The sequence below is a fragment of the Facklamia sp. 7083-14-GEN3 genome (assembly GCF_024742075.1).
Lineage (GTDB): Bacteria > Bacillota > Bacilli > Lactobacillales > Aerococcaceae > Facklamia.
On the sequence record NZ_JANSGD010000002.1, the window covers coordinates 171,706 to 229,376 of the forward strand.

Consider the following 57,671-nt stretch of genomic DNA (forward strand, 5'->3'; position numbering starts at 1 on the left):
TGCCTTTCCTTCTTTAAGTAAAAGACGGATTTCTTTTTGTAAATTCGCATCAATGGACTCGACAAAATTTAAATAGGCTTGAAGGTCCGTTAGTTCAGCTGACTCAGTTCCGAAGGCTAAATAATCAACCTCTAAGTCTTTCATGATATTAACTGATGTTCCTGCAAAAAAATCAGCTGCCTGCAGACTAGCATTCAATGGAAGTTCAAGTACTAAGTCTGCTCCATTTTTTAATGCAAGCTCTGCCCTATGCCACTTATCCAGGATAGGAAATTCCCCTCTTTGCACAACATTCCCACTCATTAAAACGATAATACATTCAGCTTGGGTTAAGGACCTTGCCTTTTTAAGTTGATAGAGATGGCCATAATGGAAAGGATTATATTCTGCAATAATACCCAGGGTTCTCATCATTTATTCCCCTTTTTGACATACAAAAAACCAGCGATCAGTCTGTTGGTCCTGAGATTCGTCATACTGACGCTCACCAAAGTTGACAAAAACTTGAATCTGTTGTGGTTGCAGCCCGGCTTCTTGTAAAAACTTTTTATAAATAGCTAAGGGATAGGTTTTTTCTTCTAGGTCCACTTGATAACGTCTATAAAGTTCTTGATCAGCTTCAGTCCCAATGCGATCAAAGACAGTTAACTGGTGAGTGACACTTAAATCATTGGCATCAGTAAAAGATGTCCACAATAGAGCACCCTTTTCATCTTCATCTTGATAAGAAAACTGATCAAACCCTTGACTTAATTGATAAGGCGTCCATACATCAAATAACAATCGACCCCCAACTTTTAAACAGCCAATCATTGAAAAAAGAGCCTGTTTAAGCTCTTCTTCGTTCTTTAAAAAACATAAAGAATCTGCATAACAAGTCACTAAATCATACTTACCCTCTTCTACTTGAAGGTTCAACATATTTCCTTGTTGAAAAATAAGGTTCTCAATTTCGCTGCCCACACGCTTTTTAGCTTGACTAATCATTGCTTCATTTAAATCCATGCCCTTAACTTCTTGATAATTTCTAGCTAGTAAATGAGTAAAATAACCTGTGCCACATGCCATATCTAAAACGGATTCAACACCTTCTCCTGCATGTGCTAAAGTAAAATCTAGCCACTGGTAATAGGCACTCAGATTATTAAAACGGTCATAAACCAAAGCTACATCAGTAAAACTCATTAAGGATTCACCCAAGTAGAAGTATCCACTAAAGGGGCATCCCGCCAGATTTTTTCTAAATTATAATGGCTACGCTCTTCATAATGAAAGACATGAACGACGATTTCATAAATATCAATTAAAATCCACCGTCCACCATCTTTACCTTCAGAGCCTTTTATATTTATATTGGCCTGATGGCATTTTTCAGTGATTTCTTCCACAATCGCATTAAGTTGACGATCATTTTTGGCATGCATGATGACAAAATATTCTGCCAATGGGGTCATTTGACTCACATCTAAAGCCATAATATCTTGGCCCATCCGATCATCCGCCGCTTTTACAATTACTTCTAATTTTTCTTTACTTGATAACGTCATATTTCCTCCTAAATTACTTTATTTGCTTTATAGTTTTTTATCCAAGTGTTATAGACCTCAATTTGTAAGGGGAAAAGATATTCTTGCTTTTTCATCAAGTTTTTTACTGTCATACGCATCTTCAAGAGACAGGCCTTATCTAAATCAACTTCACTCAGTTTTCTGACTTTATTGACTCCTTTAAAATCACGTCCTTCTTCGGTGTAGTCTGCGATATAAAGGATTTTTGCAAGTTTTGTCATTTGATGCCAGCCGGTTGTATGCGCTGCTACCGCTTGAATGACTTCTTCATCTCGACACGCCAAATCGGTTTTCAATATTTGGGCTGCTGCAAAACCATGCCAAATTCCCTCTGTTGCATCTGCTAGACGATCATCTGGCCAAAACTCTTTGGCTAGGGTGAACATTGCCTCGGAGTCAATTTCTTTGGCGTAATCATGCATTAAGGCAACAATTGATGATTTTTCGATATCTACTTCATAGAGCTTCGCTAATTCAATCGCTTTTTTTTCAACCCCCATGACATGATCAAACCGTCTTTTGGATAAACGTTTACTTAATTGATTAATCAAGTCTTGACGGCTCATATTAATAAAATCTTGTTGGTAAATAAGTTTTTCTTTCATAAAAACTCCTTCTTTAATCAATCCATTCGACGATATAAATCGTGATGTCGAATATAGTCTATCACCGCATCAGGAACCTGGTAACGAATGGATTGTTCCAAGTAGACTCTTAAACGAATTTCCGTTGAAGAAAGCTCTATTAATGGGCTATCTACCCAAATGATTGGATACTTCCCCCCGTAAACTTCTTCACCGGGTCGACGCACGCCCACAAATTGAACAATTGAAGCTAATTCACTAATATCGCGCCAAGTTTCTAAATCGTTAGCTGAGTCACTACCAATGATAAAGTAAAAATCACACTCAGGATAAGCTTTCACGAAATGTCTCATAGTATCAACGGTATAATTTTTCCCACCACGATTAACTTCGTAAGCTTGAAGTTTAAACAATGGATTGCCTTCAATTGCTTTTTGAACCATTTGCAAGCGGTGCTGAGAAGCAATTGTCTGCTTGCCTGGTGCGTGAGGTGGTTTTGCGGTAGGCATGAACCATACTTCATCTAAATCTAATTGTTTCCCTACTTGTTCAGCCATCATTAAATGACCTAAATGGGGCGGATTAAAAGTTCCTCCTAAAATACCGATGCGTTGGCGATCACGGTCGGTTGTTAAATCTGCTATTTGCCCTAAGGTGACAGAGGCATATTCTCGCTCAATCCTCAAAATAGTTTGTTCACTGACGATCGTCCGCATGGAGGCCTCCTTTCTATTACTATTGGATGGTGGCTATTTCTTCACTTAATCTTTGATATTTTTCTTTATTCGAAGGGCGATAAAGGACAGCAGTATGTCCAACAGTTTGAACAATGACTGCATTAATTGCCTGAGCAATTTGTTCAGCCGCTTGATCGATTTCTTCATCAGAGTTTTGTAAAATATTAAATTTAATTAACTCTCGTTTTTCAATCGCTTCATCCACTTGTTGAATAAAGACTTCTGTGAGTCCTAACTTTCCAATTTGAAAAATTGCTTTTTCTTTTTGAGCTTTTTTTCTAAGGTACTTAATTTGTTTTTTATTTAATACGGTCATATTGACTCCTTTTCTAATCAAAACTAAATAAACTAAATCATACTTTCTCTTTGAGTAACTTGGACAGCTTTTGGAGCCCATAGTCTTACTTGAACAGACTCATTAACTGTTAACCATCCTAGTCCAGCAATAGCTAGATCTTGATTGGGTTTTAATTGATAATCCCGCCCTTGTAGTTCAGGAAAAACAATCGCTTGATTGAGATATGGCGGACTTAAGAGTTGTCCTTTGTGCTTAAGATAAAAGTCATCTGCCTTATCTGTTTTAGTCCGGTGAATATAGGTATCATTGGAGACATAAAAAGTAAAGGCTGCCCTTTCTCCTGCTATAAAATCAACTCTTCCTGCTCCAGCTAAAAAGAGTGTTTGACCAGCATTTAACTGGAAAGTTCTAGGCTTAATCGCTTTATTGGGTAGTAACTTCTTCATTCCCTCACGATCTAAGTAATGAGCGAGTTGATTTTCCTTGATAATTCCAGGAGTATCAATGATACCCGTTGTTTCTGTTAATGGTATGCGAATCATATCGAGTGTGGTGCCCGGATGATCGGAGGTTGTTATTATTTCTTTGTCTCCACCGTAATGTCTTAACAGTTGGTTAATTAAGGTAGATTTTCCAACATTGGTAACTCCCACTATATAAACATTACGTTGTCTTACCTCTTGATCAATGCGGTCAATTAAAGCTTGTAAGCTTGCTGGTTTATTGGCTGATAACAAATACACTTCTTCTGGTTTTAAACCATTTTCAAAGAAACGCTGTTTCAACCAGTGAATAATGCGATTTTGTTTGACTGATTTTGGTAATAAGTCTACTTTATTGGCTACTAAAACAAAGGGTTGCTTTCCAATAAAGCGGTTTAAGCCAGATAGCATACTACCTTCGACATCAAATATATCAATAACATTTACTACAAAAGCATCGTCTTCTGCAATGGAAGAAAGGCGGTCCAAAAATAAGTCGTCTGAAATTTGCACATCTTGTAGCTCATTATAATGACGCAATCTGAAACAGCGTTGGCAATAAAAATCGCCTTCTGTTTTCTTCTTCTCCAAAGTAGAAGCCGGTAAATATCCCATTTTTTCAGGATCTTCACTTTGAATTTCAGCCCCACATCCAATGCATTGATAGTTTTCTTCTAAATTAGTTAGTTCTTTCAAGTTGGTCCCCCCAATCTCCGAGTCGGTCAATACCGATCCATTTAAGTGCCATTTTTTCTAAATTCCGATTGACTAGGGTGTAAATATTATCATTATTGACAATGGGTTTAACTAAAAGTACTTTCAATCCTAAGCTTTTAGCTCCTATTACATCGGTCATTATCTGATCACCAACCACTAAGATATGCTCCGAATCAACTTGCATCGTTTTCATTGCTAAGCGAAAACTACGTCTAAGTGGTTTTAAGGCATGGCCTAAATAAGGTAAATTCAAAGGATTAGCTACCCTGTGAACTCTTTCGGGGTGATTGTTAGACAAAACAAATAGTTTTATACCTGCATCTTGCATACTTTTTACCCATAATGCTAATTCTTGAGTATGATCTAGGCAATTCCATGCCAAAAGTGTATTATCAAGGTCTACAATTAAGCCTTTAATTTGCTGGTCGATTAAATCAGATGGCTTAAGACGATAAATTGAATTAAGACACCAGGTGGGTTGAATCAAATTTCTCATGATTCCTCCTATACTTATTTTTAATTATCTTCATTTATTATGTTCTTTTACTTAAAATCATTATAGCATATTCTACTACGCTTATACTCACGATTCACTGACGCTATTATTCAAAATCGCCATCCCTAAGTTTTTTACTGATGAATAGAATTTACGTTTTGTTTCTAATTAAATTAAAAAGGCCTGAGATTTTATTTATCTCAGACCTCTTTTTGTTCGTTCGAATTAACCTAACAAATCAAAGATTTCAATGGCTACTAGGTCAATATTGTCGAAGCGGAAGACTGTTCCCGTTTCTGATTCTGTCATTTCAAAAGCATCATCATTTGGTAAGTAAGTCACTTGGCATTTTTCAATCCCATCCAATTCAAATCGACGAACTTCTACTTCATCTTTTGCTTTAGTCATTGTTTCGAGTCGTTGAATAATTCCAGTAAGTACAGATGCTTTCATGATTTCCTCCATTCTTCACAAAGAAGATAATTTATTTTATACAAGGTATACTAACAAACTGAGATAAAATTGCAAGAAATTAATTTTGAGCTGCTTTCTACCTCAGGGTAAGGAGAACTATTAAACTTGATCCCACCAAAGTTTAATTAAGGCTTGTGTTCCGTCGTTCTCATAACCCACTTTGGCTAATTCTTGGTATAAATCATACGCAAGACTCGTACCTGGTAAATCTAAATTTGCTTTTTCAGCTTCTTCTAGAGCAATGCCCAAATCCTTGATATAGTGTTTAACGAAGAACCCGGGTGAATAGTCCGCTTTTAAAATACGTGGGCCATAATTAGCTAGTGACCAATTGTTAGCGGCTCCTCCTGTCAAAGTAGCAATGACTTTTTCTAAATCTAAACCATTTGCTTTAGCGTATCTTAATGTTTCAACCATACCGGTCATAGTACCAGCAATCATAATCTGATTACTTGCCTTGGCATGCTGCCCAGAACCTGCAGAACCGTGGTGTTGAATGCTTGCACTAAATGTTTCAAGAATAGGACGAACTTTATCTAAAGCCGCATCATCTCCTCCAACCATAGCTGTTAGGCGTCCGGCTTTAGCTCCTAGGTCTCCACCAGAAACAGGTGCGTCTAAAACAATAACACCCAAATCCTGTCCTTTTTTAGTGAGCTCTTGAGCCAAACTTGGTCTAGAAGTCGTTAAGTCAATAAAAACTTGACCTGGATGAGCACCTTTGAACAATCCTTTTTCACCTATGTAGACCGCTTCAACATCTTCAGGATAACCAACAATTGTTAAGACTATATCACATACTTGAGCAATCTCTTCAGGTGAGTCCTTCCAAATAGCTCCTTCTTCAACTAATTGATTGGCTTTAGCCTTGGTTCGGTTATAGATATAAAGCGGGTAGCCAGCTTTTAAAATATGGCCCGCCATTGATTGACCCATAACCCCTAATCCAATAAAACCTACTTTTATCTTTTGATCCATTAGATTTTTCCTCCTATTACAATTTCGCGAATGACATTTTTGACTTTACCAAATACGCGGTCAAAAAGACCGTTTTCCTCTTCGATATAACGTTCAATTACTTGCTGATAAAAAGCTAAAACTTGATCCCCAAATTTTTCTACTGATATCTCATATAGGTTATCTGTATTAATCGGATCGACTTGATTCGAATCTATCTTTTCTAAAAAATCTCTTATCGCTTGATCAAGTGGGTAGTCTTCGTCAAACAAGGCGCCAAAAGCCTCTTCTTGCATCACTATCTTAAGGTAATCATTACTCTTAGCAATGATTGGACAGCGATTAACAATTGCTTCAAGATAAGTCAGTCCTTGCGACTCAGATTCTGAAGCATTCACATACAAATCAGCCATTTGGTAATAACGCCAGACTTCATCATGATCGACGAATCCTACAAAGCGCACGTCTAAATCATGTTTACGACTATATTGTTCTAAATTTTCTCTTTCTGGTCCATCCCCAGCAATCACTAATTTTAGCTCTGGTTCATTTTGTTTCAATTCACAATAAGAATGTAAAACTTCAATAATATTCTTTTCTTTAGATAAACGCGATAAAGATAATAACACACGGTCTTGATCAGTAAATCCTAGACTCTTTCTTAAACTTTTAGCATCTTCAGGATTAAAGCTTGGAATATTTACTCCGGTAGCTATTATCTGAATAGGAACATGAATGCCGTAAGATTTTAAAGTATCTTTAGTTAATTGACTAGGCGCAATAACTGCATTCGATTGATTACAATATTGACGTGAAATAACTCTTACATGGTTAGCTTGAACTAAGAGCCCATCTAAAATATAGTGGGTATAATTTTCATACATCGTATGATAAGTATGGATGTTAGGAATCTTTAAACGGCTAGCAACATACTTACCAGCTAAACCCATGCTAAATTCAGTATGCGTATGGATAAGATCTAAGTTCATAGAACGAGCGATTTTTAGACATCGATCAAATCCCCGATATGCAATTCTTCGATCAGAAAAACTTAAAAAGGGAATGCTTGAAATTCGGACAACATCTGCCTCTGCTTCTGCATTAGGATCAGTAGTAGTGAAGATAACTACCTCATGTCCTCTGGCTCGCAATTCTTTTGTTAATAATTTGATTGAAGTTGATACACCACTTAATTGAGGAAAGTAGGTATCCGTAAACATGCCTATCTTCATAATGCTTCCTTCCTAAAAGCTTATTTCTATTCTAATCTATTATAGTAGAAATTTTACTATCTTAACAATAGTAATTTCGATATGAAAAAAGACCCTTTGAATAATTTGATCCATAAAACATACTAATATGCTTGAATGGCGACAAACTATTTCTAGGGTCTTAACTATTTATTAAAATTTGCTCTAGGCTAAGTATTGATTAACAAGCTCTAGTACTGCTTCAGATGAATTGCACTCCTTGGTCACGCGCTCTGCTAATTCTTGCATCTTTTTACTATCTAAGCGTGAGATTAACTGACGTGTCTTCAATATTGAAGATGCAGACATTGAAAACTCATCTAATCCCATACCTAATAAAATAGGTACTGCCATTTGGTCGCCAGCCATTTCACCACACATACCCACCCATTTACCTTCTTGGTGAGCAGCCTCAATCACAAATTTAACTAATCTCAAAATGGAAGGGTTATAAGGTTGATAAAGATAAGAAACTTGCTCATTCATTCGATCGGCAGCCATTGAATATTGGATTAAATCATTTGTCCCTATTGAAAAGAAGTCAACTTCCTTTGCAAATTGGTCCGCTAGAACAGCGGCAGCTGGAATTTCAATCATTATTCCAACTTCGATTGAATCTGAGTATTCAACCTTTGCTTGTTGAAGCTCCTGTTTTGCCTCTTCAAATATTGATTTAGCTTGGCGAAACTCTGAAATTGTAGCTATCATCGGAAACATAATTTTCAATTTACCATGAACCGATGCTCTCAGCAAAGCTTTCAATTGCGTTTTGAACATCTCTTTCTTATCTAAGGAAATACGAATTGCACGGTATCCTAAAAATGGGTTCATTTCTTGTGGCAACTTCATATAAGGTAAATGCTTATCGCCACCTATATCCATGGTTCGAACAACCACCCCTTTACCATCAACGGCCTCAAGCACTTGACGGTAGGCTTTGTATTGGTCATCTTCACTAGGAAAATCAGAAGCGTCCATGTAAAGAAACTCTGTCCGATACAAGCCCACTCCATCTGCTCCATTAGCTATTACTCCCTCAACATCTTTAGGGGTTCCAATATTAGCAGCAATTTCAACAGTTTTTCCATCACTAGTGATAGATGGAGATGTTACCAGTTTTTTTAGTTCATCTTGATCTTTTTTGAATTGCTCTGCTTTATGGCGATATTCTTTGAGTTCAGCCTCATTTGGTTGCAAAATTACTTGACCTTCTAAGGCATCAACAATTAGATTTTCTCCCTGTTGCACCGCCTTAGAGACACCTTTAATTCCAACAATAGCAGGTATCTCTAATGACCTTGCCATAATAGCTGAATGGGAGGTTCTCCCGCCTATTTCTGTAACAAAGGCTTTCACATATTTTTTGTTCAACTGAGCAGTATCACTCGGGGTTAAATCTCTTGCTACCACAATCACTTCATGGTCAATGGTAGCTGGAGTCGGTAATTCTACGCCTAACAAAGCTGCTAAAAGTCTTTGTTTCACATCACGAATGTCTGCTGCACGCTCTTGCATGTATGGATTATCCTCCATCGCTTCAAATGTAGCAATGAACATATCCGCAACTTGTTCAAGACTGGCCTCTGCATTCATCTTATCTTCTTCAATTAAAGATTTTACCTGGGCTAGGAATTCTGGATCTGATAAAACTAAAAGATGTGCATCAAAAACTTGAGCCTCTTCTTCGCCTAATTGAACAGCAGCTAATTGCCGAATTTTTTCAAGTTCCGCTTTTGCTTGATTAACTGCAGTAGACAGACGAGCAAGTTCTTGGTCACTATCTTCAATTCGCTTTTTTTCAAAACTTAAATCCGGGTCCACTAATAAATACACAGGTGCAATTGCAATCCCATCACTAGCTGCAATACCGGTTAGTTCATTAGTCATTACTCAGATAATCCTTCTTTCTTCATGGTCTCTGTTATCGTTTCAATAGCTTCTTTCTCATCAGAGCCTTCAGCTGTAATAGTAACATCAGCTCCTTGACCTACACCAAGGGACATTACCCCCATAATTGATTTTAAATTTACTGATTTGCCTTTATACTCTAGGTTAATATCTGATGAAAACTTACTTGCTGCTTGTACCAATAAAGTTGCAGGTCTTGCGTGAATCCCTGTCTCAGCAACTACGTGAAATTCTTTCTTTTCCATATGTTCATCTCCTTAAAACATTATTTCTAACATTAAGCCATACGCTTCATAGCTAATCATTCTAGGTAAATTAAAACCTAGGCAAACGCTAACATTATTATACACAAAACAAAAATTAAAAGCTAAGATTATTTACTAGTGACCCCTTGCCCTCCATCGATAAGCGGTTTACATTAACTGCTTAAGCTTAACATTAGGATGCTTATCTTTAAACCAGTTTTCCGCAAAGTGATTTTCAAAAAGAAAAACAGGTCGGCCGAAACGATCTTTAGCCAAAAGGTTTCGCGAAGAAGACATCTTAGGATCTAACTCATCTTCCTCAATCCAACGTGCAATTTTTGAACCCATAGGAGTCATTTCAACTTCTGCATTGTACTCATTTAATAAGCGATATTGAAAAACCTCGAACTGCAATTGTCCGACTGCCCCTAATATATATTCTTCCGTATGATAGGTCTTATATAACTGTATGGCTCCTTCTTGGACAAGTTGCTCAATCCCTTTATGGAAGGATTTTTGCTTCATCACATTCTTTGGTGCTACTTTCATAAAAATTTCTGGTGTAAATTGCGGTAAATCTTCAAATTGGACAGCTTGGTTGCCTGCATAAATAGTATCACCAATTTGAAAATTTCCCGTATCATATAGTCCAATAATATCGCCCGCAAAAGCATCTTGTACTTCTGCTCGACTATCAGCCATGAACTGGGTGGTATGAGCCATACGAATTGTTTTTCCAGTACGATTTAAAGTAACTGTCATTCCTTTCTCAAAACGGCCAGAAACAATCCTTACAAAAGCAATGCGATCACGATGCGCTGGATTCATATTGGCTTGGATTTTAAATACAAAGCCTGTGAAACGTTCATCTGTTGGTTGAATATATTCTTCGTCAACCGTTAAAGCCGGTGCTGGTTCATGGGAAAGGTCCACAAAGGCATCTAAAAAGGTTTGTACGCCAAACCCAGTTAAGGCTGACCCGAAAAAGACAGGAGTTAACTTTCCACGAGAAATAGCTTCTCGATCAAAATTATTACCAGCTTCATGTAAAAGTTGCGCATCATCAATAGCTTGACTATAAATAGAAGATGCTTTGAAAGCATGGTCACCTTGGGCATGTCCTTCTTCATCAAGTGGTATAAAATAATCTTCATCATCTGATTGACGAATTTCCACCCGCTGGTTGTATAAATTGTATAAGCCTAGCAAAGTTTTTCCCATACCCATTGGCCAATTCATTGGATAGGCATCAATTCCTAAAACTTCCTCTAATTCCGCTACAAGATCCATTGGCTCACGCCCATCGCGGTCTAGTTTATTCATAAATGTAAAGATAGGGATTCCGCGCTTTGAAACGACTTCAAACAGCTTCTTAGTTTGAGGCTCAATCCCCTTACCAGAATCAACCACCATTACTGCTGCATCAACCGCCATTAAAGTACGATAGGTATCTTCTGAAAAGTCTTCGTGACCTGGCGTATCAAGAATATTCACTTGATAACCATCATAATCTACTTGCATGACAGAAGATGTTACAGAGATTCCTCGTTGCTTTTCAATCTCCATCCAATCTGATTTAGCGAATTTATTTGATTTCTTTCCTTTAGCTTTTACCGTTCCCGCTTCACGTATCGCTCCTGAAAATAATAAGAGCTGCTCGGTGATAGTTGTTTTACCGGCATCGGGGTGGGAAATGATTGCAAATGTTCGACGACGCTCTACTTCTTTTTTTATATTTTTAACCATTATTTCTCCTCATTTCTATTGATAACTTAAAGACAAGAAAAGCTGGGATTTTCCCCAGCTCTTTTCTTATCATTTAGTTAACCATGAGCTTTCTTAAAATCGACAAGTTTTTTGTCTTTTGACTTTTCTGCCTTTTCTTCATTCTTTATAACGTCTTGTATTAAACGTTGCAATTCCTCTTTTTCTTTATCCGACAATTGTTTTTCTGCCGAAAGATTCTTGCGATGATTATTTGGCTGCAAGTCATCTTCCTCAAAATCTTCAATCTGATCCATAAAACGCTCTACTTGCTTACTAGGAAAAATCTCGTCAAAGTTAGTCGATGAAACAAATTTTTCGTAATCTGAAATCATGTCAAGCATTTGTGATTGCATCATTTTCAGTTGATCTCTCAAATCTGTTCCTGTATTAGCTAATTCTTTACTATAATAAGCAAAATTCTCTTTGTATTGAGTCACTTGTTCATTGGTGCGTTTTATTAATTTTTCTGCTTCTGCTTCTGAATCGGCAATAATATCATTTCCTGTCTTTCGTGCGTCCACTAAGCCATCTTTCAAAGCAGCTTCAATCGACTGAAAATAAACCACTTTCTCTTCTAAAGCTTGGACTTTCTGATTTAAATTAGCAAGATCACTTTCTAAAGATTTAATTTTTTCGTCTTTATGTTCTACTAATTGGTTAACTTGTTTGCGATTATAGCCAAATAGATTTACAGACACTTCGCTGATACGGTCCATTTAGTCACCTCATAACTTTCTTTTCCATCAACTAATTTTAACAAAAATTAGTTGCTTTGAATAGGTCCTAATGCGATTTACCCTTGTCATTGACTTTTTAAACAAAAAAAGACCCGTCATTTCTCATCTATAAGAAATGACAAGGCCTATTACTTAAAACGATTAATCTACCATGTCTGCTTCTAAGTATTTATGAATTAAATCGTAAGTAGCAATTACTGAAGTAATATGTGTTCTTTCGAAGGCGTGACTAGCGTCAATTCCAGCGCCGAATAATCCATGACGTACATCTGCTCCAGCACGCATAGCTGCAGAAGCATCTGAACCATAGTAAGGATAGATATCTACTTTATAAGGTATCTTATTATCATCACATAAGCCAACTAATTGATTACGTAAGCCAACATGATAAGGACCAGAAGCATCTTTAGCACAGATAGATACTGTATACTCATCTGAAGTTTGATCATCTCCTAATGCTCCCATATCGACAGCAATATACTCTTCAACTTCTGGAGCAATGTTAGAGTTCCCACCGTAGCCAATTTCTTCGTTATTAGAAATATAGAAGTGAGTAGTATGTGCTAATTTAAGTTCCCCAGCCTTAATCGCTTCAATAGCCTCTAATAGAAGCGAAACACTCACTTTATCATCTAAGTGGCGTGATTTTAAATAACCGGAGTCAGTGATTTCTGCACGTGGGTGGAAAGAAATGAAATCTCCTACTTCGATACCTAATTCAGCTACATCTTCTGGGTTAAAGATAGGGTGGTCTAAACGAACTTCCATATTATCTTGATTACGCTCTAATGACCCCGCATTGCGGTAAACGTGAACAGAAGTTTGATGCATTAGGATCGTTCCATCAAAAGTTTTACCGGTTTTAGCAGAGTGGATTTTGCAATAAACACCTTCTAAAGAGTTATAAACAAAACCTCCAATTAGGTCCAGTTTCAAACGACCATCAGCTTTTACCGCACGAACCATAGCTCCTAAAGTATCCACGTGAGCAGTAATGAAACGCTGACGTTCCTTATTTTTTCCTTCTAAAGTTACTAATAAACCACCTTTTGGTGTCTTTGTATACTCTACTTTATCCTGGTCAAATTTTTTCATTAAATGTGACATAATTTCACCAGTATAACCGGTTGGTGAAGGAATCTCGGTTAATTCTTTCACGCGTTCTAAACGTGCACGATCTGATTCTGATAATTGATAATTCAATTCTACCATTCTATTCTCTCCTTTATATTGATCCATCTTAAAAGATAAATCATTGTAATCGCTTGATTCTACTATACAACAATTAGCCGTAAATTCAAAAGCAAATTAAGAAAAAAATAAAAACCTTTAGCTTTTTTACTCTTGTTTTAGAATTTAAAAATTGAAATTCTAAAACAAGCGGGTGTCTATAGCTAAAGGTTTTTCTTATCATTAAGATAAATAGGTTAAAAATACTCGAGCAATCGTAAAATAAATGAAGACTGAAGTTAAGTCGCTTAAAGTTGAGATAAATGGACCACTAGCCACAGCGGGATCAAAGCCTAACTTCATCATGAGTTTAGGAATCAAAGCGCCAGCAATATTAGCAACCACGATTGCACAAGCCATAGCAATCCCTATGATCATGCCCAAAAAGAGGTTTCCTTTCCAAAATCCAGCCACTAGCGCTATGGTTAACCCCACGACCAATCCCGTTACAACACCCGTTAACAATTCGAAACCAAAGGAGTCAAAAAATTTATCATCTTCTGATTTATTAGTTAGTTTACGTACTGCGACCGCTAAAGATTGGGTTCCAGCGTTACCTGCTGTACCGGTTATCAAAGTAACAAAGCTAGATAAAACAGGCACTGAGGATATCAAACCTTCAAACTGAGAAATCAAAGTGGCTGTACCCATCCCCATAAATAGCAGTGTCACTAACCAAGGCAAGCGGCTTTTAGAAGCCTTAAAGGGAGTGGTATGAATTTCATTAACATCAACCGCAGCCAAACCAGAGTAATCACTGTCTGCTTCTTCTTGAATAACATCTAAAACGTCATCTACCGTTATAATGCCAAGTAATTCACGATCAAAGCCTACAACTGGTAGGGCTAACAAGTCATAATCTTGTACCATTTTTGCTACTTCTACTTGATCATCATTTACTTCAACTGTGATTAAACGAGGATTAAGGATTTCTGAAATTAAGGTTTGATCATCATGAACAATGAGATCTCTTAAAGATAAAACACCCTTTAATCGTCTGTCTTCATCAATCACATACACATAATAGATAGTTTCTGCTTGAGCGGCTGCCGTTTTTAAATGTTCATAAGCTTGTTTGACTGTATATTCTTCTTTGACAGTTACAAACTCAGTCGTCATGATAGATCCGGCTGTTTCATCAATATAATTTATCAGACGAGATATTTCCCGAGCAGAATTATTAGGCATTAAATGCATATACATATTTACTTTTTCTTTGTTATCAATATTATTTAAAATATCCACCGCATTATCAGCGTACATCTCACCTAGAACAATGGCTGCATAGGCATTTTCCATCTCTAAAAAATATTCTTCACTCAAGTGAAGAATATCTGATTCAAAGGCATCAAAGACATCAGCAAGTTCACTAGGAGCAAGATATTGATAAACTTTTTTTCGTTCAGAACTAACAAACTCCGTAAAAATTTTGGCTTGATCGTAATTATGTAATGCTAAAAACTCGGTACGAAAGCGTGTCATACGATTGTTTTGGAGCATGGCTTTAAAGCTAGCGACACTCTCTTCGAAACTTCTTTCAAATACTTCCATTACTATTCCTCCCTTAGTTAACTTGCTGGGCTTGAATCCAATCTTGCATATCTTGTGGCAGGGCTATCTCAAAATGTAAGGGTTGTTGAGTCATTGGATGAATAAATTCCAGTTCACCACAATGAAGGGCTTGACGCTTTATAGTTTTAGTCAAAGGTCCTCCATATAAGTCATCGCCAATCAAAGGGCCTTCCATGTGCGTTAAATGTACCCGAATTTGATGTGTTCGTCCTGTATGAAGTCTTATTCTTAAATGCGCTCCATCCGGATAAATTTGCTGACACCAATATTCAGTTTTAGCATATTTTCCACTATCATGAACACGACGAGTTATAATTGAAGACTCTGTTCGAGCAATAGGGGCTTCAATTATTCCATGGTCTGTCCATTGACTACGACTGGTTAAAGCATGATAATATTTTTCTACTTGACCCGCTCTTACTTGACGATCCATCAAAGCATGAGCTAATCGGTGTTTAGCAATTATCATTAAGCCAGAGGTGTCACGGTCTAGTCTTGTTACTATATGGATTACTTGGTCCGAATAACCTTGTTTTTGGTAATAGCCTCTGACTCGATTAGCAATTGATCCTGCCGGATTAGCTAATGAAGGAATAGAAACAACGCCTACTTGCTTATTTAATATTAAGATATCTGCATCTTCATAAATGATATTTATTGGTTCTTGGGAAGGGGGTACCGTATCATGGCCCACTTCAACTGGAGCAATCAAACGTAAATGATCTCCTTTTCTAATTTTAAAACGAATCGGAATATTTAAATGATTTAATAAAATTTCCCCATCAAATTTGACAGCCCTTAAGAATGCTTTGGGCAAATTTTGTTGAGCTAAAAATTCCTTAATCGTCATTTCATGTTCATGTTGATAAATCCAATTTAGCTCCATCTTTACCTCGCTATTTCTATTATTAAACTTATTCTGATAACCTATTGGCAATAAAAGAAGATTCTACACGATTCCAATAATGCGTGTGCTTGAAACTCGCAAAGTGAATTCTTTCCTTAGCCAATTCTAACCGAATATAATCGATTGTTTGGTCTGCCCAAAACAAATGATCAGTGGTAATATCAATCCATTCATTCGATGGGTCTGGTCTCAAGACAAGCCACTCATCGGCTGGTAGAATAATAGGAGAAGCCAGTGAGCGGTAAACTCGATTGTTGACTGAAGCCATCTCAGTCATTTGAAAAGCTTCAATTCTTGGATGCATAACTGCTCCTCCTAAAGACTTGTTTAGTCCTGTTGAACCTGTCGGTGTAGCGATGCAGAGTCCATCTCCTCGAAAAGTTTCAAAAAACTGACCCTTAATTTCCACATCACAGACCATGGTTTTACGATGAGACCTCACACTACATTCATTAAGGGCTAAGATATGTTGCTTTTGACCCTTGGCTAATTGAATGTCTACCGATAATAAGGGGTAAGATATCGAATCTGCTTCATTCTCAACAATTCCTTGTAACACTTGATCAATTTGGTCACCCAACCAATCCGTGTAAAACCCTAAATGTCCCGTATGAATTCCTATAAATTGAGTCTGATCAATTACATTTTGAAATTGGTGGAAGGCCGATAAAAGCGTCCCATCTCCACCAATTGAAATCACGTAGTCCGGAATATCTCCTACTGAAAACTCTTTTAAATCGTAAGTAGGTAGCTTATCCTTCATTTGCTGAGCATAGGCTATAGAAAGAGGTTTTTGGTTGTTTACAATTGCTATTTTTTTCATAGAATCCTCCCTTTATCTCACAACCTATTTGGAGTCGAAAAGCTTAGTTGCCTCATGAATCTCTTCTCGAATCTGACTCATTTCCTCATCCAATAGAAATGCAGCTTCTGAAGCTCTTTGTAATCTTTCTAAAATTTCAACTGGATATTTTCCATCATATTTATAATTGAGTGAATGTTCGATAGTTGCCCAGAAATTCATCGCTAATGTTCGGATTTGAACTTCTACAATAACTGATATATTGCCTTCTATACGTTCTACGGGATACTCTAAAATCATGTGATAGGAGCGGTAACCACTCGGTTTATGGTTTTTGATATAATCTCTAATCATAACGACTTTAAAATCGGTTCTTTTCAACAAGAGTTCTGCTACTTCGTAAATATCTTCCACAAATTGACACATAACTCTTACTCCTGCAATATCTTGCACACCATAAAGAAAGTTCTCATTATCTATATGTCTAACGGCCATTTTTTCAAGAATACTCTCAGGTGTCTTAACCCTTCCAGTGACAAATTCAATCGGAGCATGCTTATCCAAGTCAATGTATTCTTGTCGGATACTTTTTAATTTTAGTTTTAATTCTTCCACTGCCTGTCCATAAGGTGCTAAGAAAAGTGCCCAATCTTCTACTAAAGCTTTGTCTTTATTAAATTCCTCTCCCATGATTAGCTCCCTTCTACTTATCACCCAATTGAACAATATATTATAAACGTAACTAACTTTCAAATTATTATTTCATCTAGCCATTATTTTACCATAAGTCGGTCTCCTTTCGCATATTTATAAATGTTACTTGAAATTCATTATAATTTTAGGCATACTATTTAATTGCGATGTATCATATTACGAGATAAGCGTATCATTATAAATAACCCATTTAATGTGTTAATCTAAAATTAAGTTCGTAGAAAAGATATAGATAAGGAGGGATAGTAATGGAAAATTATTTAATTGACTATCATTTAAATGGTCATAAAAAGTATTTTGATTTCTATTTGTTTGTTAATCCACTCGGCCGAAAATGCTACTATTCCGAACAAGAAATAAATAAGGCTAGTAAGATCATTTCTTCCAAAACTGATATTAATATTCTTTGTATCCATAACGAAAAGATTCTTAATGAGTTTATGCAGCGGCTGGGTATTCATAACCCTAGCCTAAAAGTGCGTAATGACCTTTATTGCAAACTTTATAAAGCTGCCCTAGCAGTGAAAGCCGCACATTTTCAAGGAAAGAGAAAGGGGCGTCACTTCTTAAAAGAACTGCAACGAAACATTTATTCGGACCTTTCGATTCTTAATGAAGATTTAATCATGGAAGTTGCGGTTAATAATGGATTAGATCCGGATCTTTTTTACGATGACTTTCATTCTGACTATACAAAAGAGTTATATTTTAATGATTTAAAAATTGCTGAAGCCATGGGAGTTGAATCGACACCTAGCCTGGTTATTTTTGACTCTAGTAGCGACGATGAAGGAATCTTACTAGAAGATCACGTGACCTACGATAGTGTCTTAGAACACTTGGATTCTTTATTTAAGAGTCAGTGTCAAGAATACTCAGATGATTCAGGACCACATCTCAACATCATAAAATAAAATATACTTTAATATATTGAGTTATTAATTAAAAAAGGCGAGTCTTAAGACTCGCTTTTTTATTATGATATAAATAAGAATTCTACATATAAGAGAAAACTAAATTCCGTTTTAATTAAATCTTATAAAACCATTTAAATTAGAGACAATAAAATGACTATGTTCATACTTATAAAAAAATAAATAAAAAAGCCAAAATCAAGATTCTTCTTGACTTTAGCTTTTAATATTATGCTAATGCTTTTTTAGCTTCTTCTACTAAAGCGGTGAATGCTGCTTCATCATTGACAGCAATATCTGCTAACATTTTACGGTTGACTTCGATTCCGGCCTTTTTCAATCCATTCATTAATACAGAATAGCTCATGTCATTTTGGCGAGCTGCTGCATTAATACGTGTAATCCATAAGCGACGGAAATTACGCTTTGTTTGACGACGATCACGGAAAGCATACATGTATGACTTCATAACTTGTTGCTTAGCTGTCTTAAATAATTTAGACTTTGCTCCGTAATAACCTTTAGCTAATTTTAATGTACGTTTACGACGTTGACGTGTGACATATCCACCTTTTACGCGTGCCATGTTTTTCTTCCTCCTTTATTTCTATAAAGCTGAAATTTGTTGCTTGATACGTTTCATATCTGAAGCAGAAACTAAAGCTGATTTACGTAGTTGACGACGTTGTTTTTTAGTTTTACCGTGGAAACGGTGGGAAGTAAATGCACGTGAACGCTTTAATTTACCTGTACCTGTTTTCTTAACGCGCTTTGCTAATCCGCGATGTGTTTTTTGTTTTGGCATAATAATCCTCCTAAATTCCTACTTATTAATTATATTATGATTCTGACGATGGAGCGAGTATAGTAAACATACTGCGACCTTCCATTTTGGGTTTTGACTCAACAGTTGAAACTTCTTTAGTGTCTTCAATAAAGTCTTCCAAAACGTCTAAGCCTAAATCCTTATGGGTGATTGACCGCCCTCTAAACCGGATACTCGCTTTCACCTTATCGCCTTTTTCCAAGAACTTGATTGCTTGACGTAATTTCGTCTGGTAATCATGGTCATCAATTGAAGGACTGAGACGTACTTCTTTAACACTGACTACTTTTGTATTCTTACGTTGTTCTTTTTCTTTTTTCTGTAACTCGTAACGATACTTACCGTAATCCATAATCCGTGCAACTGGCGGATTGGCTTGTGGTGAGACGAGTACGAGATCTAAATCAAAAGATTCAGCAATCGTTAAGGCGTCTTGTAGCGATTTAACTCCAATTTGTTCTCCATTATCACCGATGACGCGCAATTCTTTAGCGCGAATTTGTCCATTAATCAATGCTTCTTTAGCGATATGAGTCCACCTCCATAATTTTTATGAGTGTCAAATAAAACAAAAAAATAGCCCGTTTATAAACGTGCCGTCTCAACCGATTTATAAAAACAGAATTCTTCTGCTCCATAAATGATTTGCCCTACATCTTCGAATGTCCGGCGAGAAACGGTTTGTTTCTACTTGTTTTCTCAACTCATATAGTTTATCACGATTTAGTAGCTAAATCAAGTTAAAGTTTTAAAATTATTAATTATATTTAGCTATTATACTAAATTGATGATATAATACTGCAGAAATCTAAAATATTAGGAGTTTTTTTAATGAACTTTAACAAAATTATAATAGGAATGGTTATGATAGGACTCTTATCCGCTTGCCAAACTAGCCCCTCCCCTGGAGATAAAGTTTCACCATCTAATTCATCTAACTATCAGACTTCACAAGAGCAATCATTACAAATTCAATCCTCTTCCACTTTTGAAAAGTCAGTTGCTGATGAAAATGAGCAAATTTCTTCTACTAAAGAAGAGATTAGAGAAACAACTTTATCCAAAACCGACAAATTAAGAAAAGCAATTATAAAAAAACAAAACAAGTCGGATGCTGATAAAGAAGAGACAAATGAAAATTTAAAAGTTTCTACTATAGAAGATCCTATCGAAAGTACCGAAGAGTTGAAGAAAGATAAGTCATCCATGGAAAATGCTGAAGAATCTGATGAAGATAAAACTACTTCCGCAAGTGATGATGAAACAACCACTGAAACTACCCAAGAAGATGAAGATGAGCAACAATCAGCTAATTTATCATTTTCCTTGAATTACGATCAATACACATCTATTCAAGAAGTTATCAAAGATTTAATTGACGAATATGGCTTTGACTCTTCTAAGCTAGGTATTGCTTATCAAAACTTTGTGAATGAAGAATCCTATTACTTAAACGAAAATGAAGCACGACATGCAGCTTCAACCAATAAAGTGGGAACTTCTGTGCTCTATCTCGATTTGATTGAAGCAGGTGTACTAAACTGGGATAGTCAACTGCCAGCTACCGAAAACGATATAGAAGAAGGCGATGGAAGGATCACCAACAGTCCCCTGCGATCATCTTACAGCTTAGAGGAATTGATTTCTAATCTTCTTGTATACTCAGACAATACAGCCTGGAACATCTTAATAGATTATTATTATAAAAATTATGGTGATTATCGTAATGACTTAATCGAATTGTCAGGCGTCAATAACAAACCGAAAGATCTAACTCAAAAGATGAACTATGCTACACCTAATATGCTAATCGGTTATCTCAATAAAATTGCTGTTGATGATAGCTATAAACCCATTATAAACTACATGTTAATCGCTCAAGAAGGACAACGATTTAAACTGTACGTTGATGACGGAATGGCTACAAAATATGGTCAATATGGTAACGGTTATCATGACACAGGCATATACTTTGAAGATGGAAAGCCTGTTTATAGTCTAGTTCTAATGACCAATGATCTTGGTACCATTGATAATTTTATGGGCGATTTAAATTTACGCGTAAATGAATGGTACCATTACCAACAAACTCAATAATAAAACATCACCCACGCAACTTCTTTACGAGAAGCTACGTGGGTGAATTTTATTTTTAACATCCATTAGCCAACAATGCTTTATACTTCATTTGCTAATTGTTCCAGAGTAAAAAAAGGAACCACTATAATACTTAGTAGGATATAGCCAGTTTGTATCCAAAAAATCCCCACATCCATCATACCGTGAAAAAGAACGGTCACTAACATTGACACTATTAAACCTAATTCAGATCTGATTTTAGGTTGTAAAAGGCGTTCAATAATATTTCTAAAGTAATGACTGAAAGCCATTATTAAGACCATAAGACCTACAATACCGTAATTAGCCAGTGTATCAATCAATAACTGATGGGCATGCATTTTCCCTTGATCTGCAAACAAATAATAAAAGGTTACATAAGTCATGGGCCCTCTGCCAATTAAGGGACTTGTTAAAAATATTTGCCATCCGGTATACCATATTGCAAAACGATCATCAAAAGCATGCGCCAAAGTAGTAAACCTAGGTAATAAATCAGGTTTAATGAATAAAGTTAAAAAGCCTCCTGCTAAAGCAAAGCCAATCAACCAAGCTATTTTAGGTTTTAAGAAAAACACCATAAGGACAATCCCAACTATACAAGTAGGAATAGACCATCTCGAAGCAGTTAAAAATAAACTAATTATATTTAAGAGGATAACTACAATCGATAGCCAACGATCAAGCGAGCGCTTAGACTTCGCCATTAAATAAATAGCCATTACTAAAACCATGGCAATGTATAGTCCATAATAGTTAGGGTTGAAAAAAGTTGCCTCCGCACGAATTTGTGGATTATGATACTTAAAAATATATAGTAAATCGTAGCCATTCATAAAAACATAATAAGTGTATTTTATAAAAGCCATTATAGCTAATGGAATAGATCCCCATGTGAAGATTTTTATTTGCTTTAATAAAAGCTGGGGAGTAATTGTCTGGAAATAAAAATTGAACAGAAAATTAAGTAAAAAAAGAACAAATGTCACAGCGACTCCGATATAATTTCTAAAGTAGATTGATATTATTAAACTATAAATCAAAAAAATAAATAGCCAACTCTGTTTACGGATTATCTGAGTCAATTCTCTTCGGTGTCGATATAAAAGATATAAGGTTGTTAAGAAAATTATTATACTACCGATATAAAAAGGAAATAAGACCGAAATTGACATCAATAAGAACAAGTTACCTTCAAGATGTTCACTTTGAATCAAATTTCTCAAGTTCATTGCCATCCACCTCCGTGACTAATATTTATTATTATAGCAAAAGATACCAAATATATTCATTAATAGATAGCTAATTTTACCTTGAAGATTACTCAGAAAGTAGTTATCATTAACCAAATAATTAAGTTTTTCACTACTAAAGTTTTACTAGCGAAAACTAGTATAAATGATTTAACATGTCACATCTTAATAATTTAATTTCTAGGAGATGCTTATGTCTATCAAACCCATTTTATTAACTACTTTTTTTTTAATATTTCTTTTCGGTTGTCAGCAGCAATCATCTTCTCCTCCTGACACTGATAATTCTATAACCACTTCGTCTGAAAGTCTTCAAACAAATCTTGATCTTAATGAAACTAGCAATGAAGAAAAAGAGCTAATTAAGAAAACAGAAACTACGTCCTATTCGAGAAACTATGATTCCTATCGTTCAGTTAATGATTTAGTAAACGACTTAATAAAAGATTATAATTACCCACCTTCTCGTTTAGGTATTGCCTACTATAATTTCGTCACGAAAGAATCTTACTTTTTAAACGAAAATATCGGTCAATATGCTGCTTCTACCAATAAAGTTGGAACAGCTGTCCTATACATCCAATTAATTGAAGAGGGAAAGCTTAACTGGCAAAGTAAATTGCCAGCTAGCAGTGATGATTTTGCGTCAGGCGCAGGAAAAATTACGAATAATCCCATTCAATCTGAATATGAACTAGAAGAACTGATTGAAAATTTATTAGTATATTCCGATAATACTGCTTGGAAAATCCTTATGAATTACTATCAAAATAATTTTGGAGACTTTAATCTTAATTTAATTGAAAAATCAGGGGCTAGTCAAAAACCTGATAGCCTCTATAACCAATATAATTATGCCACCCCTAATACTTTATTAGGTTATCTAAAACAAATTGCCAAAGAAAAAAAGTATTTACCCCTAATTAAATACATGTCTAAATCTGAAAAGAATCAACGCTTTAAACTTTATATTAGAGGTGGTATGGCTACTAAATATGGTCAGTATGATTATTCCTATCATGATACAGGTATCTACTATGAGAATGGACGCCCTATCTATGCCCTCGTCCTAATGACAGACGGAATTGGAACAGTGGATCAATTTATGGGGGAACTTAATCTTATTATCAATGAGTGGTCTCATTTTCAAATGTCTTCTCATTAAATAAATTATGAATGAAGGTTGACGATTCCTAGATTTTTTATCTGTTTTCTATTCTCAATTGGAATTGAAAGTAGATTTCGTTATAATATAAAATAGTTTAATGGCTAGCTTCCATGTTAGTCACACTGATTTAAAGGAGGATACACCATGCATATTTACTCCAAAAAACATCTAATTGTCTTTGGAAAGCTAGTCTCACTCATGCTTGTTTGCAACCTTTTCACCCTTCCCATTTTTGCTCAAGTAGAAAATTTGTCAAAATTACCAGATTTAACTATGGATATAAATAAAGCCAAGGAATACAAACCAATTCTTATGCCTGAAGATTATCCCGAAGAATTGGCAAGTTTTTTTGATAGTTCTATAAGTTCGCGATCATTTCTTGTGGTAGATGTTGACACCGGCCGTATATTAGCACAAAAAGATGCTAACATTCCTTATCCAATAGCATCTATCACCAAAATTCTCACTGCCTATCTAACTTATCAAGCAATTGAATCAGGCAAATTAGAACTTTCAAGTGAAATTGAAGCACCTAGTGAGCTTACTCAAGTTCTTTCTGATAATCCCGAGCTAACTAGTACTCCATTAATTGCTGGTGAAAAATATTCAGTGGATGATTTGTTGCACTCCTTGATTATAAAATCAGGTAATGATGCTGCTTCATTACTTATGCGAGCGGTTTACGGATCAGAATTGGCTGCCACTCAAGCAATGACTGATCAACTGCACCAATGGGGATTTAATGATTTTAAATTTTATACCACTTCTGGCGTCCCTAATGAATATATACCTGAAGATTGGCGGGTTTCAGGTTCTACTGCAAGTAACGAAAATACGATGTCTGCTCAGGACTTAGCATTAATGACTAAGTATATAATTGAAAAATATCCTCAAATTCTAGAAATCTCTTCGACAATTAATTATACTTTCAAAGAAGGTACCGATTATGAGCAAATCCTTTATACACCTAATCCTCTGTTACCCGGACAAGCTTTAGGTCGAGAGGGGATTAATGGTCTAAAAGCCGGTTTAACCGATGCAGCCGGCGATAGTTTTATTGCTACTGGCGAAGAGGGTGGTCGCGACATTATCGCCTTATCCATGGGAAATTTTATTCAAGAAGATGGAAATTATTCTTCTTCTTATGATCAATTAACACTCATTCTTGATGCTTTAGCTGAATATCCTGATTTATATCAAAATGAAAACTTACCCTTAAATCAAATCACGCAATCTAAAGTTGAAGAAAAGCTTAACGAAGCTTCTACAGATAGTGATGAAGAAAACAATTCTGAAACAATTCAAGAAGAAACTACTTTAGAAAATCGAAGAGACAATCCAATAACTAACTTTATAAAGCGATTATTTGATAATTTCAGGTAATTAAAAAAACAGTTCTCCTTTAAAGGAGAACTGTTTTTTTAATACTCATCACTATCGGCTTCTTCTAAATTACCATCCACCATTTTAAAGACTCGATCACATTTTGATATTAGTCGGGTATCGTGCGTGACCATAATAGTCGCTTTAGCTTTTTCTTTAGTCATTTTTGCTAAAATATCGACTACCTCAAAAGCACGCTCGCTGTCTAAACTGGCTGTTGGTTCATCGGCTAAGATAACAGTTGGATCATGGTAGAGAGCTCGCGCAATCGCTACCCGTTGTCGCTCTCCACCAGATAAGTCTGAAGGATATTTATTTTTCAACTCCTCTATTCCTAAAGAGTTAAACAATTCTTCTGCATGGTCTTTTTGATAAGATTGATGATTAATTTTATCTACTAGGCGCAATTGATCTTTAACTTTTAAAAAGGGAATAAGATTAGAAGCTTGTAAAATAAATCCAATTTCATCAAAGCGTCGTTTGGTTCGTTTTTTATCACTTAGTCCAGAAAAATCTTCTTCTTTTAAATAGACTTGGCCTTTTGAAGGACTTTGAAGCCCTCCAATAATCGATAATAAAGTACTTTTACCAGAACCTGAAGGGCCAATTATGGCAACAAATTCTCCTGGTTCAATCACAAAATTAGTTTGTTTCAAAGCTTGAATTGTTTTGTTCCCATCTTTGAAGCTTTTCTCAATATTTTTAATTTCTATGGCTTTCATGTTTACCTCCTAAGATATAGCTTGACTTGGATCAATGCGCACAATTTGTCTAACTGAAAGTAAACCACCTAAAACCGCAAAGACAATCATCAAGACCATTGTAATTCCAATTAATTCCCATGAAAAAGCAAAAGGAACTTTAGCGGGTAAATAGAAGGCTGTTAAAAGAGTAAATAACAAGCCAAGCAAGGTTCCAATGACCGCCATAATTAATGTTTGGTAGACTACTGAACTACCAATAAAGAAGCTTGAAATACCTTGTGCTTTCATAACACCGAAAATTCTAATTTTTTGTACAGTCAGTACATAAATAAAAATTCCTACAACAATCGCTGCGATGACAATCAGAAAAACAATAATCATTGTAAAGGTTAAATTTTGCGCTTGGTAACCAGGTAGTTTTTCAATAAAATCATCAATTTCAAAAAGCTGAAGATTATCCTTATTTTTCAACTCTTTAGTCACATCTTGATCTCTTATTAAAAGAGCCGAATACTTGCCTTGAGCTCCACGCATCCCCATTAATTCTTGGGACGTGTTGATAGTGGAGTAAAGGATTGGGGAAACACTTAGCATTTGGTCTCCTGTAAATCCGACTAGTTCCAAAGTCTGATCTTTTCCTACTAATTCAATGGTATCTCCTATTTCAAATCCATAAACTTCTTTTAACGTAGAAGTCGCAATAACTTGATAATCCTCAGTGATTTTCTTACCTTCTAGAACCTCTGGTTGAGCTAAACCATCTTCTTGGTTGCCTATTAAAGTTAAGGATAACCGCTGGTCCTCATCCTCAACTTCAGGCTCCTTGGTTTGGGCCACTAAGGATAAAATACTCACCCCTTCAAAATCAATGGCCTCAACATCTTCTAACCAATCGTCATTAATAACTGATGCATTAATACGACCATTTGCTTCGGATGACAAGACAATTTGATCAGCCTCCCAAAGATCTATAGCAGATCGGTTGGCTTGCCCTAAGCCAAATGCTAATCCCGTTAAGAAAAAAACTAAGTAACCTAATAATGCTAGAACTAAAATAATCATACCGTATCTAGCTTTTGAATGTATGATTTCTTTCCATGCTAAAAACATTTTTCTACCTCCTCAAATGAAATCTATTATACAAGACGACTAAGATAATAGCTAATAATTGACCTCCATATCACAATATATTTTTTGGACTAAAAAAACACTTAGTCTCAAATTTGTCTATAAATGACTAATAAAGACAATCTGAGAGATAAGTGTTTATATTTATATGTTTTTATTTTTTCGATTTATTATTAATATCAGCTAGAATCATTGCAATGAAATCTTCAACTGAAACCGACTCTGAATTTTCTTGACCGTAGCGACGAACATTGACACTGCCCGATTCAACTTCTTGGTCACCAATTACTAATTGGTAAGGAACTTTGGAAGTTTGAGCAGAACGAATCTTATAACCTAGTTTTTCATTTCGCAAGTCCATTTCAACTCGAACGCCAACATTTCTCAAAGCATGATAGATTTCTTCAACTTTTTCACCGTGTGCTTCGAGATTGACTGGTAAAAGAACAACTTGAATTGGAGCTAACCAAGTAGGGAAGGCTCCCTTGTACTCTTCAATTAAGTAGGCAACAAAACGTTCCATAGTTGAAACAACACCTCGGTGGATGACAACCGGACGGTGGTCATTTTGACCATCTTCCCCCACATATGTCAAATCAAAGCGTTCTGGAAGTAAAAAGTCTAATTGTACTGTGGACATGGTTTCTTCTAAGCCGATAGCTGTTTTAAACTGAACATCTAACTTAGGTCCATAGAAGGCTGCCTCTCCTTCCGCTTCAAAGTAATCTAATTCTAATTCATCCATGCCTTCTTTCAGCATAGCTTGTGCTTTTTCCCACATGTCATCATCATCAAAGTATTTCTCAGTATCCTCAGGATCACGATATGATAAACGATAACGATAATCTGTAATGCCAAAGTCATCATATACTTCGGATATTAACTGTATCACACGCTTGAACTCTTCTTTAATTTGATCAGGGCGAACGAAAATATGCGCATCATTTAGTGTCATTTCACGAACACGTTGCAAGCCTGATAAAGCACCTGATTTTTCATAACGATGCATCATCCCTAATTCGGCAATCCGAATAGGTAATTCACGATAGGAATGCACATCATCTTTATAAATCATCATATGGTGTGGACAGTTCATTGGTCTTAGAACAAGCATCTCACCGTCACCCATGTCCATAGGGGGGAACATATCATCTTGATAATGGTCCCAGTGTCCAGAGGTCTTATAAAGATCCGTTTTAGCCATAATTGGCGTGTAAACATGCTGATAGCCCAATGAAATTTCCTTATCGGTAATGTAACGTTCAATGGTACGACGGATAGTTGCTCCATTAGGTAACCAGAAAGGTAATCCTGAACCCGCTTCTGGACTAATCATAAAAATATTTAACTCTTTACCTAACTTACGGTGGTCGCGCTCCTTAGCCTCTTCACGTAACCTTAAGAACTCATCTAGATCTTCTTGTTTGAAGAATGCTGTTCCATAAACTCTTTGCATCATCTTATTATCGGAATTTCCACGCCAATAAGCCCCAGCGAGTGATAGAAGTTTAAAAGTTTTAATCTTACCGGTTGAAGGCACATGAATTCCACGGCATAAATCAGTAAAATCTTCTTGCGTATAGACGGTAATAATTTCATCTTCAGGTAGATCATTAATTAATTCTTGCTTATACGGATCTTCTTTAAAAATATCTAAAGCTTCCTGACGTGATACGACCCGCCGTTCTATTGGATAATTGGCTGAAATAATTTTTTTCATTTCCTTTTCAATCTTAGGTAATTCATCTTCCGTGATGGGCTCTGGTTTGTCAGTATCATAATAGAAACCTGAATCAATAGCAGGTCCTACACCAAAGTGAATACCTGGATACAAACGTGTCATAGCATGCGCCATTAAGTGAGCAGTTGAGTGGCGCATAATTTGAAGTGCTTCATCACTTTTATTAGTGATAATTTCAATTGACCCATCCTTTTCAATCGGTCGATTATGATCAATAATCTCACCTTCAAACTTTCCTGCTAAGGTTGCTTTAGCTAGGGAACGTGAAATAGATTCTGCTACTTGCATAGGGGTAATTCCTGATTGGTATTCTCTTACTGCACCATCTGGTAAAGTTAAATGAATTGTTGACATATATTTTTCCTCCTCCGTACTATTGAAACTTAAAACAAAACGTCCCATTGGCTAGTAATAGCCAATGGGACGTGTATTCGACGTGGTTCCACCCAAGTTCATTATCTAATCGATAATCTTGTAGAGTTAACGCCTCCGACGTCTCGACTTACCACTCATGCTTAGGTCGAGCTTTTAAGAAGGGGTAAAGCTAATTATCATTAAGGTCTTCCAGCAAACGACCTCTCTCTTGAAATGAGGGAATTAAACTCCATGACTTCTCATTAATTTCTTATCTTGAGTTAGATTTATTAAACCATCAATTTCAAAAAATTGCAAGAATTAGTTTCTTAATTGCATCAATCTGCCTATCCCAGTTAAATTAGCTAAAATACCTAAAACCATAGGAAACAATAAGATCGTTTGTTTCTCCACAAAGTAATAAAGTCCTGCTACAGTTACTTGAATAATCAGTGAAATAACTAAGACTAACAGTATAAACCGTTGCTCTTTTTTAAAGTCTGTTGAATTGAATCCATTTCTCATACATCGATTTCCTCTCTTTAATAAATTAGCGGTCAGATAAACGACGGTTCTCTCCTGTCAGTTGCCATTCCTTAGTTAAAAATTTGATTCTTTCCATAATTCTTGCTGCTTTAGTTACATCGGAAGCATTGCGACTAGACGCTAAATGGACTTCTAACTCTGCCATCGTAAAATTCGAAGTAAAAAATGTCGGTAAAGACTCTTTCATCCGATGTTCTAGAACAACACCTAATAAATCATCTCTTAACCAAGCCGAATTCGACTCCGCCCCAATATCATCGATAATCAGAATTGGTTTCTTCTTAATTTGTTCCAGCATTATAAATAACTGATTATCTTGCCCAATCAAAGCTTTCATTTCAGTCGTAAAGGTTGGGTAATGAATCATCGACACTTGATAACCCAAACTAGCTAGAGCATTAGCTAAAGCTCCTAATAGATATGTTTTTCCAACACCAAAAGGTCCGGAAATGTACATCCCTCTTGCTTGCCGAAGATTGACTTTAATATCTTCAATAAAAGTTGTGACTGCTTCCATCAATATTAATCGCTGTGGACTGGTTAAGTCGTAATCTTCAAGCTTTGCTCTTTGCACATCCAGTGCCATCATCCGATTATCAATTAAAGCAGCTGCTTTTCTTTGAGCCTGTTGATGTAAATAACTTTGAGTGGGAACATACGTGACATCTATATAGTTATAATTAATAAATAATTCCGGTGTAAAACCAGGGTTTTGCCCTTCTTTACCTGCTTCCATGGCTTCTTTTTCCATCCTATACTCATTGAGTTTAGACAAAGAATTCATAATCATTTCTTGTGAAATTTTTTCTTGATTGGCATTGATAAAATCCTTAATAGCAGGATAGTTGAGAAGCACTCTTGTCATTTCTTGACTTGAAGCAGATTGGGGTATTTGATTTTCAAAGTCTTTCATCACCTGTTTGATGGATTGCATCTTAATCTTCCCCCTTATTTAATAAATTCTCTAGTCTTTTACGAATTTCTTCTTCTTTTAATTGTGACGAAGGTTTGACCTCGATATCTTTTAAATCTTCATCTATCTGATTGGACGATGGATTCTTGTCATTGATTAAAAGTTGTCTTGTACTATCATTTTCATGAGACCTTGATTTTATATTTTGCTGTTCCTTCAACCAACTGGGAACCAACTCTTGATACTTGTTGTTGTTAGACCAAGTATTTTTTGATGATTGGACTTTTTTCTTATTTTTTATATTATTTTGTTTTTCTTTAAAAAGACGCTGCTTATGTAAAAATTCTAAGGCCTCTGCAGGGGTGGATAATCCTTCTTTTTGCCACTCATTAGCCAATCGATTCGATCTACCTTTTTCAAAATTCGCATGCCCTTCCATCACAATTAAATAATATACTAAAAAATTCAATACAGCTTCCGGTAGACTTGATTTTTCAAGTAATTCTTTTAAATAATAGTGCTCAGAACTCGTAGCAAATCCGCCCGCTTCTTCTTTGACTTGACTTAAAAATTCATTTGGATTCATTTGCTGACAAATAAGTATGATTTCAATTTCTTGATCCGTAAAGTTTGGATAGTTGGTTCTTAAATCATTTTTCAAATTAGCAAATTCTTCATGACTTTGTTTGATTGACTGATCGTCTTTTTGGTCATGCCCTTGGCGCTTCTTGAAGTATTGATGTTTTGCTGCATAAGTTCTTAACAATTCAAGATCGATTTGTTGCGTAACTGGACTTTGAGCGAGTTTTACGACTTGAGCCATAGCCTCTTCTTCCAATCCATAAAATTGACTTAAGCTAGCTACTTGTGTCAAAACAGCTTGACTTAAAACTTCTTTACTGACCTGCTTACTAGATAATATTTGGTAAAAGAAAGTTAAATCAAATGTTTCTTGAAAAGTATCCTCATTTAGCTCAAAAGTTGAGTACTGGTCCTGGAATTGCACTCCTTCTGTAGCTTCTTCTACTTCACTTCGATGAAAGTTTTCGTTTTTAGAACTTATAACTTCAGAAAATGGCAAAGTGATTTCACTTAGTTCTGTCTGCCCTAAATCTTCTTTTTTCCACAGACGAATCAAGCCATAGTATGACTCATCTCCTATTTGATTAAATAAAGCCAACGATAATTGCGGATGTTTAAAAAAATGTTCTACTGATAAAGGCATCTGCATTTCATAAAAAATAGTTTGCCGTGTATAATCATCATGTGACTTTTCATCTCGATAAGTCCTTATTAGGTTCACAGCTTCTAAATGAATGCGTGCTTGATTAAAATCTCCTATGCCCATATTAAGAATAGGTAATAAGCGAGAATGCATCATCCGATAGGTCCAATTAAGTTTTTCTCTCGGTTGATGAGCCAAAGTTAAATATAAGCCGACTGCATCGGTTCCAATAATCGGTTGATAAAGTTGAGTTAAACATTGCAGTTGCTGAAACGATAAAGGTAGACCTAATTTGACTTGATAAGGTTGATAGGGATTAATTTGTAAGACCATGATCATCTTGCTCTGATGTTTTAGAATGTGGCGTTAGGGCTTCAAGTTCTTTAATAAACATTTCACGCGATTGAAATTCACGATATACCGAAGCAAAGCGAATATAGGCCACTTCATCTAATTCCATTAGTAAAGGCATTACAAATTCACCGATATCCTTACTAGCAATTTCTTGTTCACAAACTTCACGAATTTTGTTCTCAACGCGACTGACCACATCCTCCATTTGCTCGCGACTAATCGGTCGTTTTTCTGCCGCTCTAACAATTCCGCGCAAAAGCTTATCACGATTAAACTCTTCACGTGTTCCATCACGTTTAATCACTAATAAAGGTGTTCTTTCAATACGCTCATAAGTATTAAAGCGAAAGCCACATGACATGCACTCTCTTCTACGTCGGATAGACGCACCGTCTTCTGCAGGTCTAGAATCAATTACTTTAGATTGTTGCTGATGACATTTAGGACATTCCATCAAAGCTCCCCCTTTCTATATACATGTATTAAAATCGTTTCTAATTCTATTATAGCTTATTTAATAAGTCTTGTAATGCTTGATTAACTTGTTCTGCGACTGTCTCTTTATCAAATTGGGTATCTATGACAAAATCAGCCTTTCCAGTTTTTTCGATAGTAGGTATTTGACTAGAGATTTTCTTTTGTGCCATTTCTCGATCAATTTGATCTCTTTGAATTAAACGTTCTAATTGCGTATGATAAGGCGCATAAATCACCCATACTTGGTCAAAGAAAGTATTCCAACCCACCTCATATAATAAAGGCACTTCAATAAATATAATCTCTGCCTCTTCATCCAAGCTAGCTATTTGCTTTTTAGTTTCTGCAAGTATTAAGGGATGCATAATACTATTAAGATCGGCTAATGCTGAAGGATCACCATAGACAATCGCTGATAATAATTGCCGATTTAAATGACCTGAATCCAATAAAATTTTTCCAGAAAATCTTTCAACCAGCTTGTTTAGTCCTTCACTATTTGGCTCAACTACTTGTCTTGCTATTTGATCAGTATCAATAACCGGATAATTAAAATTCTTAATTATTTGGGCCACGGTTGATTTTCCTGTCGCAATGCCTCCTGTTAAAGCAATTAAAAACGCCATTTTATCCCTCCTTTTGAGTTGCTGCCAATTATTCTGTCTAAGCAAAATGTTTCTGACAGCTTGGACAGTAATGTGTGCCTCTTTGAGCCAATTGTTTTTTTTCTATGGGAGTGCCGCAACCGAAACAAGGCTGTCCCTTACGACCATATACTTGTAAAGATTGTTGGAATTTACCTGCTTGTCCTAAACTATTGCGGTAAGTTCGAACAGATGATCCTCCCGCCTTAACCGCTTCAGCAATTACCTCAATGATTGCTTGATGTAGATCTTGTATATTACTTAGTGGAATAGACCTTGCCAAACTAGCTGGATGGATTCCTGCTCTAAATAAGGACTCATCAACATAAATATTTCCTAAACCTGCCACTGTTTTTTGATCCAAGAGAACAGGTTTAATCATACGATTTATTTTGGATAGGTCTTTTTGAAAATTTGTTACATCAAACTCATTTTCTGTGGGTTCTGGACCTAAATTCTTGTCAAGGAAATAATTTTCCAGCTCATTTTTTGCTATTAGCTCAATCCGACCAAACTTTCTAACGTCATGGTAGTTCAATAAAGTTCCATCAGTGAACATAAATTCGACATGAGTGTGCTTATCTTTTTGATAAGATGCCAATTGATCTTTAGGAGTGTGCTGATATTTACCTTCCATTCGCAAATGCGAAATCATAACTTTATCGCTAAGAATAAAAATTAAGTATTTTCCTCTTCGTTTGACTTCAATGATTTTTTGGTTGATTAACTGAGTAGCAAAAGATTTTACTTCTTCATCATTTTCAGCACCTACTATTCTGGGCCAATAAACATTTACTTTTTTGATGGTCTTTCCTTGAACCAACTGATTCAATCCAATCATGACAGCATTCACTTCTGGTAATTCCGGCATTTAACCCACTCCTAAATTGATATCTGCTTTTATTTTATCATGAATGAAGAACTTTGTCGGTTATGTCGAATAGTAAAGTTCATATAATCTTATTTTAAAAAAACCACCTAGGATTAGGTGGTTCAAAATTTTATTTTGCTTCTAAAATGATGACATCCATGCTTGAAAGATCACTTTCAATATAGCCCGATGCAAGATATTTTTCAATTACCCGTTTTTCTTCTGATTGACCTTCTAAAACTGGTCGGTTAAAAACAACATAATCAATAGTAGGATCTACTTCTCGATTATTATGATAGAAAAGGTCATAAAGTTCTGCAATCTTTGATAAAGGTGTCGTATAGGAGGATACCGTCACAACTCTACTATTTTTTGGAACTTTATCTAAAGTTTTTTGAACCGATTGATAAAACTCAGTGTTATCTTGGTAGGATCGATAATCATACTTTCTAGGACTCATCAATGTTATGAAAAATGAAAGACTTGCTAATATTGATAAAGTGATGAAAAATCTAGATAATTGTTCAAACGAGAACTTTTGGGTTCGAAACGGATATTCTTTTTTTCTTTGCCAATGTTCAATGGTAAGGATAGACATAAAAAGAATAAGTGTGCTCGAACCAAAGTGATATTGTTTAAATAAATCGACTTGATAAGGCCAGTTACTGACAAGATTGATGATTAAAAGGGGTAGCAATAAAATATAAGGGCGCCATGAAACTTGCATCAAAGGTAAGAATGCCTGGCTTGCAAAAATAATCAAAAGATACTTTAACTTTTCATAAGTAAAAATGCTTGCTAGTGAAAATGCTGGGTTTTTTATAGCATTAAAGGCAGCATGGATTAAGCCCTCTTGATCTGCCAGCATAAAATTGGCAAAGCGACTAGTCATTGCCCCAGTTCCAAAGTGTCTTAGCCAAATAATAGCAAAGAGAAAATACACTATTGGCATAATAATCTGAAGTCCCAGTATTTCTTTTTTTACCTTAGCCGTTTGAGGCCAAAGATTTTGTATTAAAAAGAAACCTCCAATACTTATTACATAAACAATCGCATCTTCTTTGACTGATAATAAAAGTATAGTTGCTACAGCCATATTCCACCTAGATTGACTAAGGTTGGCATAAATTAACCATAAAACTAATGGTGCTAAAAAACAATTTTCATGATAATCATAAAATTGTCCGCTAGTCAACGATGGCATCCACAAATAGAGCAAAAGAAAGACAATTCGATACTTCACATTCCACTTTAACTGACTAAGTACCAGATATAAAGGTATGACTCCTGACATTACAATGAGTACTTGAAGCGCTTGAATGGTTAGAGGACTCGGTAATAGCCAATAAATAGGCAAGATTAAATAATGAATAGGTGATAGATGTACTGCAAAGTGAGACAGCCTCTCTCCTCTTTCTAAAGTTGTAATAGGTCCCATCCCATTCGCCATACTCTCAAACATCTGCGAAAAAATCCCCATATCATAAGTTGGTGAAGCATAGACTAAAACTCTAGCGATTACCCATAAGCCAACTGTAGATGCATATAACATAATGGACAGGAAGAATATTGCCCATAAACTTCCTGGCTTTATTCTTAAATTTAATCGTTCTAGAAGACTCCCACGATTGAAGAAGTAAGCTAAAATAACACTTAAAATAAATAATAATAATAAGTTTTTATCCATTAACGGACTATTTATCATAAAAGTTTCTTCATTCATAAAAACAGCCAAATAAATGAAGCGTATCACTAAGATAAAAGCTCCTCCCAATACAATAGATTGTTTCTTAAGTCTATTGAAAAAGAGATAACTATAGTAGGTCATTAAAAGAAAGAAGGTCCCCATGACTATCACCAAGGTTGAGCTTTGCCATGTAAAGAATAAAGAAAATATTACTAGGACAACAGTAAAAAATTCTCCTCTTAACTCTTCTCTTGAAAAATGAAAATCACCAGCTAATAAAAGTGAAAAAACTAAAACAAGCAAACTTAAATAAGAAAATATGGACACTTGGTTATCCAAATTAACTAAGACATTGAGATCGGGATACATCAAGAAGTTTAAAATTGCCGTTATTAAATAGGCTGATAGAAGGTGAAAGCCAAGTGTCCAAGAAATAGTTAAAGATTTTTTCTGATCCATCTTGAAATTTACTCCTCTACCTCAATATCATTCATTGGGTCTTTTTTAATTTCAGCCTTTTCAATCTGCTGGTCAGTAGGACAGTTTTCTACTGAGCGACAAACTTTTTCTTTATTTAATGGCTCATCATTTAAGTTAAACATTAATAGCTTGCCGTACTTTCGCTCTAGAAGAGCCCAAGCAAGTAAGCTTAAAACGGACAAGCTAGTAATGCCTGCTCCTAATAAAAGACCTCTCGGCTGAAAAACCATTTCAATTTGATGATTGCCGGGTTCTACTTGAAAGGCCAAAAGAGAATCCCATATTTTTTCGTCTTCTACAAGTTCTCCATCAACCTTCACTTGCCATCCTTGGTCATACGGAATAGAAGTAAAGACCCAAGGGCTATCTTTAATCGTTATCGAACCTCTCACATAGTTAGAGCCCCACTCTTCTATTTCTATGGCTTCTGACTGACGGTCTTCGATTAATTGGTTAACCTTAGTTTCATCCATTTGATATATCTTCAGATCTGTCAAATTGAATTGTCGATCAGCCTTAATAATAATCTCCAACTCTTGTTCTTGACCTTTGGCTTGATGAGCAATATTAAAGACTTGATTGGTTCCGAATTTAGATCGATAATCGTAATTCTGCCCATTTAATAAAATGTCGACTTCCCCCTTATAAGTTGATAAACTTCGTGGAATATCCACATAATAGGAATCATCAGTAGTTGGAGTAAAAGTCAATTTCATTGAGCCATCCAATGTATTATCTTCACGAGAAAAGATTTGATCTCCTGATTGTGTTGCTCCATGAATTAAGTTAGTTAGGGTCATCTTGGTCTCAACCAGTTTGAAAATTTCTGTATCATCTGATAAGAGAGCTTGAGCAATCGCATTTTGATTAGCAATCGGACGATTTTCAATTAAATTCAATTGAGCCAGCTGATTACTTACGCCAAAAGCAATCGGCAATGTTTTAGGAGTTTGGAAAATGGTAAATCGATCGGTTTCATCTACCTTATTAGCCTCACTAGTAATATCTAGGCGTGTCACATCTGTTGGAAAAATATAAGTCTGATCAATAACAGCTTGATCATCACTTGAAAAAGGTTCATTATTTACGAAGTACTTCACTCCTAATAAAGCATCAGTTAAAGGTGTTCCATAATAGTAAATAGATGCATCAATCGCTGAGTTACCTAATTCTTCAAATAAATCTCGCGTAGACCCTTCTAAACTAGAAGTGAAAGTTGTCATTCCAGGATAATTGAAAGTCATTGGATCGTTTTTAGAACGATAAAATGTTTTAGAAATACGGTAAAAATCGCTTTTGTCTGGACGAATTCTATCAATCGATTCTTCAATGACATTCAGCGCATTTTCAAATTTAAAGGCATTGTTATGATTGAGTCTACCCTGTGAAAGGTAGGCATTGGCACTTAACTCCCCAAAACTTAATAATAAAACTAGAAGCCATTTTAAGTTAGGCTGTTTTACTAAGTATAGAATCAACCACATTAGTCCAAAAATAAGGGCAGAAGCTTGTCTTTGTTCAGGAGTTAGGAAAGAATATTCCTTTACCATCACAACAGACTGAATTAGAAGGGCGATAGCTATTCCGATGAAAACTTCCTGGCTTTCAATCACTTTATCCTTGAGTCCTTGATAAGCTAATAAGATAAGGAAAAAGACTAAAATCCAAGAAAAACGGTAGAAAAAGCCCGCTGGATTTTGTCCCATATGCCAAATCTTGCTGGTGAATTCATGGGTCATAGAAAAGAAGAAGATAGTTAAAACAATAGCGCTCGCCCATTTATGACTGGTTTTAATTGTTTTCGATAAGAAATAACTGATCACTCCCACCAATGCTAATGAGCCTACATATATGTTCGGTAAATTCGGTCCTGCTGACCAAGACTCATTATCAAAAGCCCCAATCATTAACTTAGAAAAAATATCTAGGGGATTGATTTGTAATTTCCAGTCAAAAGTCATTGTCGATTCCAAAGCAGCTTTAGAAAAGAGTAAGTTATAAATGTTGGGCACTAATAATAGAGCTGACAGTCCAATTGCTATTAGAGAAAAGATACCTAAGCGGAGAACATTTTGTCCTAAAAATTTAAAATAATGGTTTTTATGTTCTTGGTAATGTTGATTAAACAAATAATAAAAACTATAGAATAAAATAAACAGACAAATCATATAGCCCATATAGTATTGAATAATCATAGTCGAAGCCAAAAGAAAAATATAAGCATAAGGCTTTTTGTCATCCAGTACATTTTCTAATGCTACCAGTAGAAGAGGCATTAGCCATAATGCATCCATAAAAATGGGTGTCATTTGATAAGACACAGCGAAACCATTTAAGGCATAGGCAGTAGCCAAAATTATAGTCAAATAAGGTCTTGTTTGGCCATCATGACGTTTAATAAGATAGTAAGCCATGGATAAGCCCATAGCTCCATACCGCAACCATACCGATAAGAATATAGCGTAGGTTATCCATTTCATGGGTAAAATTAAATAAAATATGTTGAAAGGACTCATTAAGTAATAAGCCCAAGCCCCAATCATATTGCCTCCAATTGATTTAGTAAAAGAATAAAACAAGGCTCCAAAATCAGCTGAATAAAAGGCTTTTCGCATAAAGATATATAAATCAATAAATTGCTGATTAAAGTCGATGGCTAAGAAAGACTTTTCTCCAAAAGGGAAGAAATCATTAATGAACCACCCTATTAGCATCAAGGTCAAAGGAGCCAAGCCGCTCATTCCATAAATCCATGTTTTTTTGTTCATTCCTGGTCTCCCTTCTTAATATTGCTTTCTTCAATAATATAATGGGGTCTTCCCTTTACTTCATAAAATATTTTACCAATATACTCACCTAAAACCCCAATGGAGACTAATTGAACGCCTCCAAAAAACACAATCGTAAAAATAGTCGTAAAATAACCCGATACCGCTTGACTCGGATCACTAAAATAGTTAAAAAGTAACCATAAAATATAGAGTCCGGCAATTGCAATACAAGTTAAGCCCAAGCCAAAAATCATTCTTAAGGGATGATTAGAAAAAGATAGGATTCCATCTAAAGCGTAGTTTAAAGACTTTTTGAATGACCATTTTGTTTGACCTGCTTCTCGCAATTCATTTTCATATTCAATGACTGTTTCCTTAAATCCTATCCAAGAAAATAATCCCTTAGAAAAACGGTTATATTCTCTCAATGAGGTAATAGCATTGATAGCCGGCCGTGATAACAATCGAAAATCTGATACACCATCAGTCAATTCGACATCCATCATGGTGTTGGCAACTTTATAAAAGAGTTTTGCAAAAAAACTGGTCGTTTTCCTTTCGCCTGCACGACTTCGCTTAGCATTTACTACATCATAACCTTCTTGATATTTAGCAATCATTTCTTTGATTAAACTTGGCGGATTTTGTAAATCTCCATCCATAATAATTACAGCCTCTCCACTGGCATAATCAAATCCGGCTAACATTCCAGCCTCTTTACCAAAATTGCGACTAAAGGAAAGATATTTAACCCGCTCATCTTGTTTAGCAATTTGGCGCATCAATTCTAAGGTATGATCGGAGGAGCCATCATCGACATAAAGTAATTCAAATTCGATCTCAGCCATTTTTCTCAATTCTTCACTTAAAACATGGTGAGTCTTTTCAATCATTTCTTCTTCATTATAAAAGGGAATCAAAATTGTTATTTTCATCTATTGATTGCCTCCCTTCAAAATAAATCTTACGTGTCACAAAATTAAAAATCATCACAGCGACACCAATCAGCACTTTAGAAAACATTACATCCCATTTGAGCCAATCCACAAAGATTACCAAGCCAAGTAAGGTAATTAACAATCCGACAACACTCAAAATGAAAAAAGCCAGGAATTCTTTATGTCGATCTCCCGCTTCAAACTTACTTTTAAAAACAAATTTCATAGACAGGTAATAGTTATAAAAGGTTGCTACTACAAAAGCAATGGTTGCGGCAATATGGTGGTTAATACCCAATTGATAATTAAGTAAATAGAGGATTCCCATATCTAATAAGGTAGCTGTCCCTCCAACAAAAACAAAACGAATGATTTGCTTCATTAATTTTATCATAATTTCCATCCTTTTCTTTTACGTACACCAATTATTATATACTAAGAGGGGGGGACTTTCATCCTAGCTTAGAAGCTTCAAGATATTTTAAAGATTTTGTCTTAATATCGACACAAAAAAGACGATTGATTGTCAATCGTCTTTTGTTATCACATTTTATAAATTGAAGCTTTTAATAAATTTACGCTAAAAATGCCAAAAGGTTTGAAATTAATATCCCAATAAAAGTTCCCGTACTTACACCTATTAAGGCCATTAATACTGCAATAGGCACTAAAGATTGGGAATAAGCTGCTGCTAAAACAGGAGCAGATGCTACTCCACCTATATTCGCTAATGAGGCCACTCCACAAGTGAACAAGTCCAACTTGAAAAGCTTAGCTATAATTAACATTAATACGCCATGAACTAACAAGATGACAAAACCAGTTAAAATGTAAGCTGGTGCTTGGGTTAATTCGGCAAAGTTTGAAGTGGCTGCAATTAAACCAATTAATAAATATAACAAAACATTGGATAGCTGTGGAGCACCCGGAATCTTACCTAAAGGTGTCATAGCGCAAGCTAAGCCAATAAAAGTAATAATAATGATTGTCCAGCCGGTTTCAAAGTTACCGGGTAAGTAGCCAGCTATTGTTTGTGCTAGGGCAGTAAAACTAAAGGCTAAACCTAATAACAGTAGAATATGATGATGCTCGATGGCTGTACTAATTTTATCAAATTTAATAGTTAAATTTTCATTTACTTTATCAATCACAGAGGTGTCAGCCTTCGTCCATTTATTAAACTTTTTGGCAAAAGGAACCATAGCCAACAAGAACATTATCCACATTGAATAATCAATCGAGTCAATTAAAAGAGTGTATCCCATACTCTCACTGTTAAGATTTAATGATTCCATAACAGCAGACATATTTTGGACGCCACCTACCCAACTACCTGCTAGAGCACCTAATGTTAATGGAGCGTCAGGCGATAAAATACCTTTAAATAAAGTAAAAGAAACAACAAATCCAATTGTTATAGTTAAAGTAGCAGAGAAGAAAGATAAGATCATCTTCCATCCTAACTTAGCGATATCTCTTAAATCCGCACGTAATAGCATTAGGAAAATCATGGCTGGAAGAATGGCATCTTTAATTGCCCCTCTAGCTCCTAAAACTTCTTCTCCTTGCCAAAAACCAAAGGTTGAAAATAGCATAGTTCCAAAATAGACTATTATCAGTGCTGGCACATATGTAAAAAACTTAGAATCCTTATACTTGCTTTCGAGCCAAACCATTACACCTATGAAAAGTAACATGAAGGCGATAAAGTGAAATCCATTCGTAATCATAAAAGACCTCCTTTTTATTTCCACCGATTGATAACGCTTTCACAGTGGTTGGCTTTATTTTATATTAAATCAAAAAGTGCGTCAATAATTAATTTAAGTTTCTCGATATAATAAAATTTAGTTAACTATTTACACATGATAAACAAGAACTCACAACTAAAATTCTTAAGAACTTTCACATCTTAAAAATTTGATGGTTGTGAGTTTATTTCTAATTATTTAAGATCCAACCACGAATCTCCATAATGATAGTCCACTTTAAGAGGTACACTCAAATCCGCTGCAGCTCCCATTACTTCCGGCACAATTTGAGAAAGTCGATCCATTTCTTCTTCGGGTCCTTCAAGTATTAATTCGTCATGTATCTGTAAAATCATACGTGATTGAAGACCTTCTTCTTTCAAGCGTTGATCTAAATGAACCATAGCCACTTTAATAATATCAGCAGCCGACCCTTGAATAGGTGAATTCATCGCCGTCCTCTCTGCAAAAGAGCGAACGTTAAAGTTTGATGCATGTATATCTGGTAAATAACGCCGACGATTGAATAAGGTCTTAACATAACCTTGCTCCTTAGCTTGTTCTACAATTTCTTCCATAAATTTTTGAATACCTGGAAACATTTCAAAATAACGGTCAATAAAAGATTTAGCTGCTTTACGCGTAATATTCAAGTTTTGAGACAACCCATAATCCGATATACCGTAAACAATTCCAAAGTTAACTGCCTTTGCTTGACGGCGGTGGTCCGAATCAACCGCTTGATCTTCAACAAGTTTAAAGACGCGTCTAGCTGTAGCAGAATGGATGTCCTCATCATTGATAAAGGCTTTTTGCATATGTTTATCTTGAGATACATGAGCTAAAACGCGTAATTCAATTTGTGAATAATCTGCACCAAATAACTTCCAACCCTTTTGACTAGGCACAAAGGCTTGACGCACTAGCCGTCCTTCTTCGATTCGGATGGGTATATTTTGTAAGTTAGGATCAGTGGATGAAAGACGTCCTGTTTGAGTTAAGGTCTGGACAAAACGTGTATGAATCTTCCCATCTTCTTTAATATACGGTGGTAGGCCTGCTAAATAGGTCGACTGTAATTTGGCAATCTGTCGATAGGCTAAAATGGCTGGAACAATAGGATGCTTATCTTTCAACTTTTCCAAAACATCAGCCGCTGTAGAATAACCGGTTTTAGTTTTCTTGATGACAGGCAGGCCTAAGTCTTCAAAAAGAACGACACCCAATTGTTTAGGAGAATTCAAGTTAAAAGTTGAACCAGCCATGTCATGAATTTCTGCTTCCATTTTTTGCATTCGAATTTGAACTTGCTCATTTTTTTCATCTAAAGTTGAACGATCAACCTTTATTCCACGTATTTCAATCTTGGCTAAGGTCTGAGCCAATGGTAACTCTATTTCATAATAAAGGTCTGTCATCTCTAGCTCTTCTAAACGATTTTCTAATGGTTGATAGACTGCTTTTAAAGTTTGCAACTTATTAGCTAAATGTTGGTAAAATTGTTCTTTATCTTCAGGTAACCCACGTTTGGCCCCCTTACCATAAATCGCTTCATCGTATTGCACAGTCACTGGCAAGTTTAATAGATTAGCCACATCCGCAAGTTCTTGATTGTTTTTTGTATCAATTAAATAAGTGGCTATTAGAACATCCATCATTATTCCATTAATTTGTGTATCGTAACGGGAAGCGATGACCGCTTCCCGTTTGTAATCGAAAAAGATTTTTTGCTTGTCTTCATCAGCTAACCACTCTTTAAAAACTTGACTGCTAAAAGCTAAGTCTTCAGGAAGGATGTATAATTGATTCTGTTTAAAATCCAACCAAGCGACCGCCTTAATAGGAGCAAAGTGATAATTATCCTCTAGGATTTCACTGTAATACACTGCTTGATCAGGTAAGATAGTACTTTCAATCTGGTCTGCTGACTCGATTACTTGGATGGAAATTTCAGGTAAATCTTCTGCTGCTTCATGAATCGTATTCGACTCCCCCTGTTCAACTTGCAAGTCTTTCAAGAAGGATTGGAAGTCCATTTGACGATAAAACTCAGCTAAAGCTTGGTAATCTGGTTGCTCCAAAAGTGTTTCCTCAATTGTCAATTCTATCGGTGCATCATGAAGGATACGGGCTAAATCTTTACTCATCCTTGCATTCGCTTCATCATTAATAATGTTTTCTTTCATCTTAGAAGCTTTCAACTCATCTAAGCGATCATACATAGCTTCTACTGAACCAAACTGATGAAGTAATTTGAGTGCTGTCTTCTCACCCACTCTAGTGATACCTGGGTAATTATCAGATGAATCCCCCATGAGACCTTTCATATCAATAATTTGTAAAGGCTCAATCCCCCATTTATCTTGAATTGATTGAGGGGTGTATGCTTCTAGGTCAGAAACACCTTTGCGCGTGATATACACAGTCGTTTTATCACTGGCTAATTGCGTTAAATCTTTATCCCCAGATAGGACAATGACTTGATCTGCTTGGTCTGCTTGATAAGCAAGAGTCCCTATAATATCATCCGCTTCATAATTACTTAAAACATAATGTTTAATACCATAGGCTTCTAACAGCACACGAAAATAAGGCATCTGCTCTTTAAACTCAGAGGGTGTCTTTTGGCGGCCACCTTTGTAGTCCTGATATTTTTCTGTCCGAAAAGTGCCACCACTCTTATCAAATGCTACTAAAACATGGGTTGGCTTAAATTGAGTCAAGACATTATCTAACATTCTCTTAAAAGTGAAAAGAGCATTAGTATGAAGGCCTGATCGATTTTTAAAACGTTCAATATCAAGAATTGAAAAGAAAGAACGAAAGGCTAAGCTCGATCCATCAATTAAAAGTATGGTACGTTTTGACATTGTGTCACTCCTTTATTTATGCAAAAAGCCAACGAATTCGCTGGCTTTAAGAATCAAATTACTTTATAAATTTTTTACATGCAGGCTCGCATAGGCTGTTTCAAATTGACGGGCTAGATGATCGATATCTCCCGCTCCCATGAATAAGAGGACTTCATCTTTATAATCCATAAGCGGTGAAAGATGATCTTTAGAAATAATTTCAACTTTTTCATTAATCATGCTAGCTAAATCTTCAATTTTGACATCGCCTGATTGTTCTCTAGCTGAAGTAAAAATATCAACCAAATGAACATGATCTGCAATTGACAGAGCTTCAGCAAATTCATTAAGCAAAGCGACAGTACGACTGAAGGTATGGGGTTGGAAGATTGCTACTACCCGTCGGTTCGGATACTTTTGTTGAGCCGCATCTATCGTTGCTTTTATCTCGCTTGGATGATGGGCATAGTCATCAATAATAATTAAATCTTCAACTTGTCTTACTGAAAAACGACGTTTTACTCCTTGGAAGCTTGCCATTTGTTCTGCAATATCTTTAGCCTTAAATCCTTCTAAATAGAGTAAAGTAATAACCGATAATGCGTTTAATATATTATGCTCGCCATAAGCAGGAAGATGAAAATGACCGAATTTTTCTCCTTTAATATAGACGTCAAAATCTGATCCTTCCGGCGTACGTTGAATATTATCAGTATAAAACTCATGGTTAGAATTGAGGCCATATCGATAAACAGCTACGTTTGATTGCAATTTAGATAAAAATGGGTCATCTCCCCATGCGATAATTCCTTTTTTCGCTTGGTGGCTAAAATCATTAAAGGCTGAAAAGACATCTTCAATGGATTGATAATAGTCTGGATGATCAAAATCTATATTGGTGATAATCGCATAGTCAGGTTGATAGGCCATAAAATGACGACGATATTCACAAGCCTCTAAGGCAAAATAGGTAGAACCTTCATCTCCAAAACCAGTCCCATCACCAATGAGATAAGATAGTGGTGCTAGTTTTTTTAAGGTGTGAGCCAGTAGGCCAGTCGTAGAAGTCTTACCGTGTGAACCTGTAACAGCAATTGAAGTGTATTGCTTTAATAAGTCACCAATAAAGGTATGGTAGCGATGAATAGGTAGACCTAATTCTCTCGCTTTCACTAACTCAGGGTGTTCATCATTAAATGCATTGCCGGCTATAATCGTTTGCCCCGCTTGTATATTATCGGCTGAAAATTCTAGAATTTTGATGGATTGATTTTCTAATTCTTGTTGTGTAAAGAAATAAGTAGCTACATCACTACCTTGAACATGGTAGCCTTCACCATGTAAAACCAAAGCAAGGGCAGACATACCAGAGCCTTTTATTCCCACAAAGTGATACACTGTATTTTTATCTAACATTATTCATTATCCTCCTTAGTAAACAAGAGAAAGGATTGCTTATCTTTTACTAAACGTTTGAGTATCTGACGGTCAACTTTTTTCATAGACAAACGTTCTTGATGCCCTTCTTGCATCCGCTGAACAGCTCTCAAGGAATGATCAATATTATCTAAACGTTCTTCTATTGGTCGATTTTCATTTTTCATTATTCTACTTTCTCTTGTAGGCAATGAGTTATTATAGTCCTTTTGCAATTTGTTTTCCATATTATTCCCACGATAATCTTTACTTTGTAAAAAAGGGATATCATAAGCAAAAGGGAGCTTCATTTCATTTGCCTCATTTTTAAACTGTTCATCTAAAGTTTTCTCACTTCGCATGGCTTGACTGGCTTTTTCAAGTCGGTAGTTCTCTTCTTGCCTATAAACAGTTTGATAAGAAGATGATAGTAGTTTTTCTGAAAAACTTTCTGGTGTTCTTGAATCAGGTTCAAATCGCCGTTCAAGGAGGTTATCAGACTTTTTAGCAGATCCTAACTTCTTTTGAACTTTTTTGAAAGCTGGCTCTTCCAAAGCGTGTTCAGAACTACGATGACTCCACATACCAAGATGAAATTTTCTTTTTTTATTTCCAGCTAATTGATCAACATTTTTGAAAGCTGGACCTTCATATTTAGAAGTCATAGCCATCTCCTTTATTAAATAACGCTTATTTTAATAAGTCTTGATAACATCTGCTAAACTTGTTCCTACTTGGAAATGACTAGGCAATTCCCAAATCCCTGGCTTATTTTCTAAGTCTTCTAGATTGAGTTCTCTAGTAGAACAAATCATCCCTTTTGATGGTTCACCACGCAATTCACCTGGCCAAATAATTGCACCTGAAGGCATAACTGCACCTGGTTTAGCTACTAATACTTTTTGTCCTTGTGCAATATTAGACGCCCCACATACAATTTGTAAAACTTCACTATTGCTCACTCGCGTTTGTGTAATATTTAAATGGTCAGAATCTTCGTGAGCTTGACATTCTTCTACAAATCCTACCACAAATTTTTCTTCCTGATCGATTTCGATCTCTAAGTCAAAACCTGCTTTTTTTATAAGATTTTGAACATGTGTTTCCTGTTCTTTTGTTAATTTAACTGGACCTTGACCCTCTAGTTTAAAATAATTCGATAAATTATGAATGTTAATCCCCATAACTTGCCCATTTGTACGATCAGTAATAACAGTAATATCGTCTTTACGTTCATAACTAAGATGGTCTTCATCCGTAACGCCATTAGTTAAAAGAAGTACATCGCCAATTCCTTCTTTATTATAAAATGCTAAACTTTTCATTAAATAGCTCCTTTTATGAATTAATAATCGTTTCGTAAGTCGTGCGATCAAAATTACGTACTAAATGTAAGAGCATTTCTTTGGCCGCTTCATAATCTGAGATGGTAAACAGGGTTTGGTGCCCGTGAATATAACGCGCTGGTACCCCAATTACTGCACTAGGAACACCCTTATTCATGGTATGAGCTGCTCCAGCATCAGTACCGCCTTTAGAGAAGAAGTATTGGTAAGGAATATTATGAGTGCTTGCAGTATCTTCAATATACTCACGCAAGCCTCTATGAGTAATCATACCTGGATCTTGGATTCTTAATAAGAAACCTTCGCCTAATTGTCCTTCACTTTGAGTAGCTTTTTCAATATCGTTTGCTGGTGAACAGTCCACCGCCACAAATAGATCGGGTTGGAATTCATGTATACCACCTCTAATACCTCTTAACCCAACTTCTTCTTGAACACTCGCCCCAATAATCAATTCATTACTGAGCTCTTCATTTTGGATTTCGCGAAGTGTTTCTAATACAACTGTACATCCATAACGGTTATCCCATGCTTTGGACAGAATTGATTTCCCGTTGGCTGTCTTAATAGTTTCAACTTGTGGAACAATTGGGTCGCCTAATCTTACACCAAATTCTTCTGCTTCTTCCTTGGAAGTAAATCCTGCATCGAAAAGAACAGCATCTGCTTTAAGCCCAGACTGAGTACCCTTTTCTCTTAAGAGATGAGGAGGAACCGCGCCAGAAACAACCGGATAATCACCTTTTTTTGTTTGAAGTGTAAAACGTTGAGCTGAAATTACATAAGGGTTCCAACCCCCAATTGGAACAACTCTGAAAAGACCTCGATCGGTAATTTCGCGGACCATAAAGCCCACTTCATCCATATGCGCTGCCACCATCAAACGAGGTGCATCCTCTTTTTTACTATGCTTGATACCAAATATATTACCCAAGCTCGACTGATGTATTTCATCAACAAGGGGAGACATTTCTTGATGCATAAAATCTCTTACATGTTTCTCATGCCCTGAAATTCCTTGTAATTCAGTTATTTTTTTGATTAAGGCAAAAGTTTGATCGTTCATATAATTTGTGGCTAAGCCACAACCTCCTCATCTTTATTTAACTTATTATTCTCCTATTATTTTGTCACAAAAAAACTTTAAAAGCAATTAGCTTACGAGTTTGAAAAGTATTCTTTAATTAAAGTTTATGGTATGATCGACATAAGTTTTAAAAGCGATAAGATGTTAATTCAATCGTCAAACTAGGAGGAAAGATATGTCTCACAATAAAAATAATAGCTTACTAGGAACAATTGTATTACTATCAGGAATTGCCATTGGTGCAGCAGGAACATTATTATATAAAGAAAACCGTCCTTTAAACCCCGGTAAAGTTTTAGAAAGCATTCGTGAAGCCTTCGCACTTCAAGGAGAAATCACAGGTTCTTGGATCGATTACGACCCTATTGAATATACCGCCTATGATTCCCGTCCCTTAGTATACACAGGAGGCATCTCACGTAAGGAAAATAACCAGATTATTCACTACCACTTTGTAGCAGATATCTATACAGGAGAAATTCTAAATACCTTCGAAGCCTAACTTATATACATATTTCTAAGCACCTTAGAGTGCTTTTTTTGTTGCAAGCATTTTATTTTCAGTCGTTCATAAGTTTAAACATTAGCTAAAATTAAGACTGTTGACCTAAAAGATTAGCATGTTAAAATAAAGAGTATCACTTTAATGAAAGGAGCGAGGATATGTACCATGATAGCGAAGAATGGCGAATGACACCATTGAGTGGGAACACCGGTCAAGCATATATGGGTGTCAGTAAAGATGAAAAAGTCTTTTTTAAGCGTAATACCTCGCCCTTTATTGCTGCTTTAGCTGCTGAAGGTATCACTCCTAAATTAAAATGGACTCAAAGAACCTATACAGGAGATATATTAACCGCTCAGGAATGGGAAGACGGTCATTTATTAAATAAAAAAGACATGGCTAACCAAGAAGTCATTAATTTGATTCGCTCGATCCATCAAAATGACTCTCTTTTAAATTTACTTAAACGTGCAAAAGCCCAAGAATCGTCTCCTCTAGATTTATTAAAAGATTACTATCAGGATTTACCTCTTTCGCTAAAGTCTCATAGCTATTTTAATCATATTATCCAGCAGATGGAGCAAATGATTGATCAGGATTTTTTAGATATTGATTACTGTATCTGTCACGGTGATCTTAATCATAACAACTTTTTGCTAACAGATGACCAACATTTGTACTTAGTTGATTGGGATAATGTTAAAATAGCAGACCCGCTCTTCGATATCTGCTATTTACTCTGCCATTATTTTTTACCAGGAGAATGGATGGAATGGTTTAATCTCTATCAATTTCCTATTACCGATTCCTTTCAAAAACGGGTAAAATGGTACAGTCTTCTGGCCTGCCTTAATCTTATTAAAGAATATTATGCAGAAGATCGTCACTATCAAGTAAATGAAACAGTTGTTTTGTTAAAAAATATCTATGAAAATTAAAAAGGAGAGACTATGAGATTACGTCACAAACCATGGGCCGCTGATAAATTAAAGGCCTATCCAAAATATGTTACTCAAAATCCCCAGGACTTTAAAGGGGAATGGCAAAAACGTTTTGCTAAAGACCAACCGATTCATATTGAAGTTGGATCAGGCAAGGGAAAATTTATTGTTGAAATGGCTAAAGCACATCCTAACATCAACTATATTGCCATCGAATTACAAACTTCAGTAGCTGTTTCTATTCTGGAGTTACAATTAGATGCACAACTAGAAAACTTACAAATCATTAATGCACACGGTGGTGATTTGAACCATTTCTTCAGTGATGGAGAAGTCAGTCGGGTATACCTTAATTTTTCTGATCCTTGGCCTAAAGCTCGTCATAGTAAGCGACGTCTAACTTCTCCAAAATTTTTAGACCAATACCAAACCATTTTAAAGCTCGATGGAGATATTCATTTTAAGACTGATAATATGAGTCTCTTTCAGTATTCCTTAGCTTCTATGAGCCAGTATGGTTTCGTTTTTCGCCAAGTATGGTTAGACCTTCATCAGAGTGATTTTGAAGGAAACATACAAACTGAATACGAGGAAAAATTCTCGGCTAAAGGTCACCCAATCTATCGCTTAGAGGCCTATTATCCCCCAAAAAATTGATAGCTTGTTAAACACAAAATCCCTCAATAGGTATGCACCTATTGAGGGGTTAATTTATTTAAAACTTTTTTGATTATGAACGATGTTCTTTCAAAATGGATTCAAACTCCTTGAGTCTTTCTTCGAAAACGTCAAGAGTTGCTAGGATATAATCTGCTTGAGTCATATCTAATCCAGCATCTTTCATAGTATCTACTGCATATTTAGAAGAACCAGATTTTAAGAAACCTTTATAGTTTTCTAAAGCCTCTTTGTCTCCTTGATAAATTTTAGCAGCAAAGTAAGTTGCAGCTGAAAAGCCTGTGGCATATTGGAAGACATAATAATTATAATAGAAGTGAGGGATACGTGACCACTCTAAAATAATTTCAGAGTCTGAATTGACTGCTTCTCCATAATACTTAGCATTTAACTCACGGTAGTTTTCTGAAAGGAATTCCTGGGTTAATGGTTTTCCTTCAGCGTCTGCTGTATGCATAAAGTGTTCGAATTCAGCAAATTGTGTTTGACGAAAGACTGTACCTTTGGCTCCGTCTAAGAAATGATTTAAGATAAACAAACGAATTTCTGGATCTTCATACTTATCTAATAAGTAATAAGTCAATAAGTTTTCGTTTGTCGTCGAGGCAATTTCCGCTAAGAAAATAGAATAGCCAGAGTAAATATGCTCTTGATTATTACGACTTAAGTAAGAGTGAGCAGAATGTCCTAACTCATGAATCAAAGTGTAAAGATGATTAATTGAGTCTTGCCAATTCATTAAAATATAGGGCTTAGAATCATAAGTTCCTGAAGAATAAGCACCTGAACGTTTTCCAATATTTTCATATAAGTCAATCCAACGGTCAGCAAAGGCTTCCTTCATTATTGCCACATAGTCTTCACCCATTGGTTTAACAGCTTCCAAAATAATTGACTGCGCCTCTTCATAAGTCACTTTAATAGGGGCTTCGCCTAATAAAGGTGTATACATATCATACATTTCTAAGTCTTCTACATCTAGTAAGTCTTTACGAAGTTCTACATAACGATGTAAAAGATTTAAACGTGAATGAACAGCCTCTAACAAGGTATCATAAACTGACTCTGGCACATTGTTTTGGAAAAGAGCGGCTTGTCGGGCAGAGTCAAAGTGACGTACTTTTGCTTGATAGTTATGAGCTTTCATTTGACTAGAAATTAAACTAGCATATGTATTTTTAAATTGATCGAAAACGCTATAATATTTTTGGAAAGTTTCTTTTCTAACACGACGGTCAGAAGATTCCAGCATCTTCCCATAAACCGAATGAGTGAGCTCGACTTCATGGCCTTCCTCATCCTTGATGGTAGGGAACTTCAAATCTGCATCTGTTAATAAGCCAAATGTTTTGCTTGGTGTCGCAAAAACCTCTCCAGCTTTGGCTAATAATAATTCTTCTGCATGACTTAAAGTATGTGGGCGGAAACGTACTGCATTATCTAGAAACTGATGATATTTTTGTAAAGTCTTATTACTATTGATAAAATCCTGTAATTTCTCTTCATCAATTGCCAAAAGCTCAGGATCAAAGAATGCTGTAGCCCCATCAAATTCAGTAATTAATTGCAATGTACGTGCTTGTAAACTTTGTGAAGCAGAAACTGTTTGGTCTTGATCACTGATTAAATGTGTGTAGACATATAAGTTTTCAACCACTCTTTCAGTCTCTTTCATCGTTTCAATTGCTTTAACAAGTTGATCGGAACTTTGATCGAGTGTTCCTTCTAAACCTTTTAAATCTGCAATCATTTGCTGTGCCTTCGAAAAATCGGATTCAAAAGCTTCTTGATCTTTATACATAGATGACAAATCCCAAGTATATTTTTCTTCTATTTCAGAACGTTTACGTGCTTTTTGTGTAGACATAACATTACTCCCTTTTCTTATGATAATCATAGTTTAGCATAATTAACACTTAAATGGGAACGTTATCAAATAAAAGTTAGATGGTTTTAAAAAAAAATTTTGGCTCACTAACATTTTATTTTTCACTTCTTTATTATTCTAAGAACATTATAAAGACTATAAAAGGTTTCTTCAGATAAAATTTTAGGATTAACCAATAAAGGAAAGCTTAACATATTAAAATGCTTTTTTTTTAGGTGTTCATTCATCCTCAAAGAAAAGGTAGAAAAGTTTAAACCATCTCCTACAAAACTGAGGTTTGTATTATTAGTAATCCAAAACATAGATTCAATGGCCCAAATCCAAATCAGCCAACCAGGTTCTTTGAATGCTAGCATATTCCAATTATTATTAAAAACCCATCTGGGTATTTCTTCTAAGTTAATCTGATAGTTGTAGAGTTGGCTTAAGAAGAACTGATAAGAAGGATTGGATTTTATTGAACGAATAATGAAAGAATGATCTTTCAGAGCGATTTTTCTAGATTTAGTATTTTCCCTATATAAGTTTTTAGAATCAGTTTTTGATTTTAAGCTTTCATTAAAAGCTGAAATCCAATTATCTTTAAAAGAAAAGTTTGTGACCTGAAAATCTAAACTATCCAAGCAATATACTAAAGGTATATGGTGATAGCATTTTAATTTTTGATGCTTTAAATTCAAAGTCCAAACATGATAGTCTAGTTTATTAGAATACACAAGACAACGTCGAGCCCATTGTCTTATCACCTTTTGATTAAAATAATGATCATCAATTAACCATTGAACTCGAAAACCAAGCGACTTATAGTTTTTTTGTCTTTTATATAGTTCGATAGCTGAGATAACTGATTTTTGATACTCGACAATCCGTATACCTGAACTATCTTTAATCATGACATCAACAATTTGATTAATTTTTCCAAAGACAGCCTCTTGCTTGCATTGGTATCCAAACCGTTGAAAATTTTCTAAAAGCAAAGCTTTGGCTTGCTTATGTTCTTTACTTTCTCCTCGATTGTGTTTTTGTAAACATAATATTAAATGATTTTCCTCATCTTTAATATCTTTCGAACATGATTTTATATGCCGAAAGTAGGAACGTCCTCTTTCTTTTCTAATCAAAACTACTTTATTCAAGCAATGTGGACAAACATAGGCCTGATCCTTTCTTGCTTCTCTAGCATAAATTAATTCCCCTTCTTGATTTCTTGCCGCATACATTAAAAAGACCCCCTTTTATCTGAAATACAGACATAAGGGGGTTTAAGTGTTTAATTAATTTAGAATTGATTTCCAAAAAAGTATAGTGCATCATTTTTTCTCAATAGATCACCGTGTTCAGCTAAAACAGATGAAGTAACCATTGATATTTCTCCAAACTCGAAGAGAGCCAATAGCTTAGTAGCTAATTTTTCTTTACTTACTGTTTTTTCCAGATTATAAAGAATTAAGAAATAATGCGAATTCATATAATAAAGATCGGAAGCTATTAATTCACTTGGTATTTCACGTGCCAATCTAAGAAAATCATCTAATGAACTAAAACGGATGACTTCTTCAATAGAGTATTCTTGAGACTCGTTTGTCTCACTTGAATCAGATTTAGGATTAAATAAATTCATCATCGACTCAATCGCCGTCTTATTAGTTTTCTTATTAGTAGAGGAGCTCAATTGTTGATTCGATTCAATGTTTGAATCGGTCATATTTTCATTCAAGCGTTCCTTTTGGGCCATTTCCTTGCGCTCTTTAAGGCGCCGCGTTAGTTCATCTTCCCATACCTCATCAAGTTCCTCAACATTGGCACGACTGATATACAATTCTAAGCCTTCGCTGTTAGGAATCACTTGGAAAGTCACAGCTTCTGAATCGTGAAAATGATGATCAATATCGACTTCTTCTAAAATTGAATAAAAGAATTTTTCAATACGTGATTGGTCCCCTATTAAATCGAGAAAATCGATACCTCGCTCTTCTAAATCCTCTGACCCAATTAAAACTTTAATTAAATTATCATTTATATGTTCCATTTCCATAGCAATTCACCTCCACCTTCTTATCCATTATACTACTAAGAAACAGACATACCAAACATTATGTCATGTCAAGTAATCTTAGCAAAAATAGATAGGCTATGCAAGCTTATCTATTTGAATTCTATTTATTAACTAAAAAAGGACCCGAAGGCCCTTTTTGGATTATTCATTTACTAAAGCGCGGGCACGACGTAATTCACGAGCTCTTACTTCACGAGGTAAGAAACGTCTAATTTCATCCTCGTTATAACCAATCTGAATACGTTTATCATCTAAAATAATTGGTCGACGCAGAAGACCAGGTTGACTTTGCACTAATTCAAAAAAGTCATTTAGAGGGAGTTCACTGATTTCTAAATCTAATTCTGAATAAGCTTTAGAACGTGTTGAAACTATATCCTCAGTTCCTTCTTCAGTCATACGTAAAATTCCTTTTATTTCATTAATCGTTAAGGGCTCAGTAAAAATATTGCGTTCTTCATAGGCAATATCGTTTTCTTCTAACCACGAACGGGCTTTTCTACATGACGTGCAACTTGGAGTTACATATAATGTTACCATTAAAAGATCATCCTCTCTTGTGAACATTCTTCTCTCTTAAAGACACGTACTTATTCAATTATTGAACTTAAGATTCTATCATTTAACAATTAAATCTATTCGATACAATAAGTGAGCTTCACAAAGTATTAAATACTCTATATGAAATTATAGCAACAAAAACGCTTTAAAGCAAACTATTTTCAGTGATGAATGTGTGTCATTTATTAGAATTTCTGATGAAAGGTGGTAAGTTTGTGAAAACTCACTAGCTTTTTTTCATAAATCCTAGCATTTAATTTTAAATAGGTTATAATTATTATCGTAAATATAAGGCTTAAGAAAGAGGAGTATCATGAAAAAAAACATTTTTTCCGGTGTACAACCAACTTCCATTCCCACTCTTGGAAACTATATTGGAGCGATGAAATCATTTGTTGACTTACAAGATGAGTATCAAGCAACCTACTGTATTGTTAATCAACATGCCATCACGGTCCCTCAAGACCCTAAAATACTAGTAAAACAAACTAAGCAGTTAGCTGCTCTTTATTTAGCAATTGGAATTGATCCAAATAAATCAACAGTCTTTGTTCAATCTGAAGTCCCCGCTCATTCACAAGTCGCTTGGCTTATTACCTGCCAGATTGGCGTAGGCGAATTAGAACGAATGACCCAATATAAAGATAAGTCGGCTAAACAAGAATCTGTTGGCGCTGGCTTACTTTGCTATCCAGCTTTGATGGTTGGCGATATTGTACTTTATGATACTAATTATGTTCCAGTAGGCGATGACCAGCGTCAGCATATTGAATTAACAAGAAATTTTGTTGACCGTTTTAACAACCACTATGGGGATGGCATATTAGTAAAACCAGAACCCATCTATCCGAGTGCTGGTAAACGGGTTATGAGTCTGCAAGATCCAAGTAGAAAAATGTCAAAATCGGATAAAAATGAAAAAAGTAAAATATCAATGTTAGACGAACCGCGTCAAATTATTAAAAAAATAAAATCAGCTGTAACAGACTCAATTGGTATTGTGAATTATGATAAAGATAATCAAGCTGGGATAGCCAATCTACTTGAAATCTATGCAAGTTTAAGTGAACAATCTATTGAAAGTATCGTTAATCAATACCATGACTTAGGATATGGTCGCTTTAAATCAGATTTAGCCGATTTGGTAGTATCTGTTTTAGAACCAATTCAAGAGCGTTACAACCAATTACTTGCAAGCGATGAACTTTATGATATTCTCTCGACTGGTGCAAATAGAGCAAATGAAACCGCTTCTCAAACATTGGCTCGTATGGAAAAAGTAATGGGTATAAAATATCGATAAAATTTAACTAAACTAAAAAGCCAACTTGCTAAGCAAGTTGGCTTTTTTTTAGTTATTTTCTATTTTTTCACAACATTCTTGACACAATCCATAAAAAGAAACTTCCATTGATTTCACGTTAAATTTATCTAATTCTTGTATTTCGCTGTATAAATCATTGAATTGATTCATAAAAACATCTTCAATTTTTCCACAGGACTCGCAAATTGTATGTCCATGAGGTTGTACATTAATATCATAGTGCTTTGTTTTTTCATCGATATTTAATTCTTGTATAATACCTGCACTCACAAAGGCACGAACATTATTATAGACTGTTGCTAAACTCATTTGTGGATATTCTTGTTGAACTTGTTGGTAAATTTCTTCGACACTTGGATGTTTAACTTTTGTCAAGATTATCTTCAAGATGGCTCGTCGCTGAGGAGTTACACGAACTTTATCTTTCTTCATTATTTCTAAGAGTTGATTTATTTCTGATTCAATATCTTTTTTAGTTTTCATGGACAAGCCACCTCCTAATAATTTTATTTAGCAATGAATGACGTTAAATTGAAACTGTTACAGTTTACAATTCTAAATTATTTTCACAAAAAAATCAACTGACCGAGATCAGTTGATTTAATTTCTTTTATTCTACTTCTGCAGCATCTGATTCATGATTCTCAAAAGTATATTTTAGTACTGGTTTACGAGAAGCTCCTGCCTCATCCAATCGTCTTACTGGTGTATTATGTGGTGCAGTTTGAACAATTTCAGGATTGTCAATAGCCTCTTGATTAATCTTAATCAAGATATCTGCTACATAATCTAAATCTGCTTTAGACTCTGTTTCAGTCGGCTCAACCATTAAACATTCTGGAACATGTAATGGGAAATATGTAGTTGGTGCGTGAATTCCAAAGTCTAATAAACGTTTACCAACATCTTTAGCTGTTACTCCATAATCTTTCTTATGACGACTTAAGTCTAATACAAAGTCGTTCTTGTTGAAGTTAGGGAATGGTGCATCAAAGTATTCATTAACACGTACTCGTAAATAATTAGCGTTAAGAACCGCATCTTCAGAAGCACGACGTAAGCCCTCAGCACCCATTGCACGAATGTAAGTATAAGCACGGACATTCACTCCAAAGTTACCAAAGTTTCCTTTGATTCGACCATAAGATTTCTCAGGAGTTTCAAGTTCATATTTATCTCCATTTTTAACTACGTTTGGTCCAGGAATAAATGGCGCTAATTTATCTACGACACCAATTGGTCCTGAACCTGGTCCTCCACCACCGTGAGGTCCAGTAAAGGTCTTATGTAAGTTTAAGTGACAAGCGTCAAATCCCATTGCGCCTG

General features: G+C 35.5%; 57 protein-coding genes (2 of these 57 only partly in view). 8 read left to right on the forward strand and 49 right to left on the reverse strand.

All coding sequences use genetic code 11. The annotated features are described in order from the left end of the window. From NW240_RS05420 to NW240_RS05515, 20 genes are all read right to left on the reverse strand, one after another. Positions 1-414, reverse strand: the 5' portion of a protein-coding gene (locus tag NW240_RS05420; RefSeq protein ID WP_258436478.1) for a nucleotidyltransferase family protein. The gene continues 807 nt to the left of window position 1, outside the view; the window shows 414 of its 1,221 coding nt (coding positions 1-414); its start codon is at positions 412-414; its stop codon lies off the left edge, out of view. After that, positions 415-1,185 (reverse strand): class I SAM-dependent methyltransferase, encoded by a 771-nt coding sequence (locus NW240_RS05425; protein ID WP_258436479.1) that lies wholly within the window; start codon positions 1,183-1,185, stop codon positions 415-417. Beyond that, positions 1,185-1,547 carry a ribosome silencing factor gene (rsfS, locus tag NW240_RS05430; RefSeq protein WP_258436480.1) on the reverse strand — a complete coding sequence of 121 codons (363 nt, stop codon included), beginning with the start codon at positions 1,545-1,547 and terminating at the stop codon, positions 1,185-1,187. Before rsfS ends, NW240_RS05425 begins: the two co-directional genes overlap by 1 nt. 8 nt (positions 1,548-1,555) lie before the next feature. Then, on the reverse strand, positions 1,556-2,173 hold the full coding sequence (yqeK, locus tag NW240_RS05435) for a bis(5'-nucleosyl)-tetraphosphatase (symmetrical) YqeK (protein WP_258436482.1): 618 nt from the start codon (positions 2,171-2,173) through the stop codon (positions 1,556-1,558). Between the two features lie 17 nt (positions 2,174-2,190). Continuing rightward, complete coding sequence (locus NW240_RS05440) at positions 2,191-2,868, reverse strand: nicotinate-nucleotide adenylyltransferase (RefSeq protein ID WP_258436483.1); 678 nt, start codon at positions 2,866-2,868, stop codon at positions 2,191-2,193. Positions 2,869-2,887: 19 nt separating this feature from the next. After that, positions 2,888-3,205 (reverse strand): ribosome assembly RNA-binding protein YhbY, encoded by a 318-nt coding sequence (gene yhbY / locus NW240_RS05445; protein WP_258436484.1) that lies wholly within the window; start codon positions 3,203-3,205, stop codon positions 2,888-2,890. A 32-nt stretch (positions 3,206-3,237) separates the two neighbouring features. Continuing rightward, positions 3,238-4,365: a ribosome biogenesis GTPase YqeH gene (gene yqeH / locus NW240_RS05450; protein ID WP_258436485.1), complete on the reverse strand. Its 1,128-nt coding sequence runs from the start codon at positions 4,363-4,365 to the stop codon at positions 3,238-3,240. Continuing rightward, on the reverse strand, positions 4,349-4,882 hold the full coding sequence (locus NW240_RS05455; RefSeq protein WP_258436486.1) for a YqeG family HAD IIIA-type phosphatase: 534 nt from the start codon (positions 4,880-4,882) through the stop codon (positions 4,349-4,351). Before NW240_RS05455 ends, yqeH begins: the two co-directional genes overlap by 17 nt. A gap of 225 nt (positions 4,883-5,107) precedes the next feature. Then, positions 5,108-5,335 carry a YkuJ family protein gene (locus NW240_RS05460; protein ID WP_258436487.1) on the reverse strand — a complete coding sequence of 76 codons (228 nt, stop codon included), beginning with the start codon at positions 5,333-5,335 and terminating at the stop codon, positions 5,108-5,110. A 120-nt stretch (positions 5,336-5,455) separates the two neighbouring features. Continuing rightward, on the reverse strand, positions 5,456-6,322 hold the full coding sequence (locus tag NW240_RS05465; RefSeq protein ID WP_258436602.1) for an NAD(P)-dependent oxidoreductase: 867 nt from the start codon (positions 6,320-6,322) through the stop codon (positions 5,456-5,458). Positions 6,323-6,333: 11 nt separating this feature from the next. Continuing rightward, positions 6,334-7,545 carry a glycosyltransferase family 4 protein gene (locus NW240_RS05470; RefSeq protein WP_258436488.1) on the reverse strand — a complete coding sequence of 404 codons (1,212 nt, stop codon included), beginning with the start codon at positions 7,543-7,545 and terminating at the stop codon, positions 6,334-6,336. 183 nt (positions 7,546-7,728) lie between these two features. Further along, a complete protein-coding gene (gene ptsP, locus NW240_RS05475; protein WP_258436489.1) occupies positions 7,729-9,450 on the reverse strand; it encodes a phosphoenolpyruvate--protein phosphotransferase in 1,722 nt (573 codons plus the stop codon). Continuing rightward, the gene (locus NW240_RS05480; RefSeq protein ID WP_258436490.1) at positions 9,450-9,716 is read right to left on the reverse strand and encodes a phosphocarrier protein HPr; all 267 of its coding nucleotides are present in this window, start codon (positions 9,714-9,716) and stop codon (positions 9,450-9,452) included. The genes ptsP and NW240_RS05480 overlap by 1 nt, the downstream gene beginning before the upstream one ends. A gap of 168 nt (positions 9,717-9,884) precedes the next feature. Next, positions 9,885-11,462 (reverse strand): peptide chain release factor 3, encoded by a 1,578-nt coding sequence (locus tag NW240_RS05485; protein ID WP_258436491.1) that lies wholly within the window; start codon positions 11,460-11,462, stop codon positions 9,885-9,887. Between the two features lie 77 nt (positions 11,463-11,539). Further along, the gene (locus NW240_RS05490; protein ID WP_258436492.1) at positions 11,540-12,199 is read right to left on the reverse strand and encodes a DivIVA domain-containing protein; all 660 of its coding nucleotides are present in this window, start codon (positions 12,197-12,199) and stop codon (positions 11,540-11,542) included. Positions 12,200-12,361: 162 nt separating this feature from the next. Beyond that, the gene (locus NW240_RS05495) at positions 12,362-13,432 is read right to left on the reverse strand and encodes a M42 family metallopeptidase (RefSeq protein ID WP_258436493.1); all 1,071 of its coding nucleotides are present in this window, start codon (positions 13,430-13,432) and stop codon (positions 12,362-12,364) included. Positions 13,433-13,633: 201 nt separating this feature from the next. Then, on the reverse strand, positions 13,634-15,001 hold the full coding sequence (gene mgtE, locus NW240_RS05500; protein WP_258436494.1) for a magnesium transporter: 1,368 nt from the start codon (positions 14,999-15,001) through the stop codon (positions 13,634-13,636). Positions 15,002-15,014: 13 nt separating this feature from the next. Further along, complete coding sequence (locus tag NW240_RS05505) at positions 15,015-15,908, reverse strand: RluA family pseudouridine synthase (protein WP_258436495.1); 894 nt, start codon at positions 15,906-15,908, stop codon at positions 15,015-15,017. Positions 15,909-15,936: 28 nt separating this feature from the next. Further along, positions 15,937-16,752, reverse strand: a complete 816-nt coding sequence (locus tag NW240_RS05510) for an NAD kinase (RefSeq protein WP_258436496.1) — start codon at positions 16,750-16,752, stop codon at positions 15,937-15,939. 24 nt (positions 16,753-16,776) lie between these two features. Continuing rightward, entirely contained in the window at positions 16,777-17,421 is a 645-nt protein-coding gene (locus NW240_RS05515) for a GTP pyrophosphokinase family protein (RefSeq protein WP_258436498.1), read from the reverse strand. Between the two features lie 272 nt (positions 17,422-17,693). Between NW240_RS05515 and NW240_RS05520 the strand changes: the two genes are divergently transcribed. Then, the gene (locus tag NW240_RS05520) at positions 17,694-18,359 is read left to right on the forward strand and encodes a DsbA family protein (RefSeq protein WP_258436499.1); all 666 of its coding nucleotides are present in this window, start codon (positions 17,694-17,696) and stop codon (positions 18,357-18,359) included. A gap of 229 nt (positions 18,360-18,588) precedes the next feature. Here NW240_RS05520 and rplT read toward each other — a convergent pair whose 3' ends face one another. Genes rplT through infC form a run of 3 tightly spaced genes read right to left on the reverse strand, consistent with a single transcriptional unit; the run spans position 18,589 to position 19,699 of the window. Further along, complete coding sequence (rplT, locus tag NW240_RS05525) at positions 18,589-18,945, reverse strand: 50S ribosomal protein L20 (protein WP_258436500.1); 357 nt, start codon at positions 18,943-18,945, stop codon at positions 18,589-18,591. Between the two features lie 21 nt (positions 18,946-18,966). Beyond that, complete coding sequence (gene rpmI / locus NW240_RS05530) at positions 18,967-19,164, reverse strand: 50S ribosomal protein L35 (RefSeq protein WP_258436501.1); 198 nt, start codon at positions 19,162-19,164, stop codon at positions 18,967-18,969. 34 nt (positions 19,165-19,198) lie between these two features. Continuing rightward, the gene (gene infC, locus NW240_RS05535) at positions 19,199-19,699 is read right to left on the reverse strand and encodes a translation initiation factor IF-3 (RefSeq protein ID WP_258436502.1); all 501 of its coding nucleotides are present in this window, start codon (positions 19,697-19,699) and stop codon (positions 19,199-19,201) included. 317 nt (positions 19,700-20,016) lie between these two features. Here infC and NW240_RS05540 point away from each other — a divergent pair, with 317 nt between their 5' ends. Further along, positions 20,017-21,282 (forward strand): serine hydrolase, encoded by a 1,266-nt coding sequence (locus NW240_RS05540; RefSeq protein ID WP_258436503.1) that lies wholly within the window; start codon positions 20,017-20,019, stop codon positions 21,280-21,282. A gap of 80 nt (positions 21,283-21,362) precedes the next feature. Here NW240_RS05540 and NW240_RS05545 read toward each other — a convergent pair whose 3' ends face one another. Beyond that, positions 21,363-22,535 carry an O-antigen ligase gene (locus NW240_RS05545; RefSeq protein WP_258436504.1) on the reverse strand — a complete coding sequence of 391 codons (1,173 nt, stop codon included), beginning with the start codon at positions 22,533-22,535 and terminating at the stop codon, positions 21,363-21,365. A 214-nt stretch (positions 22,536-22,749) separates the two neighbouring features. On the opposite strand from NW240_RS05545, the gene NW240_RS05550 reads away from it, so the two are divergent. Both NW240_RS05550 and NW240_RS05555 read left to right on the forward strand, forming a co-directional pair. Next, positions 22,750-23,721, forward strand: a complete 972-nt coding sequence (locus tag NW240_RS05550; protein WP_258436505.1) for a class A beta-lactamase-related serine hydrolase — start codon at positions 22,750-22,752, stop codon at positions 23,719-23,721. Between the two features lie 147 nt (positions 23,722-23,868). After that, the gene (locus NW240_RS05555; protein WP_258436506.1) at positions 23,869-25,107 is read left to right on the forward strand and encodes a D-alanyl-D-alanine carboxypeptidase family protein; all 1,239 of its coding nucleotides are present in this window, start codon (positions 23,869-23,871) and stop codon (positions 25,105-25,107) included. Positions 25,108-25,145: 38 nt separating this feature from the next. Here the strand turns inward: NW240_RS05555 and NW240_RS05560 are convergent, their stop codons facing one another. The 19 genes from NW240_RS05560 to pepA all read right to left on the reverse strand — a co-directional run bounded on the left by NW240_RS05560 (position 25,146) and on the right by pepA (position 48,371). After that, positions 25,146-25,829: an ABC transporter ATP-binding protein gene (locus tag NW240_RS05560; protein ID WP_258436507.1), complete on the reverse strand. Its 684-nt coding sequence runs from the start codon at positions 25,827-25,829 to the stop codon at positions 25,146-25,148. 9 nt (positions 25,830-25,838) lie between these two features. Beyond that, complete coding sequence (locus NW240_RS05565) at positions 25,839-26,921, reverse strand: ABC transporter permease (protein WP_258436508.1); 1,083 nt, start codon at positions 26,919-26,921, stop codon at positions 25,839-25,841. Between the two features lie 172 nt (positions 26,922-27,093). Beyond that, positions 27,094-29,034: a threonine--tRNA ligase gene (gene thrS, locus NW240_RS05570; RefSeq protein ID WP_258436509.1), complete on the reverse strand. Its 1,941-nt coding sequence runs from the start codon at positions 29,032-29,034 to the stop codon at positions 27,094-27,096. 321 nt (positions 29,035-29,355) lie between these two features. Then, positions 29,356-29,559, reverse strand: a complete 204-nt coding sequence (locus NW240_RS05575; protein WP_258436510.1) for a hypothetical protein — start codon at positions 29,557-29,559, stop codon at positions 29,356-29,358. Between the two features lie 25 nt (positions 29,560-29,584). After that, on the reverse strand, positions 29,585-30,514 hold the full coding sequence (gene dnaI / locus NW240_RS05580; RefSeq protein WP_258436512.1) for a primosomal protein DnaI: 930 nt from the start codon (positions 30,512-30,514) through the stop codon (positions 29,585-29,587). Position 30,515: 1 nt separating this feature from the next. Further along, the gene (locus NW240_RS05585) at positions 30,516-32,051 is read right to left on the reverse strand and encodes a DnaD domain protein (RefSeq protein WP_258436513.1); all 1,536 of its coding nucleotides are present in this window, start codon (positions 32,049-32,051) and stop codon (positions 30,516-30,518) included. Further along, positions 32,035-32,526, reverse strand: coding sequence for a transcriptional regulator NrdR (gene nrdR, locus NW240_RS05590; protein WP_258436514.1), 492 nt, complete (start codon positions 32,524-32,526; stop codon positions 32,035-32,037). Before nrdR ends, NW240_RS05585 begins: the two co-directional genes overlap by 17 nt. Positions 32,527-32,575: 49 nt before the next feature. Further along, positions 32,576-33,175 (reverse strand): dephospho-CoA kinase, encoded by a 600-nt coding sequence (coaE, locus tag NW240_RS05595; protein WP_258436515.1) that lies wholly within the window; start codon positions 33,173-33,175, stop codon positions 32,576-32,578. A 37-nt stretch (positions 33,176-33,212) separates the two neighbouring features. Next, complete coding sequence (gene mutM, locus NW240_RS05600) at positions 33,213-34,064, reverse strand: DNA-formamidopyrimidine glycosylase (RefSeq protein WP_258436516.1); 852 nt, start codon at positions 34,062-34,064, stop codon at positions 33,213-33,215. 130 nt (positions 34,065-34,194) lie between these two features. Then, complete coding sequence (locus tag NW240_RS05605) at positions 34,195-36,210, reverse strand: DUF2079 domain-containing protein (RefSeq protein ID WP_258436517.1); 2,016 nt, start codon at positions 36,208-36,210, stop codon at positions 34,195-34,197. 8 nt (positions 36,211-36,218) lie between these two features. Beyond that, entirely contained in the window at positions 36,219-38,999 is a 2,781-nt protein-coding gene (locus NW240_RS05610; RefSeq protein WP_258436518.1) for a YfhO family protein, read from the reverse strand. Beyond that, a complete protein-coding gene (gene pgfS, locus NW240_RS05615) occupies positions 38,996-39,937 on the reverse strand; it encodes a glycosyltransferase PgfS (protein ID WP_258436519.1) in 942 nt (313 codons plus the stop codon). The genes NW240_RS05610 and pgfS overlap by 4 nt, the downstream gene beginning before the upstream one ends. Beyond that, the gene (locus NW240_RS05620; RefSeq protein ID WP_258436520.1) at positions 39,906-40,334 is read right to left on the reverse strand and encodes a GtrA family protein; all 429 of its coding nucleotides are present in this window, start codon (positions 40,332-40,334) and stop codon (positions 39,906-39,908) included. Before NW240_RS05620 ends, pgfS begins: the two co-directional genes overlap by 32 nt. A gap of 181 nt (positions 40,335-40,515) precedes the next feature. Continuing rightward, positions 40,516-41,670 carry a DUF819 domain-containing protein gene (locus NW240_RS05625; protein WP_258436521.1) on the reverse strand — a complete coding sequence of 385 codons (1,155 nt, stop codon included), beginning with the start codon at positions 41,668-41,670 and terminating at the stop codon, positions 40,516-40,518. 215 nt (positions 41,671-41,885) lie between these two features. Beyond that, positions 41,886-44,561, reverse strand: coding sequence for a DNA polymerase I (gene polA / locus NW240_RS05630; protein WP_258436522.1), 2,676 nt, complete (start codon positions 44,559-44,561; stop codon positions 41,886-41,888). A 63-nt stretch (positions 44,562-44,624) separates the two neighbouring features. After that, the gene (murC, locus tag NW240_RS05635; RefSeq protein WP_258436523.1) at positions 44,625-45,959 is read right to left on the reverse strand and encodes a UDP-N-acetylmuramate--L-alanine ligase; all 1,335 of its coding nucleotides are present in this window, start codon (positions 45,957-45,959) and stop codon (positions 44,625-44,627) included. After that, positions 45,959-46,624 (reverse strand): hypothetical protein, encoded by a 666-nt coding sequence (locus NW240_RS05640; protein ID WP_258436524.1) that lies wholly within the window; start codon positions 46,622-46,624, stop codon positions 45,959-45,961. Before NW240_RS05640 ends, murC begins: the two co-directional genes overlap by 1 nt. A 30-nt stretch (positions 46,625-46,654) precedes the next feature. Beyond that, on the reverse strand, positions 46,655-47,284 hold the full coding sequence (gene ytpR, locus NW240_RS05645) for a YtpR family tRNA-binding protein (protein ID WP_258436526.1): 630 nt from the start codon (positions 47,282-47,284) through the stop codon (positions 46,655-46,657). Positions 47,285-47,297: 13 nt separating this feature from the next. Continuing rightward, entirely contained in the window at positions 47,298-48,371 is a 1,074-nt protein-coding gene (gene pepA / locus NW240_RS05650) for a glutamyl aminopeptidase (protein WP_258436527.1), read from the reverse strand. Positions 48,372-48,567: 196 nt separating this feature from the next. Here pepA and NW240_RS05655 point away from each other — a divergent pair, with 196 nt between their 5' ends. The 3 genes from NW240_RS05655 to trmB all read left to right on the forward strand — a co-directional run bounded on the left by NW240_RS05655 (position 48,568) and on the right by trmB (position 50,495). Then, a complete protein-coding gene (locus NW240_RS05655; RefSeq protein WP_258436529.1) occupies positions 48,568-48,894 on the forward strand; it encodes a PepSY domain-containing protein in 327 nt (108 codons plus the stop codon). A 161-nt stretch (positions 48,895-49,055) separates the two neighbouring features. Continuing rightward, positions 49,056-49,835 carry a phosphotransferase family protein gene (locus NW240_RS05660; RefSeq protein WP_258436531.1) on the forward strand — a complete coding sequence of 260 codons (780 nt, stop codon included), beginning with the start codon at positions 49,056-49,058 and terminating at the stop codon, positions 49,833-49,835. Between the two features lie 12 nt (positions 49,836-49,847). After that, the gene (gene trmB, locus NW240_RS05665; protein WP_258436532.1) at positions 49,848-50,495 is read left to right on the forward strand and encodes a tRNA (guanosine(46)-N7)-methyltransferase TrmB; all 648 of its coding nucleotides are present in this window, start codon (positions 49,848-49,850) and stop codon (positions 50,493-50,495) included. Positions 50,496-50,568: 73 nt separating this feature from the next. Here trmB and pepF read toward each other — a convergent pair whose 3' ends face one another. The 4 genes from pepF to spxA form a co-directional block, all read right to left on the reverse strand. Next, positions 50,569-52,383 carry an oligoendopeptidase F gene (gene pepF, locus NW240_RS05670; protein ID WP_258436533.1) on the reverse strand — a complete coding sequence of 605 codons (1,815 nt, stop codon included), beginning with the start codon at positions 52,381-52,383 and terminating at the stop codon, positions 50,569-50,571. A 122-nt stretch (positions 52,384-52,505) separates the two neighbouring features. Further along, positions 52,506-53,624 carry a competence protein CoiA gene (locus tag NW240_RS05675; protein ID WP_258436534.1) on the reverse strand — a complete coding sequence of 373 codons (1,119 nt, stop codon included), beginning with the start codon at positions 53,622-53,624 and terminating at the stop codon, positions 52,506-52,508. Positions 53,625-53,683: 59 nt separating this feature from the next. After that, positions 53,684-54,439, reverse strand: coding sequence for an adaptor protein MecA (locus NW240_RS05680; protein WP_258436535.1), 756 nt, complete (start codon positions 54,437-54,439; stop codon positions 53,684-53,686). A gap of 162 nt (positions 54,440-54,601) precedes the next feature. After that, entirely contained in the window at positions 54,602-55,000 is a 399-nt protein-coding gene (gene spxA / locus NW240_RS05685; RefSeq protein ID WP_258436536.1) for a transcriptional regulator SpxA, read from the reverse strand. Between the two features lie 334 nt (positions 55,001-55,334). Between spxA and trpS the strand changes: the two genes are divergently transcribed. Next, positions 55,335-56,324: a tryptophan--tRNA ligase gene (gene trpS / locus NW240_RS05690; protein WP_258436537.1), complete on the forward strand. Its 990-nt coding sequence runs from the start codon at positions 55,335-55,337 to the stop codon at positions 56,322-56,324. Between the two features lie 48 nt (positions 56,325-56,372). Here trpS and NW240_RS05695 read toward each other — a convergent pair whose 3' ends face one another. Together NW240_RS05695 and gcvPB are read right to left on the reverse strand one after the other, a co-directional pair. Continuing rightward, positions 56,373-56,828: a Fur family transcriptional regulator gene (locus tag NW240_RS05695; protein ID WP_258436603.1), complete on the reverse strand. Its 456-nt coding sequence runs from the start codon at positions 56,826-56,828 to the stop codon at positions 56,373-56,375. Positions 56,829-56,955: 127 nt separating this feature from the next. Further along, positions 56,956-57,671: the 3' portion of an aminomethyl-transferring glycine dehydrogenase subunit GcvPB gene (gene gcvPB / locus NW240_RS05700; RefSeq protein WP_258436538.1), read on the reverse strand. The gene runs 778 nt beyond the window's last position; 716 of the gene's 1,494 nt are visible here — the last part of the coding sequence; its start codon lies off the right edge, out of view; its stop codon occupies positions 56,956-56,958.

Bases quoted from the DNA above. Each gene is read 5' to 3' on its own strand.
- NW240_RS05425 (WP_258436479.1), bottom strand. From the start codon at position 1,185: ATGAGTTTTACTGATGTAGCTTTGGTTTATGACCGTTTTAATAATCTG.
- rsfS (WP_258436480.1), bottom strand. From the start codon at position 1,547: ATGACGTTATCAAGTAAAGAAAAATTAGAAGTAATTGTAAAAGCGGCG.
- yqeK (WP_258436482.1), bottom strand. From the start codon at position 2,173: ATGAAAGAAAAACTTATTTACCAACAAGATTTTATTAATATGAGCCGT.
- NW240_RS05440 (WP_258436483.1), bottom strand. From the start codon at position 2,868: ATGCGGACGATCGTCAGTGAACAAACTATTTTGAGGATTGAGCGAGAA.
- yhbY (WP_258436484.1), bottom strand. From the start codon at position 3,205: ATGACCGTATTAAATAAAAAACAAATTAAGTACCTTAGAAAAAAAGCT.
- NW240_RS05455 (WP_258436486.1), bottom strand. From the start codon at position 4,882: ATGAGAAATTTGATTCAACCCACCTGGTGTCTTAATTCAATTTATCGT.
- NW240_RS05460 (WP_258436487.1), bottom strand. From the start codon at position 5,335: ATGAAAGCATCTGTACTTACTGGAATTATTCAACGACTCGAAACAATG.
- NW240_RS05470 (WP_258436488.1), bottom strand. From the start codon at position 7,545: ATGAAGATAGGCATGTTTACGGATACCTACTTTCCTCAATTAAGTGGT.
- ptsP (WP_258436489.1), bottom strand. From the start codon at position 9,450: ATGACTAATGAACTAACCGGTATTGCAGCTAGTGATGGGATTGCAATT.
- NW240_RS05480 (WP_258436490.1), bottom strand. From the start codon at position 9,716: ATGGAAAAGAAAGAATTTCACGTAGTTGCTGAGACAGGGATTCACGCA.
- NW240_RS05485 (WP_258436491.1), bottom strand. From the start codon at position 11,462: ATGGTTAAAAATATAAAAAAAGAAGTAGAGCGTCGTCGAACATTTGCA.
- NW240_RS05490 (WP_258436492.1), bottom strand. From the start codon at position 12,199: ATGGACCGTATCAGCGAAGTGTCTGTAAATCTATTTGGCTATAATCGC.
- NW240_RS05495 (WP_258436493.1), bottom strand. From the start codon at position 13,432: ATGGTAGAATTGAATTATCAATTATCAGAATCAGATCGTGCACGTTTA.
- mgtE (WP_258436494.1), bottom strand. From the start codon at position 15,001: ATGGAAGTATTTGAAAGAAGTTTCGAAGAGAGTGTCGCTAGCTTTAAA.
- NW240_RS05505 (WP_258436495.1), bottom strand. From the start codon at position 15,908: ATGGAGCTAAATTGGATTTATCAACATGAACATGAAATGACGATTAAG.
- NW240_RS05510 (WP_258436496.1), bottom strand. From the start codon at position 16,752: ATGAAAAAAATAGCAATTGTAAACAACCAAAAACCTCTTTCTATAGCC.
- NW240_RS05515 (WP_258436498.1), bottom strand. From the start codon at position 17,421: ATGGGAGAGGAATTTAATAAAGACAAAGCTTTAGTAGAAGATTGGGCA.
- NW240_RS05520 (WP_258436499.1), top strand. From the start codon at position 17,694: ATGGAAAATTATTTAATTGACTATCATTTAAATGGTCATAAAAAGTAT.
- rplT (WP_258436500.1), bottom strand. From the start codon at position 18,945: ATGGCACGCGTAAAAGGTGGATATGTCACACGTCAACGTCGTAAACGT.
- rpmI (WP_258436501.1), bottom strand. From the start codon at position 19,164: ATGCCAAAACAAAAAACACATCGCGGATTAGCAAAGCGCGTTAAGAAA.
- NW240_RS05540 (WP_258436503.1), top strand. From the start codon at position 20,017: ATGAACTTTAACAAAATTATAATAGGAATGGTTATGATAGGACTCTTA.
- NW240_RS05545 (WP_258436504.1), bottom strand. From the start codon at position 22,535: ATGAACTTGAGAAATTTGATTCAAAGTGAACATCTTGAAGGTAACTTG.
- NW240_RS05550 (WP_258436505.1), top strand. From the start codon at position 22,750: ATGTCTATCAAACCCATTTTATTAACTACTTTTTTTTTAATATTTCTT.
- NW240_RS05555 (WP_258436506.1), top strand. From the start codon at position 23,869: ATGCATATTTACTCCAAAAAACATCTAATTGTCTTTGGAAAGCTAGTC.
- NW240_RS05560 (WP_258436507.1), bottom strand. From the start codon at position 25,829: ATGAAAGCCATAGAAATTAAAAATATTGAGAAAAGCTTCAAAGATGGG.
- NW240_RS05565 (WP_258436508.1), bottom strand. From the start codon at position 26,921: ATGTTTTTAGCATGGAAAGAAATCATACATTCAAAAGCTAGATACGGT.
- thrS (WP_258436509.1), bottom strand. From the start codon at position 29,034: ATGTCAACAATTCATTTAACTTTACCAGATGGTGCAGTAAGAGAATAC.
- NW240_RS05575 (WP_258436510.1), bottom strand. From the start codon at position 29,559: ATGAGAAATGGATTCAATTCAACAGACTTTAAAAAAGAGCAACGGTTT.
- dnaI (WP_258436512.1), bottom strand. From the start codon at position 30,514: ATGCAATCCATCAAACAGGTGATGAAAGACTTTGAAAATCAAATACCC.
- NW240_RS05585 (WP_258436513.1), bottom strand. From the start codon at position 32,051: ATGGTCTTACAAATTAATCCCTATCAACCTTATCAAGTCAAATTAGGT.
- nrdR (WP_258436514.1), bottom strand. From the start codon at position 32,526: ATGGAATGTCCTAAATGTCATCAGCAACAATCTAAAGTAATTGATTCT.
- coaE (WP_258436515.1), bottom strand. From the start codon at position 33,175: ATGGCGTTTTTAATTGCTTTAACAGGAGGCATTGCGACAGGAAAATCA.
- mutM (WP_258436516.1), bottom strand. From the start codon at position 34,064: ATGCCGGAATTACCAGAAGTGAATGCTGTCATGATTGGATTGAATCAG.
- NW240_RS05605 (WP_258436517.1), bottom strand. From the start codon at position 36,210: ATGGATCAGAAAAAATCTTTAACTATTTCTTGGACACTTGGCTTTCAC.
- NW240_RS05610 (WP_258436518.1), bottom strand. From the start codon at position 38,999: ATGAACAAAAAAACATGGATTTATGGAATGAGCGGCTTGGCTCCTTTG.
- pgfS (WP_258436519.1), bottom strand. From the start codon at position 39,937: ATGAAAATAACAATTTTGATTCCCTTTTATAATGAAGAAGAAATGATT.
- NW240_RS05620 (WP_258436520.1), bottom strand. From the start codon at position 40,334: ATGATAAAATTAATGAAGCAAATCATTCGTTTTGTTTTTGTTGGAGGG.
- NW240_RS05625 (WP_258436521.1), bottom strand. From the start codon at position 41,670: ATGATTACGAATGGATTTCACTTTATCGCCTTCATGTTACTTTTCATA.
- polA (WP_258436522.1), bottom strand. From the start codon at position 44,561: ATGTCAAAACGTACCATACTTTTAATTGATGGATCGAGCTTAGCCTTT.
- murC (WP_258436523.1), bottom strand. From the start codon at position 45,959: ATGTTAGATAAAAATACAGTGTATCACTTTGTGGGAATAAAAGGCTCT.
- NW240_RS05640 (WP_258436524.1), bottom strand. From the start codon at position 46,624: ATGACTTCTAAATATGAAGGTCCAGCTTTCAAAAATGTTGATCAATTA.
- ytpR (WP_258436526.1), bottom strand. From the start codon at position 47,284: ATGAAAAGTTTAGCATTTTATAATAAAGAAGGAATTGGCGATGTACTT.
- pepA (WP_258436527.1), bottom strand. From the start codon at position 48,371: ATGAACGATCAAACTTTTGCCTTAATCAAAAAAATAACTGAATTACAA.
- NW240_RS05655 (WP_258436529.1), top strand. From the start codon at position 48,568: ATGTCTCACAATAAAAATAATAGCTTACTAGGAACAATTGTATTACTA.
- NW240_RS05660 (WP_258436531.1), top strand. From the start codon at position 49,056: ATGTACCATGATAGCGAAGAATGGCGAATGACACCATTGAGTGGGAAC.
- trmB (WP_258436532.1), top strand. From the start codon at position 49,848: ATGAGATTACGTCACAAACCATGGGCCGCTGATAAATTAAAGGCCTAT.
- pepF (WP_258436533.1), bottom strand. From the start codon at position 52,383: ATGTCTACACAAAAAGCACGTAAACGTTCTGAAATAGAAGAAAAATAT.
- NW240_RS05675 (WP_258436534.1), bottom strand. From the start codon at position 53,624: ATGTATGCGGCAAGAAATCAAGAAGGGGAATTAATTTATGCTAGAGAA.
- NW240_RS05680 (WP_258436535.1), bottom strand. From the start codon at position 54,439: ATGGAAATGGAACATATAAATGATAATTTAATTAAAGTTTTAATTGGG.
- spxA (WP_258436536.1), bottom strand. From the start codon at position 55,000: ATGGTAACATTATATGTAACTCCAAGTTGCACGTCATGTAGAAAAGCC.
- trpS (WP_258436537.1), top strand. From the start codon at position 55,335: ATGAAAAAAAACATTTTTTCCGGTGTACAACCAACTTCCATTCCCACT.
- NW240_RS05695 (WP_258436603.1), bottom strand. From the start codon at position 56,828: ATGAAAACTAAAAAAGATATTGAATCAGAAATAAATCAACTCTTAGAA.